42 protein-coding genes (2 of these 42 cut by a window edge) are annotated in these 57671 nt (G+C 62.3%); 28 read left to right on the top strand and 14 right to left on the bottom strand.

The genetic code is table 11. The features are described from left to right. The 6 genes from Tam10B_RS06680 to Tam10B_RS06655 all read left to right on the top strand — a co-directional run. On the top strand, positions 1 to 787 hold the 3' portion of the coding sequence (locus Tam10B_RS06680; protein ID WP_093960538.1) for an ABC transporter ATP-binding protein. The gene continues 125 nt to the left of window position 1, outside the view; the window shows 787 of its 912 coding nt (coding positions 126-912); the start codon falls outside the window, past its left edge; the stop codon is at positions 785 to 787. Then, a complete protein-coding gene (locus tag Tam10B_RS06675; protein ID WP_093960478.1) occupies positions 784 to 3642 on the top strand; it encodes an ABC transporter permease in 2859 nt (952 codons plus the stop codon). Before Tam10B_RS06680 ends, Tam10B_RS06675 begins: the two co-directional genes overlap by 4 nt. Before the next feature lie 61 nt (positions 3643 to 3703). After that, positions 3704 to 4885: a pyridoxal-phosphate-dependent aminotransferase family protein gene (locus tag Tam10B_RS06670; protein WP_158214154.1), complete on the top strand. Its 1182-nt coding sequence runs from the start codon at positions 3704 to 3706 to the stop codon at positions 4883 to 4885. A gap of 111 nt (positions 4886 to 4996) precedes the next feature. After that, a complete protein-coding gene (locus Tam10B_RS06665; RefSeq protein ID WP_093960537.1) occupies positions 4997 to 6532 on the top strand; it encodes an MDR family MFS transporter in 1536 nt (511 codons plus the stop codon). 287 nt (positions 6533 to 6819) lie between these two features. After that, positions 6820 to 7572, top strand: coding sequence for an ABC transporter ATP-binding protein (locus Tam10B_RS06660; RefSeq protein WP_093960536.1), 753 nt, complete (start codon positions 6820 to 6822; stop codon positions 7570 to 7572). Between the two features lie 38 nt (positions 7573 to 7610). Then, positions 7611 to 10256: an ABC transporter permease gene (locus Tam10B_RS06655; RefSeq protein ID WP_093960476.1), complete on the top strand. Its 2646-nt coding sequence runs from the start codon at positions 7611 to 7613 to the stop codon at positions 10254 to 10256. 285 nt (positions 10257 to 10541) lie between these two features. On the opposite strand, the gene Tam10B_RS06650 is transcribed toward Tam10B_RS06655, so the two are convergent. Both Tam10B_RS06650 and Tam10B_RS06645 read right to left on the bottom strand, forming a co-directional pair. Next, a complete protein-coding gene (locus Tam10B_RS06650; RefSeq protein ID WP_408606639.1) occupies positions 10542 to 11213 on the bottom strand; it encodes a response regulator in 672 nt (223 codons plus the stop codon). Between the two features lie 165 nt (positions 11214 to 11378). Then, positions 11379 to 13958 (bottom strand): sensor histidine kinase, encoded by a 2580-nt coding sequence (locus Tam10B_RS06645; RefSeq protein WP_158214153.1) that lies wholly within the window; start codon positions 13956 to 13958, stop codon positions 11379 to 11381. 146 nt (positions 13959 to 14104) lie between these two features. Here Tam10B_RS06645 and Tam10B_RS06640 point away from each other — a divergent pair, with 146 nt between their 5' ends. Beyond that, complete coding sequence (locus Tam10B_RS06640; protein WP_093960473.1) at positions 14105 to 15481, top strand: alpha/beta fold hydrolase; 1377 nt, start codon at positions 14105 to 14107, stop codon at positions 15479 to 15481. 150 nt (positions 15482 to 15631) lie between these two features. Here the strand turns inward: Tam10B_RS06640 and Tam10B_RS06635 are convergent, their stop codons facing one another. The 4 genes from Tam10B_RS06635 to Tam10B_RS06620 all read right to left on the bottom strand — a co-directional run bounded on the left by Tam10B_RS06635 (position 15632) and on the right by Tam10B_RS06620 (position 18728). Then, positions 15632 to 16486 (bottom strand): transporter substrate-binding domain-containing protein, encoded by an 855-nt coding sequence (locus Tam10B_RS06635; RefSeq protein WP_093960472.1) that lies wholly within the window; start codon positions 16484 to 16486, stop codon positions 15632 to 15634. 89 nt (positions 16487 to 16575) lie between these two features. Further along, positions 16576 to 17370 (bottom strand): amino acid ABC transporter ATP-binding protein, encoded by a 795-nt coding sequence (locus Tam10B_RS06630; protein ID WP_093960471.1) that lies wholly within the window; start codon positions 17368 to 17370, stop codon positions 16576 to 16578. Next, positions 17363 to 18088: an amino acid ABC transporter permease gene (locus tag Tam10B_RS06625; RefSeq protein WP_233133627.1), complete on the bottom strand. Its 726-nt coding sequence runs from the start codon at positions 18086 to 18088 to the stop codon at positions 17363 to 17365. Before Tam10B_RS06625 ends, Tam10B_RS06630 begins: the two co-directional genes overlap by 8 nt. Further along, positions 18069 to 18728 (bottom strand): amino acid ABC transporter permease, encoded by a 660-nt coding sequence (locus Tam10B_RS06620; RefSeq protein WP_093960470.1) that lies wholly within the window; start codon positions 18726 to 18728, stop codon positions 18069 to 18071. Before Tam10B_RS06620 ends, Tam10B_RS06625 begins: the two co-directional genes overlap by 20 nt. A gap of 439 nt (positions 18729 to 19167) precedes the next feature. Between Tam10B_RS06620 and ychF the strand changes: the two genes are divergently transcribed. The 9 genes from ychF to Tam10B_RS06575 all read left to right on the top strand — a co-directional run bounded on the left by ychF (position 19168) and on the right by Tam10B_RS06575 (position 31364). Continuing rightward, a complete protein-coding gene (gene ychF / locus Tam10B_RS06615) occupies positions 19168 to 20262 on the top strand; it encodes a redox-regulated ATPase YchF (RefSeq protein WP_093960469.1) in 1095 nt (364 codons plus the stop codon). 309 nt (positions 20263 to 20571) lie between these two features. Continuing rightward, a complete protein-coding gene (locus tag Tam10B_RS06610) occupies positions 20572 to 21219 on the top strand; it encodes a hypothetical protein (protein ID WP_143248585.1) in 648 nt (215 codons plus the stop codon). A gap of 313 nt (positions 21220 to 21532) precedes the next feature. Then, complete coding sequence (locus Tam10B_RS06605) at positions 21533 to 22513, top strand: hypothetical protein (RefSeq protein ID WP_093960467.1); 981 nt, start codon at positions 21533 to 21535, stop codon at positions 22511 to 22513. Between the two features lie 338 nt (positions 22514 to 22851). Further along, complete coding sequence (locus tag Tam10B_RS06600) at positions 22852 to 23979, top strand: hypothetical protein (RefSeq protein ID WP_093960466.1); 1128 nt, start codon at positions 22852 to 22854, stop codon at positions 23977 to 23979. Between the two features lie 277 nt (positions 23980 to 24256). Continuing rightward, a complete protein-coding gene (locus Tam10B_RS06595) occupies positions 24257 to 24874 on the top strand; it encodes a hypothetical protein (protein WP_093960465.1) in 618 nt (205 codons plus the stop codon). Between the two features lie 286 nt (positions 24875 to 25160). Next, the gene (locus Tam10B_RS06590; protein ID WP_093960464.1) at positions 25161 to 26093 is read left to right on the top strand and encodes a hypothetical protein; all 933 of its coding nucleotides are present in this window, start codon (positions 25161 to 25163) and stop codon (positions 26091 to 26093) included. A gap of 267 nt (positions 26094 to 26360) precedes the next feature. Beyond that, positions 26361 to 28691, top strand: a complete 2331-nt coding sequence (locus Tam10B_RS06585) for a hypothetical protein (RefSeq protein WP_198947546.1) — start codon at positions 26361 to 26363, stop codon at positions 28689 to 28691. 287 nt (positions 28692 to 28978) lie between these two features. Then, positions 28979 to 30217 (top strand): adenine-specific methyltransferase EcoRI family protein, encoded by a 1239-nt coding sequence (locus Tam10B_RS06580; protein WP_093960462.1) that lies wholly within the window; start codon positions 28979 to 28981, stop codon positions 30215 to 30217. After that, positions 30207 to 31364: an HNH endonuclease family protein gene (locus tag Tam10B_RS06575; RefSeq protein WP_093960461.1), complete on the top strand. Its 1158-nt coding sequence runs from the start codon at positions 30207 to 30209 to the stop codon at positions 31362 to 31364. Before Tam10B_RS06580 ends, Tam10B_RS06575 begins: the two co-directional genes overlap by 11 nt. Positions 31365 to 31612: 248 nt before the next feature. Here Tam10B_RS06575 and Tam10B_RS06570 read toward each other — a convergent pair whose 3' ends face one another. Beyond that, positions 31613 to 32125 (bottom strand): hypothetical protein, encoded by a 513-nt coding sequence (locus tag Tam10B_RS06570; protein ID WP_093960460.1) that lies wholly within the window; start codon positions 32123 to 32125, stop codon positions 31613 to 31615. 369 nt (positions 32126 to 32494) lie between these two features. Here Tam10B_RS06570 and Tam10B_RS06565 point away from each other — a divergent pair, with 369 nt between their 5' ends. The 9 genes from Tam10B_RS06565 to Tam10B_RS06525 all read left to right on the top strand — a co-directional run bounded on the left by Tam10B_RS06565 (position 32495) and on the right by Tam10B_RS06525 (position 40817). After that, positions 32495 to 32827, top strand: coding sequence for a hypothetical protein (locus Tam10B_RS06565; protein ID WP_143248584.1), 333 nt, complete (start codon positions 32495 to 32497; stop codon positions 32825 to 32827). Positions 32828 to 32933: 106 nt separating this feature from the next. Continuing rightward, a complete protein-coding gene (locus Tam10B_RS06560) occupies positions 32934 to 33539 on the top strand; it encodes a hypothetical protein (RefSeq protein WP_143248583.1) in 606 nt (201 codons plus the stop codon). Between the two features lie 102 nt (positions 33540 to 33641). Further along, positions 33642 to 34784, top strand: a complete 1143-nt coding sequence (locus Tam10B_RS06555) for a hypothetical protein (RefSeq protein ID WP_143248582.1) — start codon at positions 33642 to 33644, stop codon at positions 34782 to 34784. Positions 34785 to 35134: 350 nt separating this feature from the next. Further along, on the top strand, positions 35135 to 36052 hold the full coding sequence (locus Tam10B_RS06550; protein WP_093960456.1) for a hypothetical protein: 918 nt from the start codon (positions 35135 to 35137) through the stop codon (positions 36050 to 36052). Between the two features lie 330 nt (positions 36053 to 36382). Then, positions 36383 to 36709, top strand: coding sequence for a hypothetical protein (locus Tam10B_RS06545; RefSeq protein WP_093960455.1), 327 nt, complete (start codon positions 36383 to 36385; stop codon positions 36707 to 36709). Next, positions 36706 to 37317, top strand: coding sequence for a hypothetical protein (locus tag Tam10B_RS06540; protein WP_093960454.1), 612 nt, complete (start codon positions 36706 to 36708; stop codon positions 37315 to 37317). Before Tam10B_RS06545 ends, Tam10B_RS06540 begins: the two co-directional genes overlap by 4 nt. A gap of 2 nt (positions 37318 to 37319) precedes the next feature. Further along, positions 37320 to 38771, top strand: coding sequence for a hypothetical protein (locus Tam10B_RS06535; RefSeq protein WP_143248581.1), 1452 nt, complete (start codon positions 37320 to 37322; stop codon positions 38769 to 38771). 567 nt (positions 38772 to 39338) lie between these two features. Next, positions 39339 to 39575, top strand: coding sequence for a hypothetical protein (locus Tam10B_RS06530; protein ID WP_093960452.1), 237 nt, complete (start codon positions 39339 to 39341; stop codon positions 39573 to 39575). 114 nt (positions 39576 to 39689) lie between these two features. Next, a complete protein-coding gene (locus tag Tam10B_RS06525; protein ID WP_143248580.1) occupies positions 39690 to 40817 on the top strand; it encodes a hypothetical protein in 1128 nt (375 codons plus the stop codon). Positions 40818 to 41081: 264 nt separating this feature from the next. On the opposite strand, the gene Tam10B_RS06520 is transcribed toward Tam10B_RS06525, so the two are convergent. Then, a complete protein-coding gene (locus Tam10B_RS06520; RefSeq protein WP_093960450.1) occupies positions 41082 to 42293 on the bottom strand; it encodes a hypothetical protein in 1212 nt (403 codons plus the stop codon). Between the two features lie 291 nt (positions 42294 to 42584). Beyond that, positions 42585 to 44348, bottom strand: coding sequence for a hypothetical protein (locus Tam10B_RS06515; RefSeq protein ID WP_143248579.1), 1764 nt, complete (start codon positions 44346 to 44348; stop codon positions 42585 to 42587). Positions 44349 to 46563: 2215 nt separating this feature from the next. Here Tam10B_RS06515 and Tam10B_RS06510 point away from each other — a divergent pair. Beyond that, on the top strand, positions 46564 to 48342 hold the full coding sequence (locus Tam10B_RS06510) for a SpaA isopeptide-forming pilin-related protein (RefSeq protein WP_143248578.1): 1779 nt from the start codon (positions 46564 to 46566) through the stop codon (positions 48340 to 48342). A 290-nt stretch (positions 48343 to 48632) separates the two neighbouring features. On the opposite strand, the gene Tam10B_RS06505 is transcribed toward Tam10B_RS06510, so the two are convergent. Beyond that, positions 48633 to 50156, bottom strand: coding sequence for a hypothetical protein (locus tag Tam10B_RS06505; RefSeq protein ID WP_093960447.1), 1524 nt, complete (start codon positions 50154 to 50156; stop codon positions 48633 to 48635). A gap of 567 nt (positions 50157 to 50723) precedes the next feature. On the opposite strand from Tam10B_RS06505, the gene Tam10B_RS06500 reads away from it, so the two are divergent. Continuing rightward, the gene (locus tag Tam10B_RS06500; RefSeq protein ID WP_158214152.1) at positions 50724 to 51623 is read left to right on the top strand and encodes a class C sortase; all 900 of its coding nucleotides are present in this window, start codon (positions 50724 to 50726) and stop codon (positions 51621 to 51623) included. A 425-nt stretch (positions 51624 to 52048) separates the two neighbouring features. Here the strand turns inward: Tam10B_RS06500 and Tam10B_RS06495 are convergent, their stop codons facing one another. From Tam10B_RS06495 to Tam10B_RS13545, 4 genes are all read right to left on the bottom strand, one after another. After that, the gene (locus Tam10B_RS06495; protein WP_093960445.1) at positions 52049 to 53215 is read right to left on the bottom strand and encodes an HNH endonuclease family protein; all 1167 of its coding nucleotides are present in this window, start codon (positions 53213 to 53215) and stop codon (positions 52049 to 52051) included. Beyond that, positions 53205 to 54449, bottom strand: a complete 1245-nt coding sequence (locus Tam10B_RS06490; protein WP_093960444.1) for an adenine-specific methyltransferase EcoRI family protein — start codon at positions 54447 to 54449, stop codon at positions 53205 to 53207. Before Tam10B_RS06490 ends, Tam10B_RS06495 begins: the two co-directional genes overlap by 11 nt. Before the next feature lie 107 nt (positions 54450 to 54556). After that, positions 54557 to 54745: a type II toxin-antitoxin system RelB/DinJ family antitoxin gene (locus Tam10B_RS06485; protein ID WP_093960443.1), complete on the bottom strand. Its 189-nt coding sequence runs from the start codon at positions 54743 to 54745 to the stop codon at positions 54557 to 54559. A gap of 117 nt (positions 54746 to 54862) precedes the next feature. Beyond that, positions 54863 to 55888 (bottom strand): IS1595 family transposase, encoded by a 1026-nt coding sequence (locus Tam10B_RS13545; protein WP_093960442.1) that lies wholly within the window; start codon positions 55886 to 55888, stop codon positions 54863 to 54865. Positions 55889 to 56288: 400 nt separating this feature from the next. Between Tam10B_RS13545 and Tam10B_RS06475 the strand changes: the two genes are divergently transcribed. Further along, on the top strand, positions 56289 to 57671 hold the start of the coding sequence (locus Tam10B_RS06475) for an MSCRAMM family protein (RefSeq protein WP_143248577.1). 2742 nt of this gene lie beyond the right edge of the window; only the first 1383 of its 4125 coding nucleotides appear in the window; the start codon lies at positions 56289 to 56291; its stop codon lies off the right edge, out of view.

The raw sequence follows: 57671 nt of genomic DNA, 5'->3' as shown, positions 1-57671 counted from the left end.
GGAAGGCGAGGCCGTGGCCCGTGCCGTGGACCTGGTCAAGACCTACGGGGCCAAGGATACGGCCGTGGTGGCGCTCGACCATGTAAATGTGGAGTTCATGCGCGGACAGATGACCGCCATCATGGGACCGTCGGGCTCGGGCAAGTCCACGCTCATGCACTGCATGGCCGGACTCGATACGCCTACATCCGGCAAGGTGTTCGTCGAAGGACTCGAAGTGTCGGCCATGGGGCAGCGGCAGCTGACGAAGCTTCGCCGCGAGCAGATCGGATTTATCTTCCAATCGTTCAATCTGGTCCCCACACTCAGCGCCGAAGAGAACATTCTGCTGCCGCTGCAGATCGCCGGCAAGCCCATCGACCGCGCATGGTTCGATCACGTGGTGCATGTGGTTGGGCTTGAACAGCGTCTCACCCATCGGCCCAGTCAGCTTTCCGGCGGCCAGCAGCAGCGCGTCGCCTGCGCCCGTGCGCTCATGGCCAGACCATCCGTGATCTTCGCCGACGAGCCCACCGGCAACCTCGACTCGCGCTCCAGCCGCGAGGTACTGAGCTTCCTCAAGACGTCCGTGCACGAGTACGGGCAGACCATTGTGATGGTGACGCACGACCCGCGCGCCGCATCCTACGCCGATCGCGTGCTTGTACTCGCCGACGGACGGATCGTCAACGACATGGATCACCCGTCCTACGAGCGGATACTCGACGTGTTTGCGGCCGACGACTCCGATGACGTTGACGCGTCTCTCGCCGACGGAGCCGATGCCGAAGGCGGGGCACGCGCATGATCCGCATCGGCCTGCGCGACGCCCGCGCCCACTTCTCACGATTCGTGATGTCGATCATCGCGATCGCGCTTGGCGTGTCATTCGTGGTCGGATCGTTCTGCTTCCGCGCGATGATGAACGATCAGGTCGACCAGATGATGGGATCGAACACCGATCACGACGTCTACGTGCGCGGCACCGACGAGAAAAAGGACGACGACACGGCCGCGTCGTCATCCTCGATGAAGACCTACAACGACGTCGACGACACGCTCGTCGACGACATCAAGAACGTCAAGGGCGTCAAGACCGCCGAGATCGTCTACTCTGTCAGCGGCTCGCTCGTCCTGGTCAAACAGGACGGCAACGCCGTATCCACCATGGGATCGCCCACCATGGGCATCGGCCTGGAAAAGGGCACCTGGCGGTCCGCGCACCTGACCGAAGGCCGATGGGCGAAAAAGCGCAACGAAGTGGCATTGCACTCCTATGCGGCCGAATCCTCCGGCCTCAAGGTGGGGGATACCACCAAGCTCGTCTATCCGACCGGCCCCGAAGACGTGACCGTCGTCGGTATCTTCGACACCGACGCCTCCCAGGCCGGCGCGATCATCCTCGGACTGGCACCCGACGTGGCTAAGGAGCTCTACCAGCAGCAGACCGGCCAGATCGGACAAACCCAGTACATCGGCGTCTACGGCAGCGGCAACAAGGGGCAGCCGCTCACCGACGACCAGCAGAGAGCGCTCGCCGACCGCATCAACAAGGCGCTGCCCGCCGGCTCCAAGGCCACCGCGATCACCGGAGACCAGATGCGCGACGAATACTCGCAGTCCATCAAGGACATGCTCGGCTTCATCCAGCCGCTGATCCTCATCTTCGCGGTGATCGCGCTGTTCGTCGGCTCGTTCATCATCGCCAACACGTTCTCCATGATCGTGCGCGAATCCATGCGCGGCTATGCGCTGCTGCGATCGGTCGGCGCCTCGCCCATGCAGGTGTTCTCCACCGTGATCATTCAGGCGCTGCTGCTCGGCCTCGTCGGATCCGCGGCGGGCATCGGACTGGGCTGGGGCATGGTCCGGCTCATCGTGTTCGGCATGACGAAACTGGGTACACCGCTGAGCGGAGCCGCCAGCCCAAGCCCGACCGACATGCTCGTCGGCCTGCTGGTCGGCGTAATCGTCACCTTCATCGGCGCGGCCCTCCCCGCGCGCAGAGCCGCCATGGCGCCGCCCATCCAGGCGATGAACGAGACCGTGAACCCGGAGAAGCCGGTGCGCCCGCGCGCCGTGACCGGCACGATCATGGTCGTGCTCGGCGTGGCGGCATGGCTGTTCTGCTGGCGTATCGCCACCATCGATGGCGACCCCACGCCCATCGGACCGCTCAATGCGCTCGCCGACCGGTATGGTACAGGCTGGCCGCTCGGCATCGGAGCCGGACTCATCGTCATCGGCGTGATCGTGCTCGCCCCGGCCTTGGTCCAGCCTGCCGGTGTCGTGCTCGGTTTCCTGCCGTCGCTAGTCTTCCGTGTGACCGGCCGCCTTGCCATGCGCAACCTGTCCCGGCAGAAGCGGCGCACCGCGAACACGGCTGCCGCCCTGTTCGTGGGCGTAGCGATCGTCAGCTGCCTGTCGGTGGTGGCCGCATCCGCCAAGGCGTCGGTGGCCGGCATCGTCGACACAGGACTCAAATCGGACTTTGCGGTCTCATCGGCCGCCAACGGTCAGATTCCTGATGCGGCCGTGGAGGCGGTCAAACAGGTCGACGGCGTCAAGTCCGTGTCGACCAGCCGCATGCTCATGAACATCAAATACGACGGCAAACGCATCAGCGGCACGTCGTTCGCCGAACAGCCGTCGCTATTCACCGATGTGTTCGCTCCCGTCACCATGTCCGGCGACGCGAACAAGGCGCTGCGCGACGGCGAGCTCGTAGTGGGCGAGACCATCGCCAAGGACCGCGGATGGCAGGTCGGCGACACCGTGACCATGACCGGCGAGCGCGTGAGCGTGGACGAGGAGGCCACCGCCAAGGCGCAGGCCGACTGGCAGGCGCAGACACAGGCGAAGGTGACGGCCCTACAGCAGGAGGCCCAGCAGCTGGCGGCCTCCGGCGATGCCGCCGGCGCACAGGCCAAGGCCGCCGAGGCGCAGCAGACGATCACCGACGCGCAGAATGTGGATCCGTCCACGCTGATCCGCACCAAGAGCGAGACCACGCGTACCAAGGTGAAGGTCGGCGCGATCATCTCGAACTCGATCTACCGCACGATGGTGCTGATGAACGACGAGACCGCCGAAAAACTCGCCGACCAGCAGACCATGTTCACGATCCAGCTATTCATTGCCGCCAGGAAGGGCACCGACACCGAGGCGCTGCGCAAGCGGCTGGTCAAGGCCGTCAAACCGTACTACGTGCTGTCGGTGCTCGACCGTGAGGACTACAAGTCCACGATGAGCTCGATGGTCGACCAGATCCTCATCATCCTGTACGCGCTGCTCGCGCTGTCGATCGTGATCGCGATCTTCGGCATCGTGAACACGCTGGCGCTGTCGGTGTCGGAACGCACCAAGGAGATCGGCCTGCTGCGGGCCATCGGCACGTCGCGCGCCCAGGTGCGTGGAATGCTGGCCATCGAGGCGGCGATCATTTCCGTGTTCGGCACGTTGCTCGGCCTAGTCACGGGCGTGGGCGCCGGCGTGGTGATACGCGCCGTGTACGGCGACAACGGACTGGAGGTACTCAGCATCCCATGGGGGCAGCTGGGCGTGTTCCTGATGCTGTCGATCCTGGTCGGACTGCTCGCCAGCGTGCAGCCGGCCGGGCGTGCGCTGAAGAAGCCCGTGCTCGACGCCGTCGCCTCGGAATGAGATTGTCCGGACGGTTCGCGGCATCGGCGACATATGACTGTCAGATGAAAGGACAATGACCATGACCTATGCATTCAGACCCCATGTCCCCGAACTTACGATGGCGTCCGGCCCCTGCTCCATCTATCCGCAGGTGCTCGCCGCCATGGGTACGCAGATGGTGCACCACCGTACCGATGACTTCGTGAACCTCATGCGATCGGTGAGCGACGACCTGTCCGCGCTGTTCCGTACCACGACGCGCGTGCTGCCGGTGGAGGGTGAATCCATTCTCGGACTGGAAATGGCCGCCTACAATCTGGTCGAACCGGGCGACGTGTGCATCAACCTGGCGTCGGGGTACTACGGTGCCGGCTATGCGAAGGTGCTGCGCGGCTACGGTGGCGACGTGGTGGATGTGGCCGTGCCATACAACACCAGCGTGACGATCGAACAGGTGCGTGCCGTACTCGACGCCCACCCGGATGCGAAGGTGCTGGCATTCGTGCATTCCGAGACCCCATCCGCCTCCGAGAACCCGATGGAGGCGATCTGCAGGGAATGCCACGAGCGCGGCGTGCTGACCATCGTCGACTCCGTGTCCGGCGTGGGCGGCTCCGACGTGCGATTCGACGAATGGGGCGTGGACGTGTGCGTCACCGGACCACAGAAGTGCCTGGGATCCACGCCCGGCATGTCGCTGGTGGCGGTGAGCGACCGGGCATGGGAGCGCGCCCGCCGCGTGATCGCCGAAACCGGCCGCTACGAGCGCTCCTACCTATGTCTGCTGCCGTGGCGGTCGTGGGTGGAGCGCGACTACGTGCCCTACACGCCTCCGATCTCCAGCATCTACGGGCTCAAGGCCGCGCTCGACATCGTGATGAGCGAAGGCGTGGACGCCGTGATCGCCCGCCACGCGACCGCCGCCCGTGCCACACGGGCCGGTATCCGTGCCATGGGACTGGACCTGTGGGTGGACGACGAGGCGAACATGGCCAACTCGGTGACCGCGGTCGCGGTGCCCGACGGCATCGACGACACCGTGCTGCGCGGTCTCATGGACGATCGGTACGGTCTGCACATTTCCGGCGGACTCGGCGAGGAGGCGGGCAGGCTCGTCCGCATCGGACACATGGGATACACGGCAAGCCTGCAGAAAGTACTTACCGCACTGGGCGCGTTCGGGTCGGCGCTTAACGAACTCGGCCATCCGGTCGATCTGACCGCGGGACTGGAGGCGGCGGCAGGGGCCGCGGCGAAGTAGGAAGGTTGTCACGGCAGTGTTGGTAGACTCGGCGTGCACAATACAGAACGCAGATTCGGGCCGGAGGGCGGCCCGCAGGATGGTTTCGCAGTGAAGACACAACAGAACACCATGTTGTCTACCAATACGAACGATACGAATATCAAGGAAAACGACGCGTCGCAGAGGAACGATCCGGCGAGCGGCCGGCAGACTCCGGCGGATGAGAGGATTCCCGCCAGACTCATCGGCGCCATCGTCGCCGTGGGATCGCTCGCCTTCATCGGCATCCTCACCGAAACGGTGATGACCGTGCTGTTCCCCGAACTCATGAAGGAGCTCGGCGTCGGCACGTCCACCGTGCAGTGGATCACCACCGTATACCTGCTGGTGGTGTCGGCCACCATGCCGATCTCTTCGTACCTCAAGCGCCGCTTCCCGCTCAAGGGCATCTTCGTGGCTGCCGTGATCCTCGCGATCACCGGCTCGCTCATCATGATCGTGGGCCATTCGTTCCCCGTGCTCATCATCGCCCGCATCATCCAGGGCATGGGCTCGGGCGTGGCCACGCCGCTGATGATCAACATCATTCTCGAACAGTCGCCGCGTTCGAAGATCGGACGGCTCATGGGCGTCGGCTCGCTGGTCATCACCGTGGCGCCGGCCATCGGTCCGACCGTGGGAGGCGCCGTCTCCAGCGTGCTGCCGTGGCGCGCGATCTTCGTGATCGTGATCCCCATCATGCTGATCGCGCTGGTCATCGGACTGTGCTGCATCGAGCAGAAGGAGCCGACCCAGGAGGCTCGGCTCAACCCGCTGCAGTTCCTGGCCATCGTGCTGGGCCTGTGCGGTCTGGTCATGGCGCTCAATCAGGCTGGCGTGGCCGCCGGTGCCGCCGTCTCCGGCCAGTCGTACATGCATGCGGCTGTCTTCGCCGTGGCCAGCCTGGTCGTGGGTGTGCTCTCGCTCCTGTTCTTCGGATACTCGTCCAAGCGCTCGTTCTCTCCGCTGATCCGACTGGGAATTCTGCGCGACCCGGTGGTGCTCCTGCACCTGATCGCCTACACGATCCTGCCGATCGTGGGCATCGGCTTCGGCTACGTGATCACCAATCTGGCGCAGCTTTCGCTCGGCACGAACGCGTTCCTCGCCGGTGCACTGGTGTTGCCCGGCGCGCTGATCGGCGCGTTCTTCGCGCCCGTGGGCGGCATGCTTTACGACCGGTTCGGTCCCACCCGCCCGATTCTCACCGCGTTCGCCGTGGCGATCATCGGACCGGTGCTGCTGCTCGCGTTCTCCATGCACCTGACCCCCGCGCTGCTCGCCGGCTTCTACTTCATCTTCGGTCTGAGCTACGCGCTGGGCTTCTCCAACATCATGACCAGCGCGCTTTCGCAGATCCCGCACGAGTTCGCCCCCGACGGCAACGCGATCTTCAACACCATGCTCCAGTTCGGCGGCGCGGCGGGCACCGCCCTGTTCTCTACCATCCTCACCATTGCACAGGCCGGGGCGGGCGCCGAGGGGACGCCCCGGTTCGCGCACGCCACGGCGGTGGGCGGCGCGTGGACCTTCGCCGCCATGATCGTGATCTGCGCGACTGCCTACGTGGCGCTGGTCTGCGCGTTCCGTATCCGCTCCAAGCGCACGCGAACGGTACGCAAGTAGGCGGGGCCGGTCGTCCGATCGGCCCTCATACCAGGTATCGGCCTCAAGGCCGATGCATGGCACGCTCATACGGCGGCCGTCGTCCTTCGGGATGACGGCCGCCGTTGCGTTTTTCGGTCCCGCGCACGATGGGATTGCCCTGTCGATCCCCATATTGTTACCGGTATCAGAACAATTGCGAGAACCGAAGGAGAACGATGATGGGACGACACACATACGATGCCGGTCAGCAGACGACCGCCCAGCCGACGCTTGGAAACCAGACCGGTGAATCTCGGACGAACCGCATGCCGGTGGCGATCGAAGCCATCGGACTGACCAAGGACTACGGCGAAGGCGATAGCGTGGTACACGCGCTGCGCGGCGTGGACGTGTGCTTCGAACAGGGAAAGTTCACCGCGATCATGGGCCCGTCCGGTTCCGGAAAATCCACGCTCATGCACACGCTCGCCGGCCTCGACTCCGCCACCGGCGGACACATCCTGCTGCAGGGCGAGGACCTGACCGCCATGAACGACCGACAGCTGACGCTCCTGCGCCGCAAGCGCATCGGATTCATCTTCCAAAGCTTCAACCTGCTGCCCATGTTCACCGCCGAACAGAACATCCTCATGCCGCTCACCCTCGCCGGAGCCAAGCCGGACCGCGTCTGGATGCGCACGCTCGTCCGCACGCTCGGGCTCGAACAGCGTCTCGACCACCGTCCCAACGAGCTGTCCGGCGGCCAGCAACAGCGCGTGGCCATCGCCCGGGCCCTGATCACACGGCCCAGCGTGGTGTTCGCCGACGAGCCCACCGGCAACCTCGACTCCGTCTCCAGCGCCGAGGTGCTCGACTTCCTCAAACGGTCCGTGCGCGAACTCGGCCAGACCATCATCATGGTCACGCACGACGCCGTGGCCGCATCCTACGCCGACCGGGCCATCGTGTTCGCCGACGGGCGCATCGTGGCCGACGAACCCGAACCCACGGCAGAACGCATGAACGCGCTGCTCATGCAGGAGCGTCAGCGCGCCGCCGCACTGGCCATGGCCTACTGAGACGACCGCTCACGAGGAACAAGGAAACGAGAAGACCCATGCTGTCCCTGACCATCCAACTCATGAAACGCAGCGCCCGCATGCTGATCCCGGCCGGTATCGCCATCCTCATCGGCACGCTGTTCATCTCCAGCACCTTCCTGTTCGGCAACACGCTCGACTATTCGATGCGCCGGCAGATCACCGCCGGATTCGGCGACGCGAACTACGTGGTCAACGCCGGCGCCGCCGACGACATCTATTCCTCCCGAACCGTCGACGACTTCAAACTCGACAAGCTCAAGTCGATCGACGGCGTCGACGGCGTGCGCGTCTACGCCGCGGCATCGGTGCAGGTGAGCAACGACTCCGGCAGACACTCCACCACGTACATGATCCCCACGGCAAGCGGCGCCGCGGTCATGCCGATGACCCTGACCCAGGGACGATGGCCGAACGCGAACGGCGAGATCGCCATCCCCGACGACATGGCGAAACGACTCGGCGTGTCCGTTGGCGACACCGTGAACGTCGACAACTCCGCCATGTTCGGCTCCAGCGAGCAGGCCGCCACACTGGACGAAACGATCGTGGGCCTGACCCGTGACGACAACGGCGCCTTCTCCAGCTACGGTGGCGCCAGCGCCATGATGGACGGCGACTTCGCCACCATGGACGGCTACGAGGACCAAGGATTCGGCGCCGTGCCCGCCTACGCCGTCTATCTGCGCATCCATGCTCCCCAAGGCTCCACCGACACCGCCGTGCTCGACCAGATCAGGAGCCTGCTGCCGCACAAGCTCACCGTGCTCAGCGTCCACGAATACGCCGACAAGCAGATGGAATCCATGAGCCGTGACGGCACCGGCATCATCACCACGTTCCTGCTCGCGTTCGGCACGCTCGCCATGTTCGTCGCCGCTCTGGTGATCGGCAACACCTTCCAGGTGCTTGTGGCCCAGCGGCGCCGCACCCTGGCGCTGCTGCGCACCATCGGCGCGCAGAAGGGACAGCTGTACCGTTCGGTGATCGTCGAGGCCGCGATCCTCGGATTCCTCGCCTCGGCGCTGGGCGTGGGCGCTGCCTTCGGGCTCATGGGCGTCATGCAGGCCGCGGGCGCAAACCTCAACGGACTGGTCTTCGCCATGATCCCCAGTCCTGAGGCGTTCCTGGTGCCGATCGCGTTCGGTATGGCCGTGACCATGATCGCCGCCGTCGGCTCCGCACGCTCCGCCACCCGCGTGACCCCTCTGGAGGCGCTGCGACCCATGGAGCTCGTGAACGCCAAGCGTTCCGGCGTTCTCCGCATCGTCTGCAGCATTCTGCTGACGGTCTGCGGACTGGCCTCCGTCGGCGTGGCTCTCTGGCAGAACCATGTGACCGCTACCGGAGGGCACCCGCTCATCGACAATTCCGCCGCTCCGCTGCTCATGGCCATGGGCGGCATCGCCCTGACCTTCCTCGGGCTGCTCCTCTCGGCCGCCCGCTGGATGCCATGGATGCTCTCCGGAATCGGTTCGATCGTATCCCACGCCGGGCCGTCAGCCACCGTGGCCGCAGCCAACATCCGCAAGAATCCGCGTCGCGTGGCCGCCACCGGAGCCGCACTGCTCATCGGCGTCACCCTGGTCTCCTGCATCGGCACGGGCGCGGCCAGCGCCAAGGCCACCATGGCCGACGCGCTCGACTCGCGCTACAGTGTGGACCTCGTCGTCACCGGCACCGGTCTCGACGACACCGTCGCCGGGAAGATCGCCAAGGTCGACGGCGTTCAGGCCGCCGAACCGGTGCGCGTGGCCATGGCGCAGTGGAACGACGGCACGAGCGTCAACAACGGCAAGGGCCATGACGTCACCGTGCAGGTTGCGGGACTAAGCGAATCCCAGCGTCGGACCGTACTCAACTCCAGTGCCGGCATGCACGCCATCGAGCCGAACGGCATCGAAATGATGTCCAAGATGGGAGACACCGACAATCCGATCAGGGACGGCAGCGACGTGACCGTACGCTTCGGCACGTTCGGACCCGACGGCGACTTTGCCACGGCTGGCGAGAAAACGCTGACCGCGCACAAGTCAGGCTTCGTCATCTCCTCGGATTACGCAGGCACCGCACTCGTCGACCCGACCGTGCTCGACACGATCATGGGCGACAAGACCGACACGCAGATCTGGGTGAAGTCCGACGGCACCGTCTCCGCTGCCGACCTGTTCTCCTCCGTCAAGGACGCCGTCAGTACCCTGGACGGCGTGAACGTGACCGGATCCATCGCCGAACGCGTGCAATGGGAGCAGACGGTCGACATGCTCATGATGGTGCTGGTCGCACTGCTCGCCGTGGCCGTGCTCATCGCACTGGTCGGCGTGGCCAACACGCTGTCGCTGTCCGTGATCGAACGCACCCGCGAATCCGCCACGCTGCGCGCCATCGGCATGACCCGCGGCCAGCTGCGGCTCTCGCTGGCGATCGAAGCACTGCTCATTTCGCTCAGTTCCGGCGTAGTCGGCATCATCCTCGGCACGCTGTTCGGATGGGTGGGCTCCACCATGGTGTTCACCGGATACGGCACCGTGCAATATCCGATCGAATGGGGAACTGCGGTCGTGGTGCTGATCGTAGCCGCCGTGGCCGCGCTCGCAGCCAGCGTCGCCCCCGCCCGCCGTGCCGTGCGCACCCCGCCGGTCGTGGCGCTCGCCGAGGCCTGACGGGCCGGCCGGACCATCGTGCCACGAGTCGAACCTCGTGGCACACCGCAAAACGTCACCGAACTGTTCCCGAACATCAACGTGACGGTGAGCTTCCGTTCAGATTCACCGCCCATAATCAGAGACAACGGTTAAGAGAAGAACCGCAACACACAAGTGGTGCCCGCACGACGCGTCTACGGATGCGAAACGGCGGGCATCGTCAATTTCAGGGACGACGCCCGCCGTTCTCTCAGCCGCGTTGATGACCGACCGGCTCGATCAGACGCGCTCACGATGGTGCGATCACACCAGATGGTTCTCATAGGCGAAGACCACCGCCTGCACACGGTCACGGGCGTTGATCTTCGCAAGAATATGCGCCACATGCGTCTTGACGGTGGGCAGACTGACGAACAGCTTGTCGGCGATCTCCTGATTGCTCAGCCCATGCGCGATCTCGATCAGCACCTCGCGCTCACGTTCCGTCAGCAGATCGAGTTCCGGATCCGTGTACGCAGTGGCCTGTGGTGTGGCCTGCGATGTGGCCTGCGGTGCGGGGGAGACCTGACGCGCGGGATTGTTCGCCGTCGCATCGCCGGACTGGCTCATCTTCTCGATCAGCCGCTTGGTGGCCGACGGCGCGATGATCGCATTGCCCTGATAGACCGTGCGGATTGAATTGAGCAGCGACTCCGGTTCGGTGTCCTTGAGCAGGAATCCCGAGGCGCCGGCATGGATCGCCGCCATCACGTATTCATCCAGATCGAACGTCGTCAGGATGATCACACGGGTCAATGAAGAACCATTGCCGGAATTCTCGGTGATCAGACGGGTCGCCTCGATACCGTCCATGCCGGGCATGCGCACGTCCATCAGCACCACATCCGGGTGCAGTCGTCGTACCAGCTCCACGGCCTGCGCGCCATCGCCGGCCTGACCCACCACATCAAGATCAGGCTGCGACCCGATCACCATGGCGAACCCGGCGCGCACCAGCTCCTGATCATCGGCGATCACCACGCTGATACGGCTGGGCCCATCCGTGCCGTGCTCTCCCGACGTTCCACTCACGCCGTTCGCGTCGCTCATCTCCGCATCTCCTCCATCACCATTCTTGCCTGTCCATGCCACGGTCGTGGCTCACCGCTTCAACTCTAGCTGCTCATCCAACGAAACCGCGGGAGCCAATCGCATTCCCTCGGCGGACGTCGTCTCGTCGCTGAACCCGGTCTCACGCAACACGCCCAGCAACTGCCGCATGCGCTTCAACGCGGCACGCCCCTCGGATGCGATGCCCTCGAACGAGGCCATGATCGTCGCCGCGTCCGCGTCCCCGGCATCAAGCGTCCGGAGACCGGCGTCGGCCTTGCCGATCACACCGAGCAGCGTATCGGTCACATCGGTCTGAATGTTCGCGCTGATCCGATCGCGCTCCATATTCGCAGCCAACACCTTCTGCTTGCGCTCCTCGTCACGCAGCGCCTCCTCACGCGCCTGCAGCACCAACATGTTCGACCCACGAGAACGCGACCACATGCCGGCCGCCATCGCACCCATCAGCGTGACGAACGTGACGATCGCATACACGACCATCGCCAGCATCGCCGACGCCCCGCTCATCGTCGTACTCGACCGCACGATATCCATCAGCCGTCCCTCGGAAAGCAGCACGATCGCACGAATCACGGTGCCAATCTCGTAGGCCGCCGACGGCATCACCTTCATGGCGAACAGAACCGAACCGACACCAATCAGCGGAATCGTCCACCGCTTCGCCGTACGCGGCCCGTACAACGTCACCGAATACACGGAATACACCGATATCATCGCCGCCACAGTGAGCCACGGCAGAAACAGGAGCTGCAGAATCGTCAGTCCCGCGAACACGGCCGCGCTCGCCTGCGGAAAACGTCTACGCCAGATCAACGGCAGCACCACGCCGATATTCGACCACGCCCAGATCGGTGTGCCCGGTTCGACGGACGACAGGATGCCGCCGTCGGCGTTCGACACCCAGATCCCCGCGCTCGGCGAGCCGAACAGCAGCAGAATCAGCGCCACGTATACGGTATCCATGATCAGATAGTGTCGTTCCGTCCATTGCGAGACCCGTTCGATCACATTGAACTTGGAGGATTCGGGCGAATCCGGCAGCGAACCCAGCTGACGCATCGCGCGCAAGAACCCGCGGTAACGGTCCATAACCAGCTGCTTGAACCCGCTGACGGCGTTCGGAGTCGGCGCGTCGGACGGCACGCTCGACCCCGTGAGATTCCCGGTGGCCGTCGTCGTGGACGCCGCTGAGGAAGACATGCTGCCGGGGCCGTCGGCTGCCGTCCGATGCCGGTTCGGAGGAACCGATCGCGGCTCGCCATGGAAGGGAATGAACGCGTCCACCGCGAATCCACCGCCCAGACGAGGCCCGGCACTGCACGATCCGCCCAAAGAATCGATACGCTCACGCATGCCGATCAGACCATAGCCAGGCTTGTGACCATCCGCGGACGCCGCCAGCCCCCGGCCGTCATCGGTCACGCGAATACGCAGCCCATCCGCGGACCAGCGCTCCTCCACACTTACGTTCACCCCGGGGCCGGCATACTTGCGGATGTTGGTCAGGGACTCCTGCACCACACGATAGACCGTACTCGCGGCCAACGTACCCAATTCGTCGGGCTCCGGCGTGCCCACGACCGTATGCGTGACATGCGTATCCGACGACGGCGAATCCGCCTGCCTGATCAGACCGGCGACATCCGCATAACCGGGCGCATGCGACTCGGTGGCGCCGGTGGGGGAATGACCGCCCGGCGAACCAAAGATGCCCAACAGACGCCTCATGTCGCCCAACGCGCGCATGCTCTCATGACGGATCGTCTCCATCGTGGACCGGGCAAGCTTCGGATCATTCGCTCCGGCGAACCGCCCGCCATCCGCCTGCACGATGATGATCGACAGCGTATGCGCCACCACGTCATGCATGTCACGGGCGATACGAGCCCGCTCGGCAAGCGCGGCGATACGGGTCTCCTCCTCCTGACGCGCCTCCAGCGCGGCATTGCGCTCCCTCATCATCCGCACCGTCGACAGTCTCGCCCGCTGCCAGTAGCCCATCACGATCACCGCGGCCAATGGTGCCGCAATCATGACCAACATCCAGAGAAAATTCATCCGCATCTGACGGCTGCAGGTCGAGATGTCGACCATTCCATCGGCTATCAGACAATCGTAAGGGGCCAGCGTATACCGTTGCCATGCCGACACCGCCAACGGACCGAACGCCTGCACACTCGTATTGACCCCGGCGGCGATCAACGTCATACCGACCGCCACCACGATGAACGGGCGAATCGTATCGCGCTCGCCGTACACGATCACCGTGTAGACGTGCATCAGCGCGAACCCGTTACTGAGCACCAGCGCCGGGCCGAACACCAGCTGCACCAGGCAAAGCAGTACGAACGCCAGAGCGCTGGCACGGGGGAGTCGCCGGCGGAATATCAACGGCAGTCCGTATATCCACGTCCAGAACCGTACCACCGCCGCGTCGTCCATGTAATGGAACAGCAGACCGTCCTGCATCGTGCCGTAGGTGATGCTGACCGCACACAATGTCGTCAACACCAAGGCGATCAGCGCGTCCGGAATGAGCACCCGATTGTCGATGTCGCCGAACTGCGGCGTGACCGCCCGGCGTAGCGTGGCGATTGCAGTGCCCATACCCGAAAACCATTTCATTCAGTCCACACTAGTCGGCGGACGCCGTGCGCGACATCGTGCCACGGAACGATTCGTTGCGGCATGCGGACATATGCGTGTGCGAGGATGGGGGCGACGAACATGAGCAACGAGCAAGGAGATGCACGATGACGTTGCTGGCCAAATATCATGTGCCCGGACTGGTGGTGGAGGACCACGCCATCGAAGTGCCGCTTGACTGGCGTGGACGGGATCCGTTGGATGTTGTGAGATCGGGATTCGACGAGAGCGGCGACGATGGTTCGATCGGCTTGTTCTACCGTGTGCTGTGCGCGCCCGAACATGTGCACGACGATCTGCCGCTGCTCGTCTTTCTGCAGGGAGGCCCCGGCGGTCAGTGCCCGCGGCCGACAGGGCCCGACGACGACGGATGGATCGCCGAGGCGATACGACACTTCCGTGTGATTCTGCCCGACCAGCGCGGCACCGGACGCTCCACGCGCGTGGAGCCGCGTTCGATCGAAGGCATGAACGCACGCCAGGCGGCCGGCCATCTCAGGCGGTTCCTCGCCGACTCCATCATCCGCGACTTCGAATACCTGCGTCTCACCGAGTTCCGCGGACGGCGGTGGGTGAGTCTTGGCCAGAGCTACGGCGGATTCCTCACCCTCACCTACCTGTCGCTGTTCCCGCGTGGACTGGCGGCGTCGTTCACCACGGGCGGCATCCCGCACGTGCCGACCAGCGCCGCCGAGGTCTACGCGCATACGGTTCCGCGCATGATGAGCAAGACTGAGCAGTACTACGAGCGCTATCCGCAGGACCGTGAGCGCGTGGCCGCCGTGGCCGACCTGCTCGCCGGGGGAGAGATGCGACTGCCCAACGGCGACCCGTTCTCCGTGCGTCGTCTGCAGATGCTCGGGGCGGACTTCGGCATGAAGCCCAGCTTCGAGCGGCTCCATTGGCTGATTGATCAGGCGTTTGTCGACGGCGTTGAGCCCGGCGCGTCGGGGGAGGCGCCGATGCTGTCCACCGGCTTCGCCATGGACGTGCTGGCCCGTACTTCCTCGTACGGGCGTCCGCTCTACTGGCCGTTGCAGGAGTTTATCTACGCGGACGGCGAGCTGGACCGGCCGATCCGCTGGGCGGCGTGGGCGGAATTGCAGCGACATCCCGAGTTCGCCGTGGACGCCCGCCCGCTCATGTTCACCGGCGAGGCGGCCCTGCCGTGGATGTTCGAGGAGGACAGTTCGCTCGCGCCGTTCCGCCCTGCCATGGACGTGCTCATGGAGGACACGCATTTCGGCCGCATCTACGACGCCGACCAGTTGGCGCGCAACGAGGTGCCGCTGCAGTCCGCCGTCTACTTTGACGACATGTACGTGGACTCCGGCATGCAGCTCGACACGCTTTCCCGCATAGGACGCTCTCATGCGTGGGTTACCAACGAGTTCGAGCACGACGGCGTGCACCATGGCACGACCGTGTTCCGCCACCTGTACGAGGAGGCGCTGAACCGCGGAGATCTTGATGGTCTGCTGTGACTGGTCTTTGTGACTAGTCCTTGTGACGGGACCTTGTGACCGAATCTTACGAAAAAACGGTCCGTGCGCGACAATCGCCGCACGCGGACCGTTTGGTTTTCTCACATCGCCGGCCGAAGCCGAACGCTTATCTGAGGAGGATCATCAGCCTCACTTGGTGATGATGACGTCCTCGGCCTTGATGTCGTCGGTGAACGACGGGGCGAGCTCGTCCTGGTAGGCCTGCTCGAAGAAGCCGTTGTCGGTGAGGGTCTTGATCTCGGAGTTGACCCACTTGAGCAGATCGGCGTTGCCCTTCTTCACGGCCGGGGCGATGGTGGACTCCTCACCGAGGGTCTTCACGCCCACGGTGTAGCCCGGGTTCTCCTTGGCCCAGGCGTACAGGTAGGTGTTGTCGTCGGCGAGGGCGTCAACACGGCCGTCCTTGAAGGCCTGGAACTGCTGGGTCTTGGAATCGTACTTCTGCAGGTTCACGTCCGGGTACTTCTGGGTGAAGTAGGTCTCGGCGGTGGTGCCCTTGGTCACGGCCAGGCTCTTGCCCTTGAGCTGGTCGGCGCTGGTGATCTTGGCGGACTCGGGGGAGACCACGCCGATCGACACCTTCATGTACGGGCTGGCGAAGTCCACGACCTGCTTGCGCTCGTCGGTCACGGTGAAGTTGGCGAGCACCAGATCCACCTTGTCGGACTTCAGGGCGTCCACACGGCCGTCGGCGTTCACCTGAACCCAGTCGACCTTCACGCCAAGATCCTCGGCGAGCTTGTTGCCCAAGGCCACGTCATAGCCGGCGCGGGTGCCGTCATTCTTCACGTAGCCGTACGGCGGCAGATCGCCGAAGGTGGCGATGCGGATCTTGCCGGCCTTCTTGATCTGCTCGACGGTCTGGCCCTGCTGGCTGGACGCGGACGAGTCGCTGCTGCCCGAGCTGGACGAGCCGCAGGCGGCGAGCGAGATCAGCGCGGCACCGGCCACCAGGCCGGCGATGATCTTCTTGAGTTTCTTCATGATTCCTCCCTTGTGGATTCCTCTCATTTGCGTGATTGCAAAAAACTTTGAATGATATGGGACGCGGGGTGTACGTACCGGCGCGGTCGTTATCTGGTCTCCTCGTCCGTGATGGGCGACATGCTCTCCAGGAAGCTGCGGGCGCGGTCGGTGGCCGGATGCGTGAAGAAGTCCTCTCCGGACTGGCGCTCCAGGATCACGCCGTTCTCAAGGAACAGCACGGTGTCGGCCACGCGGCGGGCGAACTCCATCTCGTGGGTCACCACGATCATCGTCATGTGCTCCTTGGCCAGACGCAGCATGAGCTCGAGCACCTCGCGCACCATCTCCGGGTCGAGCGAGGCGGTCACCTCGTCAAACAGCATGAGCTCGGGGTTCATGGTCAGCGCGCGCACGATGGCGATACGCTGCTTCTGGCCACCGGACAGCTCACGCGGGTAGGCGTCGCGGTATTCGCTCAGCTGCACATCGGCGAGCAGGCGGTCCATCTGCGGCTCCACCTCGGACTTGGCGCGCTTCTGCACCTTGGTCGGGCCAAGCAGGATGTTCTGCGCCACGGTGAGGTTGGGGAACAGATCGTAGCTCTGGAACACCATGCCGATCTCGGTGCGCAGCTTGCGCCACTCCTTCTCGGCGCCGCTGACGGGCTTGCCCTTGAACTCGATCGTGCCGCCCTGAATGGTCTCCAGGCCGTTCAGGCAGCGGATGAGCGTGGACTTGCCGGAGCCGGAAGGCCCCAGCAGCACGAACACCTTGCCGCGCGGCACATCGAAGCTGATGTCCTTGAGCACCTCGTGATCGCCGTAGGCCTTACGCAGATGCTTGACGGACAGCAGCGGGGTCTCGTCGGCGGTGGTGGGGACGTTTTCGGAAAGTTCAGCCATTGTTACGCTCCTTGGCGCGCTTCTCCAGGGCCTGGGCGATCCTCGCCAGAGGCCAGCACACGATGAAATACAGCAGGAACACGAATCCGTAGACCCAGAACGCGGAGTCCGGGTGGCTCATGCGGTTCGCCTCCATGATCTGCTGGCCGACGGTGATCACGTCGATCACGCTGATCAGCAGCAGCAGGGATGTGGTCATGATCACGCGGGCCGCGAGGTTGATGGTCGCCGGGATCATGAGGTTGACCGACTGGGGCAGACGCACGTACCACAGCAGCTGCAGTCCGTTCATGCCCAGCGCCTTGCCGGCGTCCACCTGATGCGAGGGCACGGAGATCAGGGCGCCGCGCACGACGTCGCTGATCTCGGCCGCCACCCACAGGCCGAACGCCACCACGGCGATGGTCTCGCCGTCCACCTGCACGCCCATCTCGCGCGGCAGGATGTAGTAGAAGAGGAACAGAATCACCAGCGTGGGGATGATGCGGAAGAACTCGAGGTAGAGTCGCAGCACCGCACGCAGCACCGGGTTGTGCATGATGCGCAGCGCGCCGAGCACGATGCCCAGCGGAATGCCGAAGATCAATGCGAGTCCGGCCACGCTGACCGACGTCCACAGGCCTCCGAGCAGGCGGGTGAGGTTGTCTCCCGTGAAGATGACCGTCCAACCGGGCTGCGCCGCGAGGACGAGGGCCTGATCAATCGCCGAAGGTGCCACGACGGACCCTCCTTTCCAGAAGCGTGAGGATGATGGACATCGGGACGAGGATGATCGCGTAGGCGATCACCAGCACGAGCAGGTATTCGTCGGTGCGGTAGTACATGCCGATCAGATCACGTGCCGTGTTCGTCAGCTCGGGCACGGCGATCACCGTGAACACCGAGGTCTCCTTGACCAGGAAGATCGCGTTAGCCGCCACTGCGGGAACGCTGCGCACAAGGCCCTGCGGCAGGATGATGTGCTGGATCATCTGCCACGGCGACAGGCCCAGCGCCCTGGCAGATTCGAGCTGGATCTTCGGGATGCCGCCGAAGCCGCCGCGGAACGCGCCGGACATGTAGGCCGCGCCAAGCAGCGAGGATCCGATGATCGCGCAGGTTTCGGCGCTGAGCTTCAGGCCGATGGACGGCAGACCGTAGTAGAGGAAGAACAGCTGGATCAGCAACGGGGTGTTGCGCAGCAGCTCCTCGAACGTGGCGCAGATCTGCGAGATCACGGGGATGCGGCTGTCGCGGGCGAGCGCCACCACAAGGCCGAGCAGCGTGGCCAGGATGACGGCGATGGCGGACAGCTTCAGGGTGAGGATGAATGCCTTCTCAAACAGAGGCAGGCTCTGCTGGATGATCTCCCAGCTCATCGCATGCCTCCTCTCTCATGTGAACGCGCATGCGGCGTGTGTGGAATCGAAAATATTTGCATGGGTTTTCTCTCGGAAACGTCTGTGAATACAATACGGTTTTTTCTCCGTCGTCATGCACGCCCATAGGCTCGGACGATGGTCGTTCGGAGGTACCGGCATGGGGCGACGAGCGGGATCAAACCTTTGACGAGCGGTGCTATGCGATGGCGCCGAGGTCTGTTTTTCGTTGTGAACAGTGGCGTTCCGGCATGTGGGGCATGTCTCTGCGAGACATCCGAGGCATGGAGGTTCCTCCAGTCGTTATGCATGGTGGTTATGACGTGCTATCAGCAAATCAATAATACCTATAACCAAACTTTGGTGTGTCGCGATTGCCTGATTATACCTCGTTGGGATAACGGGAGTCGTTGTCTGCGTTGGCCTTAGACTGGAAGCCATGTCTCTTACTATTGGAATCGTCGGACTGCCGAACGTCGGCAAGTCCACCATGTTCAACGCGCTGACCCGCAACAACGTGCTGGCCGAGAACTACCCGTTCGCCACCATCGAGCCGAACACCGGCGTCGTGCCGCTGCCGGACAAGCGTCTGCCCGTGCTCGCCAAGCTCGTGAACACCGAGAAGATCGTGCCCGCCACCGTCACGTTCGTCGACATCGCCGGCATCGTCAAGGGTGCCTCCGAGGGTGAGGGCCTGGGCAACAAGTTCCTCGCCAACATCCGCGAGGCCGACGCGATCTGCGAGGTCGTGCGCGCCTTCGAGGACGACGACATCGTGCACGTCAACGGCAAGGTCGACCCGGCCGACGACATCGACACCATCAACACAGAGCTGATCCTCGCCGATCTGCAGACCATCGAGAACGCGCTGCCCAAGCTGGAGAAGGATCTGCGCGGCAAGAAGATCGAGCCCGAGTACTTCGAGGCCGTCAAGCAGGCCAAGACCATCCTCGAGGCCGGCGAGACGCTCGACAAGGCCGCCCGCGAGGGCCGCTTCGACAAGGACAGCGTCTACGATCTGCACCTCATGACCGCCAAGCCGTTCATCTACGTGTTCAACGTGGACGACGACGAGCTGCAGAACAAGGATCTGCAGTCCCGTCTGGCCGCATCCGTGGCTCCGGCCCCGGCCGTGTTCCTCAACGCCCAGTTCGAGGCCGACCTCACCGAGCTCGACGAAGCCGACGCCCGCGAGATGCTTGAGGACGCCGGACTGGATGAGTCCGGTCTGGATCAGCTGGCCCGCGTGGGCTTCGACATCCTCGGACTGCAGACCTTCCTCACCGCCGGTGTGAAGGAGGTGCGCGCCTGGCAGATCCACAAGGGCTTCACCGCCCCGCAGGCCGCCGGCGTGATCCACACCGACTTCGAGAAGGGCTTCATCAAGGCCGACATCGTCTCCTACGACGACTTCGTGGCCGCCAACGGTTCCATGGCCGAGATCAAGGAGCAGGGCAAGCTCCGCCAGGAGGGCCGTGACTACGTGATGCAGGACGGCGACATCGTCGAGTTCAAGTTCAACGTCTCCAAGTGACCCGAAAACCGCGTCGTTCCAACGTTTCTCGGGGGTTTTCGATTTTGCGAACGTCCTTGCGAACATCCCGATTCTAACATGTTTTGCGAGGATTTTTGCGAACTTTGCGAAGTTTGCGAACCCCTCCGAAACCGCGGAATAGAGCCGTTCTTGGCCCGTCGCGCACCATGCGCGGCGGGCTTTTTGCGAATTTGCGAACTTTGCGAGGAATTAGACGGACCACTGCCGGCCCGTGGTGCCCGGATATGCCCCGACGAGGAAGCGGGGGAGCGGCCCCCGCTCGCGACGAGGCAGGAGGCACCGATGGGCATGGCCGGACCCAAAGCGGATGGACGAAACAGCGAGGCACAGACGGTGCCGGTGGCCGACAGGGCAGCGAGGCTCCGACGACGGGCGCGCGTGCTGCGCGGCCTGACGGTCGTGCTCGCGGTGCTCCTCGTCATCCTCCTCGCGGTGAGCGTCGCGACGCGCGGCACCGACGCGGGGCATGGAACCCGGAGCGGCACCGTCACGGTGACGGCACCGGCCGTATCCGCGAAGCAGGACGGGAAGGGCAACGCGCTCGACTGCACGAAGGCCAGCACCGACGAGGCATACGCGGAAAGCCAGCACGAGCCGCGGCTCCTCACCGTCATCCGATGCTCATGGAGGAACACAGGGGACCGTGACGCGCTCTTCAGCGACGTGATGAGCGTCGAGGCCGTCAGCAGCGACGGAACGACCGTCACCACCGGCTACAGGCACGACTCCGGCAAGGAGGAGCTCAGGGGCAACGACCCCGTGCTCGCGGCCGGCCAGACCACGGACGACGCGAGGCTGGTCCTCACCGGAAACCCGGCGCTCCACTGGAACAGGCAGGCCGTCATCCACATCACCATCACCGACAACGCGGGAGCACAGTACCGGTACGACTACCGGCCCGCGACCGACACAATCACGGACGTCACCGGCAAATGACCTCGCACGGTCATGAAAGACAAGCACAGGCGACAACACAAGAAGAAGCAAAAAGCAGCGCGGGTGGTCCGGGACTAATGATTAAATCCCGGACCACCCGCGTTCGTTTACTCATCTCTTCACCATCATCGGTAACGGGTCCCGGCCGTGGTCGTCGGCCCGTGCGTGGTTCTTCTTCTTTTTTGGGAAAAATCCCGGTTTTTTCTGGTTTTCCCCTCGATCGGGCCGTTCCGCGGGGTTTTGCCGGTTAGATACATGATGCAAACCAAGGAACGGGTCGCGGGGGCGGCCCGGTGATTGAAGGGAATGAATCATGGTTGGGAATCGTAGGGGAGCGCACGCGGCTCGTGGGAACGCGGTTGAGGGGTTCCGCATCGCGTCCGCTGCGTCGTTCGTCGTCGCTTCGGTGCTTGCTGCCTCGATGCTGCGCGTCGCGGGGTTCGTGCCCGTCATGGCCAACGCGGCCGATGAGCCGGTGGCCGCTCAGACCAGCGTTCAGCAGGACCAGCGCATGGGGGCCGCGCGTGAGACCACGGAGGGGCAGCGTGCGAAGCTCGTCGTGGAGTCCGCGCGTGAGCGTGCCGAGCGTGAGACGGGAACGACGCTCACGGATGAGGAGGTGCCGGACTGCCTGCACGACGGTATGAGCATCCACGACGCGGCCGCTTGCGAGAAGCGTATAGCGCAGGCCGTGCGCGACAAGCACAACCGCGAGGAGGCCGCGAAGCGTGCCGAGGAGCAGCGCGTCGCGGAGGAGGCCGCCAGGGTCAAGGCCGAGCAGGAGGCTGCGGCCAGGAAGGCAGCCGAGGAGCAGGCCGCGCGCGAGAAGGAAGCGGAAGCCGCTCGGCAGGCACAGGCCCAGCGGCAGGCGGCCGCTCAGCAGGCTCAGGCTCAGGCCGCACCGGCACCGGCGCAGAACCAAGCACAGGCCGCTCCGGCACCGGCCCCGGCACCGAGCGGCCCCGTTGACCACGGCATCGCTCGGACCTGCAACGGGAACCAGCCCGCTGACTGCCAGTGGGCCATCGACCAGGGCGGTCTCGTGCAGGTGAACTTCCCCGACCCGTGGGGCATGGGTACCTGGATAGACTTCGCGGTACACAACAACGAGGGCGGCGCGTGGATGCTCGACGTGAATGTCGGTGACGTCATCCGCATCGGTGGAGTGGACTACCGCGTGAAGAACCGCAGGACCGTCGTCAGCGGAGGCACGGCAGTGGTGACCCCCATCATGATGCAGACCTGTGACTGGACCGGAGGCACCATGCAGGTCTTCGACCTCGAACGTGCCTGACGCACCAGACGCGAAGCACCAGTCAGGGGAAAGGAGAAGAAGGACAAGCACGCGGGCGCGGGTGGGAACGGGATTAACGATTAAATCCCGTTCCCACCCGCGTTCGTTTCTTTCATCATTCCCAGCGCGCATCGTCGCCGGTCATCGGGTTCGCGCCGGGCGTCGGGCCGTTTCGCGGCCTTGGGAAAAAATTCCCTGAAACCCGTTCGTCGGGACTGCGAAAGTGGCCTTAGTGTTTCTAGTGCGCGGGCCGGGGATGTCCGCGTGGGGCTTGCCGTTGGTGGTTGGTTCCTTGTTATGGCCGCGTTGGAGCGGTCTTGTTGGAAAGGTGATGAGTAATGGTTGGGATTGATTCCGCTGCCGGTTCCCGTTGGCATTTGCGGTTCTCGGATGACGAGAATGCCGTTGCGCGGTTTTTGCTGGTGCCCGAGCCTTGCCATGCCGGGGATGACTGCCCGTTCGGGGATGACCGCTGGCACTTCGGCAGCGAGGAGGAGACCGAGCGTTGGGTCAGCGAGCACGCGTCGCGGGTTCCCGATGAGGATGACCCTCCGTTCTATGGGGATGACGTGGATGCCATGCCGATCTCGCTCCTGCCCCAGCTGAGCGAGGACCCGCTCTTCCCCGAACTCACGGACGAGGAGAGGCGGTACGCGCTGGCCTGCAACAAGCGGGACGGGACGCTTCACGCGTACTCGTTCGGTGAGGTCGTCGGTCACATGCTGCGTAAGCGGTGCTCGCTCATGCTCCATCTCCTCGACGCGGACCTGGAGCTGCCGTCGGCCCTCGATGATTCCGACGCCCCCGCGTTCGTGATGGACGTCTACGCGAAAGCCGGCCGCGACCTCACGCGTGACGGGTCCCTGAGCGTCAGGCTGATGAGGGAGCGTCGCGCTTACTACAGCGGCTGCTACTCGATGGACGGGGATGTCTATGATGCCGTCGAGCTGCTCATGTGCAACTGCATGAGCGGTGAGGGTGAGAACCACGTCATCCCGCAGGTGCTCCTCCGCTTCATCGCGGAGTCGAGCAGCCGTCCCGAATGGCCGCTGCGTCCCATCGGACTGGAGGAGCTGCGCGGGATGAGCCGCGAGGTGATCCGCAACAAGAAGTACGCGAAACCCGCGCGGGACGATGACGAGGCCACGTACCGCGCGTTCGTGGAGAACGCGATGAACAGCACCCAGCGGTTCATCACGCCCGGCGGCGAGGGGCTGGTGGAGCGTACCGTCAATGCCATGGCCAAGGCCGATGCCGACTGGTTCCTCACGTACCAGACCGTGAATGGCATCAACCACGATTACCTGTTCTATCGCAGGAGGGAAGGGGCCTATAGGTACAAGGGCATCCCCATCGAGCCGTTCCGCGACCTCGTGCCGCTGGCCACGGAGCCGAACCCGGCACCGGCTCTCAGCCAAACCACCACCGGCGTCAAGCGCACCGTGCCCCTCCACGGGCAACGATGACGCTCGGTACCCGTTACACGCATGACCGATGCGCGGCACACGCCCGGCGACGGACACCGTGGAAACCAACCACGGCATGTCACGGGCAAGAAAAAGAAGGCAAACAAGCGGGCGCGGGTGGTCCGGGATTTAATCATTGGTCCCGTACCGTCCGCGCCCGTGCCGTTCCTGCCGGGATATGCGCGTGGTGACGATGGGGTTGGTTCCGGGTCGTCCGGGGTTTTGGTCGCCCCGCGTCGTTGGGTTTCATTCATTCCTGTTTGAGAGGGGATTAGCTATGTATTTCGATGTCTCCAGCCCGGACGTGCTGTCCGAGGTCCATTCGCTGCGTGATGAGGTGCTTGCCCTTGCGCGGCTCCAGCAGCCCAATCTTGGTTGGGATGAGCTGAACGCGTCCGTGGTGCGTCTGTTCGGTGCCGATGGTCTGCTGGCCCCGGAGGCCGCGCAGGTGCTTCGCTCGTACCCGGAGGCCGTTGACGCGATGGACCGTTTCGATAACGTTGTGCTTGACGTGGACGCGAGGCTCGCGGCCCTGCGCGAGGCCACCGACGAGGTGCGGTTCGCTCACCCCGAGCTTGCCGAGGTGAAGGTCATCAACACCGTCGCGGATTACTTCTCCGGCAATGATGGTGAGGGTCTGGAGAACACGCGCGTGGTGCGTATCGCCGCGCGGCTGCGTGGACGCCAGGCGGGTATCTCCACGGGCCGGGCGCACATGGATCTCGCGCCGCTCCTCGCCGCCGGCCCCACCGCGAAGCGGAACCTCGCGTGCCTGCTTGAGGCCGATTTCTCGGCCATCTTCGTGCGTGAGATCCACGCACCGGCACCTGCTTCTGCTTCCGCTCCCGCGCATGCTGCTCCTGCACCTGCTCCTGCCGTGAAGCACGGCAAGTGACGGTGTCTTACCGATGAAGGGGCATCGACCGGCTTGGAATGGCCGGCCGGTGCCCCTCCTCGTTTCTTCGCTGCCGTCACCGGCTCTGCGTCCGGTCCCCGCGCGGCGGCCATGTTTATAGGGTTTTGCAAAAAAGCAAACCGATAACCATGTGTTTTTTGCGTTATCCAAAGCTGACCCGGCCGGCCCCGTGCGTGATGCTCACCGGCACCGGCTCCGTGCATGGATATGCCGTGGTGAAGCGTTGAAGCGCTTCCCCGTTCCCCTTCGATGATTGGAGTGCACCTTGGCTCGTTACCATTTGACTCCGGATGGACCGAAACGCTGCACGGCCACGGTCAGGCCATGCCGCTACGGGGGCCATTACGATAGCCTCGACGCGGCCAATGACGCTTACGAGGACCGGCTCATTGCCGAACTCACGGCAGAGAACGAGGAGCCGGACCTGCCGCTCGAGATAGAGATGGAGGACTACCTTGACGAGCACGGGTACGCGAAATCGCACCGTGACGCGTGGGACTCGTACCTCATGAACATCGGCCCCGGCCTGCCGTTGGATTACGTGCGCGGCCTCGCGCAACGCAGCGGCATGGTGATGGCCTTGTGCATCAGGAACGGCCTCCTGCCGCACGATGACGTCCTCCGGCAGATAGACAACCCGGACGAGGAGGTGCGCATGCTCGTCGCATCCACCCCCGGCCTCGACAACGACCAGCAGTCGCGGCTCCTCAACGACCCCAGCGAGATGGTCAGGCAGGCGATGGCCGTCAGAAGCGACGCCGGTGACCCGACCCCCATCCACGACCGGGACCCCATGGTCAGGTACGCGTTCGCTGCGAACCCGAACCTGAAGCCGTATCAGGGTATATGGATGGCCGAGCACGACGAATCCGACGCGGTACGGACCATGGCCGGCATACGCTGCATCAGCGAGGGGTGGTTCAACAAAAGACAGCTGGACAAGGCAAGCCGCGAGTACGGCACCACGGAACCCGACCCGACCGAGTACTGGTTCCGCAGGCTCCTCGAAACCAGAATCTGGCCTGGAACCGGCATGCAGCTATGGGATGAATGGGATGACCCGCAGTCCGGGCTGCGCGAAGCCGCGATCCGCAGCGGCGGCCTCAGCCGAGAACGCATCAAGCAGCTCACGAACGACCCCACGGAACGGGTACGCAGAACCGCGCGGGAAACGCTCAAGCAATACCCTGAGGCATGACCAGCCCCACGGCCGGTACAAGCCGACGATGAATAATAGACGCGTAAGCCCGCGCCCGGCGCTGGTAAAATCCCGGACCACCCGCGCTAGTTTATTATGTTCTTCTCTTTTTCCATTCATGTGCTTTGCTTCTTGTTTTTTCTTGTTGCTTGTCGCGTTGCGTTTTGTGTTTGTTTCGTTGGTTTCCTGCCGTTCTTGTTGGGATATGCCCCTCGCGGTTCGGGCCTTTCGGCTCGTGTTTTCCGTTCGTTTGTGAGGGGGTTTGTGATGCCTGTTGGTGGTGTTGCGCCGGTGGTCGCGGGGCCGGGTCGTTTGATTTCCGGTTTCGCGGATGAGCGTAGTGGTCAGATCGCGTTCTACGGTTTGTTCCTTGGTTCGGTGGATTCCGGTTTGACTGTGGATGATGTGCTGCGGGACAACACGGATGGTGTGGTTCGCGGGAACCTGCTGGAGTTCAAGCTGAGCATCCCGGATTTGAACGTGGTGGTTTCCCAGTGTGTGAAGTACCTGTCCGCGGAGCGTTTGAAGGGCCGGCCGGTGCCCGCGAACATCATCCTTATCGACCTCATCGCTGAGGTGGCTTACGTGTACGGGTCGAAGCGGTACATGGAGCTTGTGGAGCGGGTGTACTCGGGTGCCGCGTCGAAGAACAATGATGGTTTCGTGGCCGGGCCGTTCCGGGAAAGGCTGGACTACGGGTCGAGCGACCTTGACCGTCAGCGTCTCATCGACGTGATGCGCACGAACGATTATGAGCGCATCCATCTTGACGCGAACTGCATCGTGGGTTGGGGCCGCGAGTACTACCGGCTGAACCCCGCCGCGCGTAAGGACGCGTTCCTCGGTGACGAGGGTGAGATACGGAACCCGGACACGTTCAGGGATTACATCTACCCCTACGAGGGACCCACGAACGTGGAGTTCCAGTACCTCATGGACAAGCTGAACGATGACCTGAGCAAGAAGAACCTCGGTGCGTTTTACACCCCGAAGTGCTACGCGGACAAGTCGCTGGAGCTTCTGCGCGAGGCCATTAAGCGGGTCCCGGAGGGGAACGATTACGTCATCATCGACCGGTGCGCCGGCACGGGGAACCTCGAGAAGGGGATGACGGACGAGGAGCTGAGTCACTGCGTGCTCTCCACCATCGAGTTCTACGAGTACAAGGTGCTGGTGGAGCTGCTCGGTGCGAGGACGCGGGCCATCATCCCTCCCGTCGCGAGCCGCAGCGTGTTCGTGGCCGGCGGGAACGTCCGTGGAGCGAACGCGATGAGCCGCTCCTACCTGGAGAACGAGGTGGTGATGCGGTACGTGCGCGACCCGAAGTGCACCATCATCATGTACGAGAACCCACCGTTCAGCGAGGCCACGAGTGTGGACCACCAGTCGAAGGGCAAATCGGGAACCGCGACGTGGAGGAACGATTACGTCGTGAAGGAGATGAAGAAGGCCATCAGCGGGACCGACATCAGCATCCAGGCCGCTCAGGATCTCGGCAACTCGTTCATCTGGTCCGCTTTCCACTACTACCTCCGTCAGCCCACGGACAGCTACGTCGTGTACTCGCCGGTGAAGTACTGGAAGGCACAGAACCTCATCAGCAAGCGGTTCATCGACGGGTACGGGTTCAACCGACGCTGGTTCCACACGAACATCGACGCTTGCATCATGGTGGCCCTCTGGTCCAATGAGGATTCCGACATGGACGGGTTCACCATCAACGGGTACGACTACGACGAACGGAACGACTGCCTCAAGCCGGCCGTGCCGCTTGAAGTGAAGCGCTTGCATAGCCGCGTCACGGACTACTACGACAAGCGGCCGATACCCGAGGCCGACCGGCGTGGTGTGCTTGCCGGTCTGAACGGGTACGAGACCACCAGCCGCAAGCCGAGCGGCAAACCCGCGAAAGGGGAGGACCTGCTCGGCTACATGGCCGTGTACGGTGCCGGGTTCGATAACCCCGAGCTGCACTCCAGCCTCCTCACCGCCGGCCGGTACGACGGGCACGGGTTCTACCTGCACCGTGACAACTACCTCGAGAAGCTGCCGTTGTTCTGCGCGAGCCGCTTCATCTCGTATAACCGTGGATGGACGGAACGCGGCCTCATCATGAAGAGCGCTGACGGCAAGGACCAGTTCGAGCGGGACGTCCGCAGCGGCAAGCTCGACCAGTGGCTCCTCAAATGCCTCCTCTTCACCTGCCTCGAACGGCAGAACCACATGGTCACCTTCACCGGCAGCGACGGTGAGGAGTACCGCAACGAGCTGACCCTCGACACCACGAACGGCCCCACCATAGCGGCCACGGACATTGCCAGGCTCCAGACCGGCCCGGACGAGGCAGCGCTCCTGCTCCAATGGGACCAGCTCCTCGAAGCGGCCAAAGCAACGCGCGAGTACGACCCGGCCATCACCTACGGAGTCTACCAGATCGGCACGGAGATAGACACGAGCCGCAAGGACCCCATCACCGGCAAGACCATCTACAACAACGTGCCGGTCCACTCCGCAATGAAGGCCCTCAAACCACTGCTCCGCGACTACTACAACACGGAGATAGCGCCCGTCCTCCGCAAGTACGAGTACATCAAGTAACACCACCAGCCCTGCTGCTCCGGCCCAATGCGGGACGACCAACGGCAAGGAGAGGAAAGGAAAAGAACGCGGGCGCGGGTGGTCCGGGATTAACGATTAAATCCCGGACCACCCGCGCTCGTTTTTCTTTCCTTCTTCAGCGTCGCCGGTGCCTGGTTCCCGGTGGTGGTCCCTTTTGGCTTGTTCCTGCGGTTCCGGGGTATGTCGGGTTATCCCGGTTCTGGTGTTCCTTGTTAGGATTAAGACAATTGATCCGTGCGGGTTCGTGAGTGATGGAGGAGTGCCTGATGGCCGGTAATAGCAATAGCGCGTTGACGGCAGCGGTGAAAGCGAAGGAGGATGAGTTCTATACCCAGTCCACGGACATCGAGAAGGAGATGCGCTACTACCGCAGGCACTTCAAGGGCAAGACGGTTCTGTGCAACTGCGATGACCCGTTCGAGAGCAACTTCTTCAAGTTCTTCGTGCTGAACTTCAACAAGCTCAAACTGAAGAAACTCATCGCCACGTGCTACACGGGTTCCCCAATCGCGAACCAGCAGCTCTCGCTCTTCGACGTGATCGACGCTGATTCGAAGCACGACGAGACCGAACGGAACAAGCCCTACAAGGCCGTGGTGACCACGGTGCATGACGCTACCGGTGACGGTGGCATCGACATGGTGGATGTGAAGAAGCTCTTCGAGAACGGGGAGAACCAGCTCACCGAGCTTGAGGGGAACGGTGACTTCAGGTCGAAGGAATGCGTCGCGCTGCTGGATGAGGCCGACATCGTGGTGACGAACCCACCATTCTCATTGTTCCGCGAGTACGTGGCCCAACTCATGGAGCATGACAAGAAGTTCATCATCATAGGTAACCAGAACGCGATTACCTATAAGGAAATCTTCCCGCTACTGAAGGATAACCGCATGTGGCTGGGCAATAACAACGGAGACATGGCCTTTAGGGTCCCCGACTACTACGAGCCTCGTTCGACGCGTTACTGGGAGGACGAGGACGGTCAAAAGTGGAGGTCCATGGGGAACATCTCCTGGTTCACGAACCTTGACATTAAGAAGCGTCATGAGGAGATGATTCTCGTGAAGCGTTACTCGGGTAATGAGGAAGATTACCCGTGCTATGACAACTACGACGCTATAGATGTGAGCGTGACAAAGGATATTCCGGAGGACTACGCAGGAGTGATGGGTGTTCCCATCACGTTCCTCGATAAGTACAGCCCGGACCAGTTCGAGATTCTGGGCATCACGAAAACGTGGTTCGGGGCAGCGAGCAAAAAGTACGACAAGCAGACGCAGGTTGATAAGAACGGCAAGCGGTCCCTCGTTACCAAACTGAACGACGGCCCCTCCCTGCGGGTCCCCGAGGCTCCGGCCGGGAAGACCTACTACATCGTGGATGACAAGTACTACGTGCAGATTTACGCTCGCATCCTTATTCGCAATAAGAACCCGCGCGGCTCGTTCGACTGCTTCGCGAGTAAGACCAATGGCAAGGACGAAGGAGTCGATAATGCAGATTGAGCAACGCAAGGTCACCGTCCGTGAAGTGGTGGACGACTACTTCAATGATGACGAGGAGGGTGTGCGCGGCTACCATGACCGGCTTGACATCCGGCCCCCGTACCAGCGCGAGTTCGTGTACAAGGACAAGCAGCGCGACGAGGTTATCCGAACCGTCCTCAAGGGGCTGCCGCTGAACGTCATGTACTGGTGCAAGACCGGCAAGAACGAGGATGACGAGGAGACCTACGAGGTGCTGGACGGCCAGCAGCGCACCATCAGCCTCTGCGAGTACGTGGACGGCAGCTTCAGCGTCGATGACCGGTTCTTCGATAACCTGCCCGAGGACCTGAAGAACAAGATACTCGACTACGAGCTGTTCGTGTACGTGTGCGACGGCACGGACAGTGAGAAGCTCGACTGGTTCAAGATCATCAACATCGCGGGCGAGCAGCTCACCGACCAGGAGCTGCGCAACGCGGTGTACGCCGGTCCGTGGGTCAGCGACGCTAAACGCTACTTCAGCAAGACGCAAGGCCCCGCGTACCAGATCGCGGGCGACTACCTGAAGGGTGACGCTATCCGACAGGAGTACCTCCAGACCGCAATCAGCTGGGCCGCGAAGAAGGACGGCATCACCATCGAGCAGTACATGGCCCAGCACCAGTACGACGCGAACGCGGTGGCGCTCTGGAACTACTTCCGCAGCATCATCGACTGGATCCAGGCCATCTTCCCCAAGACCCGGAAGGAAATGAAGGGCCAGCCCTGGGGCATCTACTACAACGAGAACAAGGACCGGACCGACCTCGACCCCAAGAAGCTCGAACGCATCATCCAGAAACTCATGGGTGACGAGGACGTGACCCGCAAGAGCGGCATCTACCCGTTCGTCCTCACCGGCAACCTCCGGGACCTCTCCATCCGCGCGTTCGACCGCTCCACACAACTCGCGGCCTACGAGAAGCAGCACCACAAGTGCAACATGTGCGGTGAGGAGTTCGAATTCAACAAGATGGCCGGCGACCACATCATCCCATGGTCCATGGGAGGCAAAACCGTACCCGACAACTGCCAGATGCTCTGCGTGGACTGCAACCTCAAGAAAAGCGCAAAAACCGCAGCCAGCGAGAAGGACGCGGGCTGGTTCCTCGACAAGCTCGACTAACCACACGCTACAAGCACAAAGCACCAGCAAGAACGAAGCCCCGACGGACACGAACGACCGTTGGGGCTTCCCCTTACCCGCTCCACAAACGCAAAGGAAAAGAAAAGTAACGCGGGTGGTCCGGGACTATCGGTTAACGCCGGGCGCTCGCTGATTATGCGGCATATTGGTCAACGGAAAATCCCGGACCACCCGCGCACTCCTCGTCCCTTATTCAGAGCGCCGCCGGTGCGGGGTCTCAAGCGTGGTTACTTGCTTGCCTCGTCCCCGGTCCATGTGCCCTTATCACCGGCACTGCGCATGCGGCCCTGCTGCTCCATCTGCTGCTGCGCATACGCGAGGTCGGCTATGTCCTGAAGCACGGTGAGGAGCACCTCGCGACCATACGCTTCACCGTCCTCACCGGTGAGGTGCACGCGTATGGCATCGCGCTCCACGGTCCCGTCGTAACCATTCATCGCAGCGTTCAAACGCGAGTAGAACCCCGCGGCGAGGGAACCGGCATCATCATCCGCGAGTTCCCCGCGCACCTCGAACGGCTTATCCGCGGGGTCCGCGTGCGTCAGGAGGAGCGCGAGTCCCGAACCGGCTCGCGTGCCGGCCTCCTCAGCCGCAACGCGGAGCGTATCCAGCATCCCCAGCGAGTCATCCGCGTCATCCACGATCGAGATCAGCTCATCCACGTCGCTCGCGGTCAGCTCAACGTCACGGTGCAACGCGACCCACTTACGCAGCTGCACCACGATAACCATCCCCAGCATCGTTGCCTTACGCTCACCCGGCTCGAAAACACTCATGCCACCAGCCAAGCACCAGAACCAGACCTCACGCAGCGCGGGTATGCGACGGATGAAGAAGGGGAACGCTGCATGGGTAGGGTGCGGGATTCAACCAACGCCCGCCGCTCGATGGGGCACGGACCCATGGCCGAGAACCGGCTACCGGTGATGCGAAGGGAGAAGAAAAAGTAGCGCGGGTGGTCCGGGATTATCGGTTAACGCCGGGCGCTCGCTGGTCGTGGTGCTCCGGGTGCGGGTTTCGTGCCTTGCGGTGTGTCGGTGTCCGCGTGGTGCCGGATGATTAGTACATACGTTCGATAGAACGGGTGTTCGATTCGTTGGAGGTGCGTCATGGCAGTGGCTCGTCGTCCGGGGTGTCGGTTCGATGTTGGTCGGGTTCCGTGGGACGTTGCGGGTCTGGTGCGTCTGGAGCTGGATGGTTCGGATTGGGTGGACTTCGGTGATGGTCCGCGCTCGTGGCTGAGCGTCGATGAACTGCGCGTCCTCGCGTCGGAGTGGGGTTTCGCTCCGGAGTCCCTGCCGGGGAAGGTGTGGATCATGGAGGGTGGCCACATCTACTGCGAGTACCACACGGAGCCGCTCGCGGGTCAGGTGCGTACTGCCGGCCGGTTCTTCAGGAGGCTCATGCTTCACTACGATGGCCGTTCCGACCTGCCGTGCTGATTGCCCGTGCGGTGATTCCCCGTTCCCCGGTTCCGTTGCGGTGGTACGCTCATGGAGACCGGTCGATGATGGCCGGTGTCGTTCTTTTTGTTGCGAGGGGGCACGCATGGTTGGGGAAATCACTACGAGCAGGGACGCGAACCGCGTCGCTTGGGATAAGCCGGGGGATTGGATGCCGTTCAGCACGGCCATGCCGGATACCGAGCTGCACCGGTTATCGGTAGCGACCGGCCGGCTCACGGACCAGGTGGATGAGCTATGCGCGTACTGCGAGTCTCATGGTGAACCATTGACCCGTGACGCGGCCGAGTCGGCCATCGCGGCAGCGCTACGAGCGGAGCCGTCGAGCGTCGAGGAACTGGCCGGGTCGGCCACCGGATTGAAGGGACCGGCCGCGCTCCTCATCCAAGCGCTCACACGCACGAGCCGCAACGGTGCGGTCACCGACGAACCCGCGTCGAGTGATGACGGGTCGGTGCTCATGTGGGGGATTGCCGAGCTGGCATCCGCGCAGAACCGGACCATGCCCGCGCAGGAGAACCACATCCAGAACGGCCTCGACGCGAATGCCAAGCGGGACCTCATCGAGTCGTACCTGCATTCCATCATCACCTCGCTGCGCATCAAGTTCGACACGGACGAGCGGCTCGCCGCGCTGGATGACGAACCGGATGATGACGGGTTCGACCCGTTCGCTGAACTGAACGGCTGACCCCGGCGTCGCCGGTCCGCGGCTCAGCGGAACATCCTCCGACCATGGAAATGGGATATGCGGTAGCGTTACATCCCGTCAAGGCAAAGGTTGGTGGTCCAGATGAGCGACCGTATCGTCGGTGACGCGCGCGGAGCGGTGGTGAGGCACGGTGACGTGATCCGCGACAGCCTCATGGAGGGGCTTGGTGAATCAGTGGACCACGTTAGGGACTACACCGGTCCCGTGCTCGACGCGTGCAGCGCCTGGAGCGACTTGTCCGACCGTTTCGAGACCGGTGGTGATTGGGACCCGGCCGGGCTTGCCCGCGCATACGAGGTGATGCTCCGCGCTTATAACCAAGGGAAGGACCCGCGCAGGGTCTCCGACACGAGGGATAACCTCGCGCTCGACCTCCTCATGCTCGACGCTCACGGCTACGGCTCGCTGACTGGCCCCGCTCAGGCAAGGCTAGCGTTCCTCGACGGCCGCTGCCGTGCCATGTTCTACAACGAGCCGACGCCCGCGTGGGACGCTGAAGCCGCTCGACGCACCACCGACGTCGTGAACCAGGCGATGCTGATGGCCGAACCCGACGACCGGCTCGTGCGGCTCGTGGAACCGCTCGAACGAGCCGGAGTGCGCGTCCTCGAATCGAAACGCGACGCGATAGGTGTCATCGTGAACCGGCCTGGCGGTGCCGCGAGGAGAATGGCAAGGGCCACGGTCAACGAGCAGCAGACCGGCTGGGCAGAGCGTATCCTCATGGGCATCGAGTATGAGGACCAGCCGCGCGACAGGCAGCCGCACTGGTACCGCGGGATGCGACGTGAATGGGAACCATCCCCGGTGAGCGGCAACATCATCAGCTTCGCCGCGTGCCAGCTCGATGGTCGTATGACCGGAGCCGACCCAGCGGAGAGCGGCATCGCGGTGGACAACATCACCAGGGAAGCCGCGCGTGGTGGCCGGCCATGGAGCCGCGCACGAATGGCCATCATCGAATCACAGGCCGAGAAGATAATCAGCGGTCACCGGTACCCGGTGGACCATGCGCAGGAGAACGGACGAGCGGAAGCGATGAACGCGAGCGACGCGCTCACCTCCAGCATGCCCGACCCGCACGGCACGGCATCGCTCATCATCCGCATCGCGGCCGCGAACCAGGGCCGCAGGACCAACGAACCAGCGGAACTCATCATCGAGGACTACCACGACGAACCCGACCCCGCTCGCATCATCCGCGAAGCCGCACGCTCCTGCTGAACACCGGACAAGGAAACGCAACAACACCGCAAGACGCGGGGCAAGCACGCGAGAAGGGGAGGAAGGAAAACAACGCGGAGGGGCGGGGGCATCCATTAAAATCCCGGACCACCCGCGCGGCTTTCCGTTTTCCTTTTCTCCTTGACGGTTCCTTGTTCGTGTGTGTTCCGGGTATCGGGTCGTGTTGTGCTGCGTGCTCGTTCGTGTGTGGGGGCATGCGCGGGAAAATTTTTCGGATTATTTTCCGGGTTTCCTCGTTTTCGGGCCGGAAACGCGATCCGGCCGGTTAGATAAGTAGTGAGAACCGGTCAGGGGGGGGCCGGTCAAGCGAACCAAGGTAAGGGGAACAGATGTTCGAGAATGACGTTCGGGACGACGAGGCCATGTTTGACGGGGACCTCGAGGATGGTTACGGTTACGGGGTTTATTCCGACCGTGACGATGATGACGAGGAGGCTCTCAAGGCCGCCGGGTACGAGCAGCTGGACATGGACGATGACGGGGAGCCGGTGACGGAGGATGATGAGCTTGACGCTCTGCCCCGCATCGTGGATGACATCCTGACCACCGGCATGTTGGGTGGCCCTCGGAGGAAGTTCGTGGAAATCAAGCGTGAGCCGGGCGGTGACTGGCACGGCTGCAATGCGGGTTGGAGGCCGTGGACCGAGGCCGAGTGGAAGGAGTTCTACTACTGGTGCGACCTCATCGCGAGGAACCCGGAGCCGGTGGATGACAGCCCGCTGGAGCAGGCCCGCACCCGCATCGCCCGCGACTGCATGGACGAGTGGCCGCGCGTCCGCTACGACGAGAAGATCGGTGAGCTTGCCGCGACACCGCTTCAGCGCAGGATACTCAGTGACCCGAACCCGCAGGTCACCAGCGAGGCCCTTGACGAGCTGAGCCAGCACGCGCCGCTGAACGGGAAGAAGCGCGGCGGCGTCACGCTGGATGACATCCGCATCGTGGCCGGCCTCGCGAGCGGCCGTTCCATGTTCGACCCGAAGGACCGCAGGCAGGTAACCGCGCTCGAACACTTCGGGGTCGTCACGCACGGTGAAGCGGCAGCGCTCCGCAAGCGCGGGACGGACGCGCTGAAGAAGGACGGCAGCATCGAACCCGACCTCTTCGTCACGCACCTGCTCGACAAGCTCGACCCGGGCGACTACTGCTCCGTCGAATCCGCGCCACGCGGCAGCCGCTTCGATGACGGGCAGGACGGACCGAAACCGACGCAGCAGGGCATCAGCGTCTTCAGCCTCCTCGGCTGACGCCCGGCCCCGCACGCGGGAACAGGCAAGGGGAAAGGAGCCGGCATAAGGGAAAGAAGCAGCGCGGGTGGTCCGGGATTTAAGCGCGTCCCGGCCGCCCGCGTTTCTTTATTGTTCCTGTTGCTTATCCGTTCATGCCGCTTCTGCTCGTGGTGTCGTTGCTCTGCTGTCTTTTGCCTGTGTTCGTGTTTCTTCTTTTTCGTGGCCCGGTTCTTTTTCGTCGGGGTTCGGGCCGTTGCCGGTTAGATACGTAGTGAGTAGGGGAGTCATTGGATTGGTGGTCCGCGTTCCGCGGCTGCCGGCTTCCTTGTTCGGGAAGGGGTGTGCGTCATGGCTATTGATGCTGGGCCGGTGGATGCCGGCCGTTTCTACAGGGGGCTGGGCCTGAGGGTTTTCGCCGGGGACCCGGAGTCGGCAAGCGTGGAGCGCGTGCTGCGGCTGCTTGGTGAGGAGGGCCGGAGCGACGTCGCGTACCGCGTGTTCGGTGCGGTTATCGTGCGGGACCGGAATTACGTCTGGTTCTGCGACGCGGTGGACCGTCTCGCGAACGCGGGGTATGACGAAACGCCGGCCGATGACAGGGAGAAGTTCGAGCCGCTGGTGGATGACATTCGTCGTCGCGTACCGGCCGATGATGATGCGGAGGTGCTCCGATGAAGCGCGTTGGTGATGACCGTGACCGGTTCGAGGGGTACGGCCATGACGATGACGAGGTGTCCATCCTCATCGAGGACGCGCTCGTGCAGTCGCGGCTGGATGACATCGAGGCAGCGACGCTGCGCAACGACGACCGTGTGAAGCTCGACATCCCTGCCGAGTCGAACGCGGCCCAGCTGCTCTTCGGGCTGGAGGCCGAGGCAAGCGAGCAGCACGGGTACGCGCTCGAAGCGCAGCCGATGATGGGCTACGTTTCATGCAGCCCATCCTACGTGCCATGGTTCGTGAACTCGGCCGTGCTGCTGAACCGGGCCGGGCTTGACGGGTACATCGATAAGCGCATCGACGCACTGGGCCGCGACCCGTTCGACCGCGCGTCGCTGGACGACATGCCGCTGGATCTCGTGCTCGCGTACCGCGCGTCGGTGAACGCGTACCGGAACATGCACCTCGTGGAGAAGCTGGAGGATGAGTACACACCGGAGGAGCTGGAGGAGCTTGCGCAGGACGAACCGTTCAGCGCGGAACCCGGCCCCGACTGGATTCCCGCGAAGCATGGACGCGGAACCGAGGAAACCGACGACAACGATGATGGAGGGGAGAAGTGAAGATGGACAAGGCAATGGCACCGGTGCCGGATGATTGGGAGTCCGCGTACCCGATTGACGCGAGCCTCGACGTGTCGGGTGCGGATGACGACCTCGACTCGCTCGCGAAGCTTGACGAACTCGCGCGCGGCGAGACACAGCGCGTGGCGGACCCGGCCCCGCTCACCGGAGTAACGGAGGTGCGCTCACCGGCCGAGCTTGCGGCCCGGTCCAACAAGGCCAAGGAGGAACGCGACGCGGCCCGCGAGGCCGAACGTGCAGCGAGGGCCGCGGATCCGTTCGAGGCACTGGCCGATGAGATAGACGAAGGCACGTTCCTGCCCGTGAAGAACGCGAGCGACGAGCCGACGTCGGAACCCGTGAAGGGCAAGCATGGCAGGAAGCGGAGGGAGAAGAAGGCCCCGCTGCTCGACCGTGCGCGCGTCGGCAAGGTCAGGGACCGCGACAACACGGTGCGTGGTGCGTCGTACATGATGCGCGACTTCGATGAGACGAATGCGGGCATAGTCACGAACGCGGCCCTCACCACGGGTCAGCTCGTGTACGGCTACGTGCTCGAAGCGACGAGCACCATCATCGCGCTCGTGCTCTACAGGGTCGGCTGGTGGTTGAAGCACGCGGGGCGTGAACCCGTGTTCCGCGAGAACTACAGCCAGATCGTCCTCGGCCTGAAGGGCGTAGCGAGGCTCTACGGCAAATGGTTGACCGGTATAGCGGACATGCTGCACCGCACCGTGAACCGCACGAAGGAGCAACGCAAAGCGACGCTCGAACGCGCGAACCTCGACAACCTCGACGCGGACGAGCTGAGGAAGACGATCAGCGAGGCCGGTGCGGCTGCCGCGCAATCAGCGACGCAAGCCGCGTCGAAGGTCGGACGGAAAGTCGCTGAGCAGGTGGAGCGCAGCAACATCAGCCTGCCGTTCGACCTGACGAAACCCGACGACGAGAAGCACGAGGCAACAAGCGCAGCCGACTCGGCAGCGGCTAGGGTCGCGGTGGCCGGTCTCACGGAGGAGGACAAGCAACTCCTCGCGGTGGCCGACGAGCTTGACCCGACCGGCAAGGAACCCGAACTCGTCGCGGCCGGAACCCCGTTCGACTACGGGACCACCGACGAGGAACCCGACGATGCAACGCCGGTTCCGGAACCCGAACCACACGACACGAAACCCGAAACAGCGACGCACAACGAACCACTGCCGGAAGTGGAACCACAACCCGCACCAGCGGCGCTGCCCGACGTCACCGATGAGGAGCCGGCATCCACCACGGATCCACTGCCGCTCGGGAAGGACGACGAACCGGAACCACCGGTGACGGACGACATCTTCAGGACCGGCGTCGAGGAACCGGAACCGACCACCACGAGCAACGAGACGGAACCACAAGCACAACGGCCTATGTTCAGGCCGGTGCGACAGCACACACGCAGCACCGCACCAACGCGGTGACCATAACTACAAGCACGAGGAGCGGGGCACGGGAACAACAACCCGGCCCCGCTCCGCTTATCCATAAGCACAGAAAATCCCGGACCACCCGCGCCCGTCCTATCCTTCATCACCGGGGCACGCACCATGAGTGCTGGCCGGCAAACCGAGGGGGACCGCGCGGGGCGTGGGGTAACGCTGATGGTCTTAAACCAGCACGGGCAACGAGCAGCGCGACGGGGTAAGCGCCCGGCGTAACGGCAACGCTGGTGATGGGGCAGGAGGAGAAAATGTTGCGCGGATGGTCCGGGATTTTATGTTTCGTTGGTCCCCGTCCATCCGTGCCCGTGTTGGTGGTGTTCTTCTCCTTTTGCTTCTGGCCGCTTGCTTGTTTATGGTTCGTTCCTCGGGCCGTGGGGATTCTCGGAAAAATTTTCGATTATTTTTCCGGTTTTCCCTTGTTTTCGTCGTTGTGCGGGGTTTTGCCGGTTAGATACATGGTGAACGCGCGGAGCGGGTTTGGATTCCGGCTGGGGATGGTCCCCGGCTCTCCGGTTCGCGTGGTTCCGTTTCGGGAAGGATTGAATCATGGCTCAGATGGCTGCTTACGTCCCTACGCTGAACGCTCGTCGTTCGTCGCGTCGTTCGTTCGCTGATTGGTTCCGGGTCCGTCGCGCGGCTCGCATGGAGGAGGGGATGCTGGATTTCGGTTCCCTTATCGTGCCTCGCGTGCGGACGAGCGCGGAGCTTCTGCCTGACGCTGCATCCGTCATGGATGCGAGCGAGGTGCTGCCGGGCGTCGGGGATTCGTTCCTCGACCTGTGAGGCTGACCGTCATGGCCGGTGCCCCGCGCGGCCGTGAACGTTCAACGCATCGCGGGGCCGAGGAGATTGTTTTGTAGAGGGGAGTCGGTGATGTTCTACGATAGGGAATGGACGATGAAGCTGTGCAGGATGACGCGCGGCGGTGGTTCGATAAGCCCATGGCATCCGGACGAGGATTACGTGCCGTGGTTCTCGGAGTCCATAGCGGCAGGGCTGGATGATGACGTGGAGCGTGTGACGCGCGAGGTCACCGCGATGCTGCTCGGTGCTTGGGTGGAGAACGACCGGTTCATCATGAACGTCGAGGTCCACCGAGCGTTGTGCCGCGCGGATTTCCTCCACTTCGCGGACGTCATGTACCGGGGCATCACGAAGGAGTACCGGAAGCGCTACGTGGACGCGGACGGGAAGCCCATGCTCACCGCACGGGAAATCGTGCGCAGCTACAGCGAGTACGTCCGCTACTACGTCACGCGCGGTGACGCTTACGCGGATAGCAGCCTGAACCCGGGCCGGAACGAGTTCAATGAGATTCTCCAGAAGCAGATACACCGCATGTTCAACGTTGCGAACGCGAGACTGGAAAGCGACATCCTCATGGACAGCACGTACCGGAGCCACGGCCTGCTCACGCTGAGGAAGAAGACCTTCTACTGCGACGACGGGGTGGACAGGATCCAGTGGATGTTCCAGCCGGGGGCCGACGAACCGCACGAGCGATGCACCGCACCGATACCCGAGACCGTCAGCGACACGCAGCCATACCTCGGCCCCGTCCAGAAGCCGCTGAACCGAACATCCGTGAAGCGCATGCTGAAAGCGAAGAACGTCGCGCTGAACGCGGTCCCGCATGGCCGTTACTTCCTCGTGTGCATCCCCGTGCATCGCTGCCCGAACCATCAGGCCTGGGAACGAGTGTTCAACTCGCACGGCTGGAGGTGGGTGGCAACGTTCCGGACGGACAGGAACCGCCGGGGCTTCGACTGCTGGAACATCTACCTTGACGTGGGCAGGCAGGTACCGACGCGCAGCATCAGCGTCGCGCTTTCGAGCGTCGTGGCCAAGGATGGACGGCTCCACGGGGATAACACACAGGCCTGCCATAAGCCGGATGGTGCGTACAACAGCATCACGTCCCCGTACTGGATAGGTGCGCGTCAGCAGAAGGTCATGCCATGGGCCAAGCGAGGCCAGGTGTATTGGTCAAGCGCGTTCGAGCCGGAGCACCCGAAGACCGTGTGACGGGTCCGCCGCTGTAGCGAGCGGCACAGGCAAAAGAACGAAAACAGCGGAATGAAAAGCAGCGCGGGTGGTCCGGGATTTCAACTAACCAATAATCCCGGACCACCCGCGCTGCTGTTTTTCTTTCCTACTTTTTCTTCTCCTTCTTGCGCGGCACAGCGTCACATGCGTGAGTCGTGCTTGATATCGGCTCACCGTTGTGGTTCCGCACGCGCAATCCTCTTGTTCCGCGATTGCGCGTGCGGTTTGTTCCGCGATGCGCGTTCACCTTGTGGTTGGTCGCGTGGTGATACGCCGGGCGGCTTGCCCGAGTGATTCGCGGCCCGATGCCTGGTGCCATGGCCGTACTTCGAGGTCGGCCCGCGTGACGCGGTTGCGACGTGCCCCTCGCTTCGGGAGGTTGCGTGGTGCTCGTATCAAGCGTCGCGGCTTCTTGTTTGTCGCGTCGTCAGCGCTTGTGGTGCTTGTAGCGTGGTTCACGGCCGCACCTGCTCGTGTCGTGACTATGCCTGTCGCGGTACCGGTCGCTGGTGTGACGGTGTTCGTAGCGGCAGTGGTGTTGCGTGCGTCGTGGAGGAGCGTGGTGTGGTTCGTGCTGAGCACGGGGTCCGTGGAGCGGGAGTAGCGGGCCATCCGCTCCTCGCGTTCCCGTGTTTCGGCTGCGTTGACGCGGGCGGCCACGAGCCGGTGGTACCCGTCAATCATGCGCGGCAGATCGTCGATGGGGACCTCGTGCAGGTCTCGGTTCGAGCGTGCGGTCCACGGGTCGTAATCGAACACCACGCACAGGTCGAGCAGTTCTCTGAGGGATAGTAGCGGCACGTAGCTCGTGCTCGTCTCCACCGGTGCGAGTCCGAGCATGTAGTACGCGCGGGGGATACCGATGCTACGCACCTCATCCATCGCTTTCGTGTCAAGCGTCACGGGTAGCACCGGCACTTCAGCGTAGGGATGCGCGGCCATCCATGCGTCACGGTACAACTCGTAGCTGCCAGCGCGCACACCGACGAGCAGTTCATCGCTCGTGGAGCGTCCGTGGGCCTCATCCCAATCGGCCACCGCGCGGCCATAGGGGAGCGCGGCACCGGTGTCGTGCGCGTCATGCTCGTTACGCTGCATCGCGTCAACGTCAACGAGGAGCGAGCGGTCGCGACGGTCGCGCCTGCCGTAGTCATCGCACCGGTACAGGCCGAGCACCCAACGGCAATCCGTCAGTGCCTCGGCCCCAGCACGGACCAGTTCGCGCTTCGACGTCACACCTGCCTTGCGTGCCGCGCGTCGAGCGTCGTAGATCGCTGAAGCGTCGAACCGTAGCTCGAGCATCATCAGCCCGGCACGCGAACACGCGCGACCCACCTCATGCAGCGGCACGGACGAAACCGGGGACGGAACCCAACCGCGTCTCTTCGCGTAAGCATCCGGCCTGACCAGCACCCAATCATCAAAACGGAAACCCGAGCGGGTCAGGTTCCCCACGACGCTCCTCCTCATCACGCACCCCCAAGCACGATGGCCGCGCGCACCACGACGGGCGCGCGACCGAACCACATCATTTTTCCTTCACCATTCATCTAACCGAAAACCAGCGCAGCGCACGAACCAGCACCACAACACGGCAAGAACAACGAGCAACTAGCAAGCGGATGGTCGCTCCGCGCGAGGAACCTTACGTAAATCCCGGACCACCCGCGCCCGCGTGTTGTTCTTCTTTCCCCTTGTCTATGGTGTCCGGTCCGTGCCCGCGCTTAACTGGTTGGTGTGAGCGGGTCAGTCCATGAACCCGAAGTCACCGTTGTCGAGGTTCGGCATCTCCTCGGGTTGACGGATGGCACGCATCATCTCGCGCGTCTCCTCGTCATCCGTCTTCTTGTTCCCGTCAGCGCTGGCGGCTCCATCCGCCACCGGCTTCACGTAGGGTGACGGTGCGACGGCACCAGCGGAATCATCCATCGCGTCGGCCGGTCCCTCGTCCAGCGCGTCAACGGGGCCGGCAGGCTGACCTATCACCGCACTGAACGGGTTGCCACCACTACGACGAACGGGACGGTTAAACACGGGGGTCGCAGTCGGAGCCGCGCTTCGTGTGACGAACGGTGACGCTGGAGCCGCGACCGGTGAACCCGCAGGAGCAGAAGCCGCAGCCGTGACAGGGAACTGGTCAGTGGAAACGACGAACGAAGAATCAGCGCGGGTGGTCCGGGATTTAAGGACGTCGGTCCGTGCGTCGCTCATCGTGGCAGCGTTGCGCGTTACCGGTGCCTCACTCATTTCATTCACTGCGCTGCGTGTCACCGGTGCTTCGCTTGTCGTGTTGCGTTGGGCCGCGTTGCCGCGGTTCGCTCCGAATGGTGCGCGCGCGTCGAGGTGCCCGTACTCGTTCAACGCGGGCGTGGTGTTGTTCCTTGCTTCGATGGCCTGCCGCTCCTGAGCGAGCCGCGCTTCGCGCGTGCGGTTCCTCGGGAGCCGGAACGAGCGGACGGAACCAGCGCGCGGCTTCGCCTCCGGCTTATGCTCCTCGTCCGGGTCCGCGTACTCCGTGTAGATGTCGCAGCCCGACGCGAGGCCGACCTCAAGCTCGCTCCACGCGCTGATGACACGCTGGTTCGTTGCGCCGGTGAGTTCGATGGCACGCTCCAGCATGTTGCGTGTGAACCTGCGTGGCGCTATCCACACGAACTCCGCGTACTGCTCGGCCGTGCCCGTGAGCATCATCGAGGTGAGCGTGCACGCGTACTCCTCGATGGTCTTCGGGGTTAGCTCCAGCTCGACCCCGATGCTCCGCTTATCGGGACGCGCGAGAATCATGTCCACGGGATGATCGGTGAGCCGCAACCAGCTCGAGTCGTACACGTGGTTCGCTGCCTCGTCCACTATCTCGTCAAGGTTCCGGTTCCCCTGCTTCAATGCTTCGATGTTCAACGCGAGGTCGTGGTTCAGCAGGACCCACTGGTACATGCCGTCCTGGCCGGTGCGGTACGAACCGTCACGGGCCTCGTAGCCCTCGCCGGCGGATTGCATCAGCCACGCGTTATAAGCGGGTGCGCGTCCCGTCTGCGCGATGCCGCGTCGGATGCGATCGAACTTCGCGGCCACCGCGATGTCGTCCACGACACCATCCTCGTTCGTGTACTGCTTCATCCATTTACGCAGCGACGTGTTGTACTCGCGCTCCGCTATGAGGCCGGACTCACCGTACTGCATCTCATCAAGCACGGTGGGCCACTCGTCACCGAGACCAAGCACATCCACGCCGGCGTACATCTGCGACGCAAGCGAAGCGAGACCAAGCTCATGCTGACGCGGCTTCACGCTCGACGCCGGTGGCACCTGACTCATCACCACCTCGCGCAGTCTTGGCCTCGGCAGCCACACGGTGCGTGTCGTTCCCTCCTTCGAGGAGCGCAGCAGCCCCTCCTTCTCGAAGAACCTCAAGCGCTTAGCGACGCGCGACCGGTTGTTCATCGACCAGCCACCGAAACGCACGGCCTCGACCGTCGTCGCTCCCTTCCACCGGTAAATGCAATCCAGCATGCGCAAATCCGCACTACCCGGACGCACACGATTCGCGTACCTGCTCATAACCAATGCTCCCTCCGAAACGGAGGACCCGCGCAAACCCCGAAGAAACGATGTACGGAGGGGTCCACGACAAGGGGTCCTAAAATCACTAGGGCCATATCCGGCACCAGCCAAAAAGCGGGGCACGGGCAGGGGCACCGCGATAAAAAACGCAGAAAACCCGGCTGGATGCGGGTTTTCCAAAAACAAACCCCCTTGGGCAACGAAAAATACGAGCCGGGTAATCGCAGGAAAAGAACCCAGCCCGACCCCATAGAACCGGTGCCACGGCCCCGGACCCCAGCCCGACGCGACAAGCAAGCACGCGAAGCACCGACCCGCATAATCCCCAAACGCAACAAGGGAAACCGAACGAGGCAAAACGCGCAACAGCACGGCCACGCGTCATCACAAGAACGATGAAGCCCGGCACGGTAAGCAGCAGATAACCGACCCGCGTAATCCCCGAGCGACGCAAGTAGGGGAAGCGGCACGAAGCAGAACCGCGCAGCAAGAAGCACCACGCGTCACTACAAGCAGTGAAGCCCGGCACGGTAAGCGACACACGAACCCCAAAGCCCCGCGCAACGCGTGGCCAACAATAATCCCGGACCACCCGCGCAACACCACATCATGGTAGTGGTGCGCAGTGTGGCCGCGCGGCGCGCGCGGCGCGCGCAGTACAAACACGACCAGTGGTTCGTGGTGCCGTTGTCATAACAACGCAGCAAGAAGCGGTAACCACGCAACAGAAGTAGCGCGGGTGGTCCGGGATTACTATCCGTAATGCCGCGAACCATAACACTCGGGGACATTAGCTATTTGAACCCGCACGCGACAGCGCTCAAAAGCCCAGCACAAAAACGGCACACCGGTCACTTACCAGGCACCGGTGCGAGTCAGCCTGGTCATGGGGAGGTAACACGCTCCGCGTCCCCATGGCCCCTCCACCGGAACCCGATGCGCATTTCTCACAATGACGTGAAGATAACGTAGCGCGGGTGGTCCGGGACTTTAACTTGCAAAGAGGGTCATGAATCAGCGTGGCGCGTGCGCGCGGCGGTGCGTGGTTCCTTTTTCTTTTTTTTTTCGAGCGTTCCTAACCCGACGAGGTTGCGTTGCGTCGTGCATGAGCATGTGCCTTGTTCTCCTCGCTCGTTGCTGCTTGCTTAACGGAAATCCCGGACCACCCGCGCTGCTTTCTTTCTTCTTCATCCTCATAACCGTTGGTGCTCGGGTCGGGTTCGTGCGTCGTGCTTGTGTTGCTCTACTTGTTGTTGCTTGTGTTCTGTTGCTCGTGCGTTGTTGTCTGCACCAGTGACTCGTGCCTCGCGAGCCGTGTGCTGCTCGCTGACCTAACGGTGATTATGCGTGAGCGTGCCGCTCCGTGGTGTGTGGTGGTTTGTGTTGCGTGCTCTGCGGTGGAGGATAATCCCGCACCCTACCCGCGTTACGTTTTTCTTCGTTCTCCCTGACTGGTGGGGGATGGTTCCTGCGTCGTGTTGTTTGTTCCACCTTCTATTGCTCGTAGTGCTTGTGCGGATCCTTGGTCCGTGTGGTTCTGGTGTGGTGCTTCTTCTCTGCCCTTTAACGTGTCGTGCCGGTGCATGTTGCGTGGCCCTTGCTGTGCTCTTCTTCATTGACTAGTTTTGGGGTCGTCGGGCTTCCTCGTTCCCGTGTGCGTACTCGTTCCTGCTCCTCGTTACCCGTGACTTGTGGGAATGGAACAAGGAGTAGCGCGGGTGGGCCGGGATTTTCCATTAACGCCCGGCGCTTCCTCGTTCGTGGTCGTGTGGTGCGTGTTCCTGCCTTTGCTTCTTTGTTGGGTCGTGTTGCTGCGTGTTCTCGTTGCGGGTGCGGGGTGGTGGTGTTCGTGTCCTTGTTGTTTTTCCATTAACCGAGCGGTGGTGGTTCTTGCGTCGTTGCGTCTCGTGCGGTTATGGGTTTCATGTTCCGTCCTTCACTGTGTCATGCGTGTGGTTGGTTCTTGTTTTTTCCGCGCGGGTTCTCGTTTTGGTTCTTGCTCATGGGTTCGCCGGTTGGAACAGGGGTGATGCGGGGCCGGGGTCGCGTGCCGTGGTGTGTGCGATATGCGCTTCGTGTTGGGAGGGATGGCCCCGCGGGTACCGGTTAATGGTGGTGCCGCTGCGGTCCGTGGTTGTTCCTCGATTGTTCCTCAAGGGGGGAAATGATTATGGAGAAGTTCGTTCTGGGTAAGAAGGTTGTCGCGGCTGCCGCTGCGATGGCTGCCCTTTCCTCGTTCGGGTTCGCGGGCACCGCGTTTGCCGCTGACCCGGCCCCGGCCGCTGGTAACGCGACCATCACGCTGAAGTCCACGAACAACACGGACCAGGCCGCGGAGAATCTTCCTACGCTTGGTGGTCGTCGGTTCGCGGCCTACAAGATCGGTTCCTACTCGAACCCGACCTTCACCGCTGATGGTTCGAAGGTCCAGTCCCTCGACGTGACCGCTGACGCCGCGGTTAAGGCTGCGGTTGAGCAGGCCGTTAAGGATGCGGGGATTGACCTGACCGGTAAGCCGGATTCCGTTGATACGCTTGCTTGGGTCCTGGCCGCTGCCTCGACCGAGAACCCGAACGGTGCCACCCCGGTGACCGCTGACCAGTTCCGCGCGTTCGCTAACTCGCTCGCGAAGCAGATCGTTGCCGAGGACAAGGCCGTTGGTGGCAAGGACAATGGTGCCGACCTTCTGGCCCCGGCTGCGGATCAGGCTGCCGCGAACGCGACTGATAAGACCATGGACCTGACGGTTCCCGAGGGTTACTACCTCATCATCCAGCACAACGACGCGAACCCGGTCTACGGTGATGATGGTTTCGTTGATGGTCTGCCGGTCGTCGTGGGCACCACCATCGGCAACCCGGATGGCAAGCAGCTCAACACCACCTACAAGGGTCTGACGCTCGGCTCCGCGCTCATCAAGCCGCAGGAGGTCCCGGTCCTGAAGACCGCGGATAAGAAGGACGCTTCCAACGGTGACAAGGTGAAGTTCACCATCACCAGCCACGTCCCGAACTTCCTTGACGTCGCTACCTACCGTCTCTCCGATACGGATGTGGACTTCTCGAACCCGGCCGTGGATGACCTCCACGTGACCGTTGACGGTAAGGACGTCACGGCTGACGCTAAGGCCCACTTCACCATGGGCAAGTCCACGAAGCTTGTTCAGGATGCGCAGTCGAAGGCCTGGTCCTGGCAGGACACCGACGACGCGAACTCCTGGTACTTCGATGGTTCCTACCTGCTTGACCAGGCGAACTCCGGCAAGCAGATCGTCATCACCTACTCCGCGACGAAGAACGCGAAGGACGCGGCCGGCTCCACGAACGAGTCGCAGAACACCGTGTACGGTGGCGCGACGTTCAAGGAGGACATGGCCCCGAAGGACGGGACCAGCACGGTGAAGGTCGGTTCCTTCGAGTTCGGCCTGCACAAGGTCGATAAGAAGGGTGCTGACGTCGCCGGTGCGAAGTTCACCGTCCAGCGTGACGTGAACGGTGACGGCCAGTTCGCTGATGACGAGTACATCAAGCTCAGCGCGGGCGGCCAGGATGGCAAGGTCGCCGGTGACTGGGATACCGTGACGAACGAGAACGACGCCGCGGTGTTCACCACCGCCGCTGACGGCACACTCTCCTTCAAGGGCCTCGCGCACGGCGACTACAAGGTCAACGAGACGAAGGTCGCTGACGGGTTCCTCGACATCAAGCCGGTGTTCACCATCCACGTGGATGACAAGGGTGCGGTGACCGTCACGAAGGGCACCGCGGGCGACCTCGTGAGCGACCCCGCGAACAAGGTCGTGACCGTCACGAACGTCCGCAACATCCCTGAGCTGAGCCAGACCGGTGCCGCGGGCATCGTCCTCACCACGCTCGTCGCGGCCATGGTCGCGGCCGGTGCGGTGGTCATCATCCGCATGGCCCGCAAGCAGACCGCTCGCTGAGCCTCACACCACACCACGAACCCGACGCTGGTTCACTCCGGTGAGCACGCGCCGGGGGAGTGGCCGGGCAACGCACTCCGCTAATCCCCCGACCAAGGAGCGAGGGGACCATTAAGAAACAGGGCCGGTGGTTATTAGGAACAATCCTGATAACCACCGGCCCCTGTTATTGTTTCGTGGCCTCACCACCACGCACACGGTGCGCGAGCCGCGTCATCACCAGCAACACGACCACGCGGCACCACGCGGTTAGCGAGCGCCCCGCACTTGATAATCCCGGACCACCCGCGCTAGTTCTTCGTCTTGTTTTGCTTTGTCGCCGGTGCTGGGGCAGGCTGCGAGTTCGGGTCTGGTAGCGGGTCCCATGAGAGTGTCCTGATGTAAGCCGCGAGTTTCTTGCGTCCTTGTTCTTCGCGTTCGTCTGCGGTGAGGCTGGGGTCAACTGGTTCTGCCGCTTTCACGATGAGCGCGTAAACGTCGATGAAGCGGGGTAGGGGTATCGGGTCATTGAACTTGGCATTCGGGACGAAGAAGCGTAGTGAGTATTTTTTGTTTCCGTGCTCTTCCCAATCTATGTTTTCTCCGGGTATTTCTCCGGTTGGAATGATAAGTCTTTCCGGAAGGTCCATCTCATTCGTGCTTATCTGTTCGCGTTCCTTCTTCGCATTAAGGTGGGATAGGGGGAAATCTATTGTGTGGATTCCATGATCGGCTATGTTGGTGTAATCGTCACGAGACCTAAATAGGCCGGAGTTCAAATTGTGAGGAGTGAGAGGATGAGCTTCAACAAGATTCGCTATGACTTTTCTCCATCCCGTTGTTGTGTTGTCCAGCTCCGTGTCGAAGTCCTTTAGGGCCTTCATGACGAAACTCATGGTGCAGAACTGAGCGGGGAGCGGTTGGGTTTTCAGATAAGCAACGCATTTGTTTACGAGGACCTGATCCGTGAATGGCTCTTTCCGAGGTGTACCTTGCGGGGATGGTACTTGGGGTGAGCTACTGGACTCGTCTACTAGGTCGCGTTCAATCAGTTTGAACTCTATGCTCGTTGTTGTCGCTCGAATGTCTTTCTCGATTTGTTCGAAGGCTTCTTGCTTCTTGCTCAGGTAGTTGGGAGCGCCCGCGGGGAAGCCTTTTGGTTCGTAGTTCATGATCTGGTCGTTGATGTTGCACAACGTCCAGACCGTGACCTCGTGGTTCTTTCGTCCACGCGGCTTGTACTTGTCCTTTTCCTTGTCGTATGAGCTGGCCTTAAGCGTGTAGGTCTGCTGGGTCTTCTTGAGCTTGCGGTCGGTCAGGAATAGCACAATCAGCTCGTAATCTGAATAGTCGGTCTGATTCTTCACGGGCTTATGGTTTGAATCAAGCTTTTGCCAGTACGTGAGCTTCGCGGAATGCTCCACCTTGCCGTTCAGCTTTGAGTTCTCTCCTGACTCCTGCGCGGTTATCTGGACCAGCACCTTCGCATGGGTATTGTTCTGAGAGACGTCACTGACGAGGAGCGTTTCCTTTCCCTTGTTCTTATCCAGCGACGGGGCATTCCTGTTCTTGCTCAGGTTCATTGTGGAGATAAAGTCAAACCCCGGTACGTTGGGTCTACCCTCCAACGTGTTCGCATTCACCAGGTGCCAATCGGGATGTAGGTAATTCAGGAGGGTAGCGAAGTATGTCTCGCACTGAACCGCGAGCAGGTTCTCTCCTCTAACCACCTGCATGCGCGCGGCAGTCGCTATTGACCCGATACCAAGCTGGATGCTTATCTCCAGCTCCGATAATGACTTATGATCCGTCGCAACAATAACTGGGTCGGTCACGATACTGTCCCTTCTCGCTTGTCCGGATACGCGTCGGCCTGACACGAATGATTATTCCACCGACTCGTTTTCAGGGTCCGGTTTTGACCAGCCGGTTAATGAAAAAATGCGGTGTGAAAGCAGCGCGGGTGGGCCGGGATTATTGTCTTACGCCCGGCGCTCGCTGACGTGTCTGCTTGTTTAGTGAAATCCCGGACCACCCGCGCTTATCCTCGTCCTCTTCTTCATCCTGTTGCCGTGCTTGGTTTTGCGCGCCGGGTCTGGTCGTTCCCGGTTCTTCGTTTCTTGTTCTCGTCCGACCGTGGGCTGATGTTCCGGCTCGAGTGTTGATGCTTCGTCTTCGTGCCGTGCGTGCGTTGGTTCGTGGGGATATGCGCGTGTTAGTGAGGGTCCGTGCCGCGCGTTCTGGTGCCGGTCCCATGGTTTTCCGTTCCGATTGTGTTGCGCCCCGTGGCCGGGGTTGGTGAGTGGAGGAGGGTTCTTGTCATGTCTCGTGGTGCGCATCGTGTGAAGCGGGCCGGTAGGGTTCGTGCGTGGTGGGGCCGTACCCCGGTGCGTGGGAAGGTGATGTACGTCGTCGGTGGTGTGATGCTTCTCGTCGCGTTGGGTCTTGCGTCGTACCCCGCGATCATGCAGACCATCACGGGGAACCAGCAGGTGGCGGTCTCGAACCAGCTGGAGAAGACGGTCGCTGATTGGCCGTACCCGAAGGCCGAGGATGAGCTGGCCGCCGCGCGTGATTACAATAAGCGGCTGTTCGAGTCGGGGCAGCGTGAGCTGGGTTCCACGGTGAAGGACGCGATGGATGCGTCTGCCGCGGTCGGTACGGATGACCCGCTCGCGACGGAGTACGAGCAGCGGCTTGCGGTTGACCCGGGTAACGCGATGGGCAGTGTCGTGATTCCGAAGATAAGCGTGAACATCCCCATACTGCACGGCACGAGCACGGAGGCCTTGAACCAGGGGGCGGGGCACACGTTCGGCTCCTCGCTGCCGGTCGGTGGCCCATCCACGCACGCTATCCTCGCGGCTCACCGTGGAATGCCGGACAAGCTGATGTTCACGCGGCTGGACGAGATGCGCGTCGGGGACTTCTTCCAGATCAAGGTCATGGGGGAGACGCTCTCCTACCAGGTGACGAACATCTGGACCGTGACACCGGATGATTTCTCTCACCTGAAAATCAAGAAGGGTGAGGACCGCGTGACGCTCGTGACCTGCACACCATACGGGATAAACACGCACCGTCTCCTCGTGAGCGGCATCAGGTACTACGGGAAGCATCCGGACCCCGCGAAGCAGCCCGACAAGGCCGGCACGTGGGAGAAGCTCATCCCGATAATCGCGGCCATGGCCGTGCCGCTCCTCAGCCTCACCGCGTCCATCCTCGCGTGGCTCATCAGGAAGCACAAGCGAAACAAGCGGCAGCTTAGGGAACTCGAAGCGCAAGCGGCCGCTGCGCGGTGAACGCCCGGCGCTGACGCTCACCAGTGAAGCAAGCACGTCGAAGTAAAAGCGGGGCCGCTCGCGCGTGAACCTACCACGCACGAGCGGCCCCGTTATGCATTGTCCTCTTCACCGTGGAGTGATGGACGAGCACCATCATACAACCAGCATGACCGGCACGAAGGGGACGCGGGGAAGGAGCAAGCGACGAGTGACAGGTGAGGAGAAGAACAAGAAGCCGCGCGGATGAAGAAGAAGGAGGACAAGGAGCAGCGGGGTGGGGAAGAATGAGGATAGGGGCAGCGCGGGTGGTCCGGGATTACCGGTTAATTAAAGGGGCTGTTAGACCAACGTGTTGGTTTTGATTCAAATAAGGTGTGCCCACCGGTTACGCGCCGGTGGGCACACCTTGTCTTATCCGTTTGAGCTACCTCTGGTTATGCAGGTCAGAGAAGCACATCGAGGAGCCAACTGGTCCAACCAGTGGCCTTCTCGCTTGCGGAGGTCTGAGCGCTCTTCTTGAGGTTACATTCCTTGCAGAGCATCTGGCAGTTCTCCGGAACGGTCTTTCCGCCCTTGGACCACGGAATGATGTGGTCGCCGTCCATCTTGCTGAAATCGAACGTCTTACCGCATGTAGGACACTTATGCCCTTGTTTCTCGTAAGCAGCAAGCTTAGTTGCACGGTCGAACTGACGGATAGAAAGGTTCTTCACATCACCGGTCAGTAGGAACGGGAAGATGCCTCGCTTGTTTGTCACGTCCTCGTCCCCCATGAGCTTGGCCGTGGCTTTCTCCAGCTTCTTGGGGTCAAGGTCGGTGCGGTTCTTGTTCTCGTTGTAGTAGATGCCCCACGGCAAGCCCTTCATTTCCTTATAGTACTTGGTGAAGGTCGCGGGAATCCAATCGATGACGGAGCGGAAGTAGTTCCAAAGGGCTACTGCGTTCGCGTCGTACTGGTGCTGTGCCATGTACTGCTCGATGTTGACGTTCTCGGCTTTCGCGGCCCAGTTAATCGCGGTTTGGAGATAGTCCTGCCGGATAGCGTCACCTTTCAGGTAGTCGCCAGCGATTTTGTATGCGGGGCCGCTGGTCTTACTGAAGTAGCGTTTAGCGTCGCTGACCCATGGGCCGGCGTACACCGCGTTGCGTAGCTCCTGGTCGGTGAGCTGCTCACCCGCGATGTTGATGATTCTGAACCAGTCCAGCTTCTCGCTGTCCGTGCCATCGCACACGTACACGAACAGCTCGTAGTCGAGTATCTTGTCCTTCAAATCCTGCGGGAGGTTGTCGAAGTACTTGTCATCCACGGAATAACTACCGTCCACGTACTCGCAGAGGCTGATGGTACGCTGCTGTCCGTCCAGCACCTCGTAGGTCTCCTCGTCATCCTCATTCTTGCCGGTCTTGCACCAGTACATCACGTTCAACGGCAGACCCTTGAGAACCGTGCGGATAACCTCGTCGCGCTGCTTGTCCTTGTACACGAACTCACGCTGGTACGGAGGCCGGATGTCGAGCCGAGCATGATAGCCTCTGACACCTTCCTCGTCGTTGTTGAAATAATCGTCGGTCACGTCACGGACGGTGACGGTACGCTGCTCAATCTGCATTCAATGCTCCTTTGTCGGTCTCATCCGGGTTGAGGGGGAAACAGTCAAAAACGCCCTGCGGATGCTTGTTTCGAATGAGAATACGTGCATAGACCTGCACAAATATGTCATCGTCGATGCGGTAGTAGGTACTATCCTCCGGAGCTTCCCTCACCTTCAACGCCGGGCCATCATTCAGCTTCGTTACTAACGACTCCTTACCCATCTTGCTGATTTGAATCTGCCGGGGATATACCTTCGTGCGGAGGGACATGTCACCAGCACCGGCCTTAGCGATACCAACGATGTCAAATTGGTCAGGACTGTACCTATCAAGGAACGTGATTGGAACACCCATCAGCCCGGCATAATCCTCCGGAATGTCAGCTGTCTTGCTCACCTCGATAGCGTCATAGTTGTCATACTTTGGGTAATCCGACTCGTGCCCAGCATATTTCCGGACGAGAATCATCTCTTCGTGACGCTTACCGATGTCCAAATTCGTGAACCATGTGACATTTCGGAAATGGACAAGGCCTTTTTCCGGGTCATACACCCCATTAGCGAAAGCGCGCGCATTTTGCGGGGGAATCTTGAAGTACGAATTGCCGTTAGCGAATCCGTACCCGAGCCATAGCCCTCCATTCATGATGTACGGGAAGATTTCCTTGTACGTAATAGCGTTCTTACTACCGATTATGATGAACTTTTTGTCATGCTCCATGAGCTGAGCCACATACTCGCGGAACAAGGAGAATGGTGGATTAGTCACCACGATGTCAGCCTCATCCAGCAGAGCCACACATTCCTTCGAACGGAAGTCACCATTCCCCTCAAGCTCAGTGAGCTGGTTCTCCCCGTCCTTGAATAGATTCTTCACGTCCAGCATGTCAATACCACCGTTACCGGTGGTATCGTGAACCGTGGTAACCACGGCCTTGTAAGGCTTGCCCCGTTCCCCCTCATCCTGAGCCGTATCAAGTTTGAGAACGTCAAATAGAGACAACTGCCGATTGGCTATCGGTGAACCGTCATAACATGTCGCAATGAGCTTCTTCAGCTTGAGTTTGTTGAAGTTCAGCACGAAGTACTTGAAGAAGTTGCTCTCGAACGGATCGTCGCAGTTGCAGAATACCGTCTTGCCTTTGAAGTGTGCACGATAGTGTCGCATTTCATTCTCGATGTCGCTGAGCTGCGTGTAGAACTCATCCTTCTTGGCCTTTGCCGCAGCGCTAAGTACGCTTTTCCCAGACATCACTTATCACCTTCTTTGGTGATAGTGATGGGCTTTCTGATCGGGGTCAGCAGGCCGTTATCGCTTGCCCCCCCCGCTTGCTTATCATCATGGGGAGCCTACTCCTTCTATCGGTTGCTCTCGTCGGTCTTGTCCGGCTTGATGCTCATGTCGATGGGCAGTCCCTGTTCGCGCACGACGGCCTTGAGGAAGATGGTGACGGCCCCGGACAGGCTCAGACCGAGTTCTCCAAGCACCTTGTTGGCCTCGTCCTTCAACTCTGGGTCGATTCTCATGGTGGTGGTCGGCACGCTCATAGGGTTGTCCTCCAATCGTGTGGTAGCTACATCGTAGTACATACGGTTGGATGATGCTGGTCATGCTACCAACTGGAGTGCGCATATCTAAGAAAACGCGGGTAACCAAACGATGGGTCAGATGGGCATGGGCATGTTGATGTAGGCACTGCGGGTGCGCCGGTACGTGCCGCCCCTGACCTGACGGCCCATCGTGCGCTGCTGTTCGGTGGGCCTGCTCTTGAATACCTCAGTCCATTGGAACCACGAGAGGTAGGACTGGAGGTGCTTCGTGGATACGCCCTTGAACGGCTTCATGAAGTCCTTGAGCCGGGCGTGCAGGGAGTTGACCCGGTTGATGCCGTGCTCCGTCGCGTCGGTCTGCTTCAACTCGGCCCCGAGCCGCTTGAGCACGGCGGGGTACGAGCCGGCCTTGTCGGTGACCACGAGCGCTCCGGCACCGATTCGACCGGTGAGCGCGCGGAGGGCGCGCGCCTTGCCGAGCAGCCCGCGCCCCGCGACCACGAGGAACGACGCGCCCTTGTCATCGATGCCGGTGACGACGCACACCTGCTCCTTGCTCAGGCCGCGTTTCGAGGCCTTCTTGCCGCTCGTCCGCGCCGGGCGGGGCATCGTGAGTTTCGAGTTCGCGTGCCCGTACCCCTTGTAGCTGTCGCGGAAGTACGTCTCGTCAATCTCCACACGGTCGCCGGCCCCGGTGTTGAACGCGGGGTTGTACCGCTTGATGCACTCCATGACGCGGTGGCGCATGAACCATGCGGTGCGCAGGCATACCCCGCACTTGTCAGCGCAGTCTCGCAGAGAATCCCGGCTGATGAACGACTCGATGAACCGCATCCACACGTCGTCCGGCAGCTTGGACATGCCGAGGACCCGGCCCGTGGTCGCGGTGAACGTGCGCTTGCAGTCCTTGCAGTACCAGCGCTGTTTTCCGGCTGGGGTCCTGCCGTACTTCTGGACCGCTATCGAACCGCAGCGCGTGCAAGCGCTGGAGGGCAGCTCCTGGGAACCCGTGCCGAACATGTCCTCGTACACGATGGAACGAAGGGCCTCAATCGCCCGGCGGCGCTCGTCGTCATCCAGCAGCGCGAGGCCGTCCCGAACCCCGCTGACCAGTTTTGCTGCCCCGCTATGCCTACCCATAGCCCCATTGTAAGCACTATGTAGCTACTTTGCAAATCAAAACCAACACGTTGGTCTAACAGACCCTAATTAAATCCCGGACCACCCGCGCTCGTGTTTTGTTCTTTCTTCTCCTTTTTATGGGTCGTCGCGTTCCTTCTGCTTCTTGAGTGTGCGCGTGTCTTTGCTCTTGTTCTTTTCTTTGCCGTGCGTGTGCACTTGTTTGTGCCTTGTGGTTTTGCCGGTTGGATGCCTGTGGTTCCCGCGGGGCGGGTCGCCGGGCTTGTGTGGATATGTGGTGTTCCTTGTTTTTGCTCGGTGCCGGTGGTGCGTGGATATGCGGGTTCCGGTAATGGTTTCAGCAAGCGGCCGGGTTATGCGTATTCGTATTCGACTTCGGTCGGGATTGGGGTTTGTTGTTATGAGTAGGTTGGTTGGGGCCGCGCGCGGGCGGGGTTCGTGGCTGGTGGCCGCGTTCCTCGCGCTGGTGGTTGCGGTCGGTTTGGGTACCGTTCTCGCGGCTGGCGCGTCGAGCGCGGCTGCGCCGGTGGATGGTTCGGGTTTCGTGGAGTCGCTCCAGGCCCAGTACCTGCCTGACGGGAAGAAGGGCAGTGAGGGTGATTGGGTTGACCTTACCGAGGATGCTCATTCCATCACGGTGTATGAGGGTGTGCGTTTCAATGTGGGGTTCAAGATCCCGAAGGGCACGCTGACGGAGGGGAACCCGGTGGTGCGTATCCCGGTGAAGGGTATGCGGTTCCACTTCGATGGTGGTGGTTCGGCTTCGGTCCCGTCGTCGGGTTCCGTGTACCACGGTGCGGATAAGTGGGCCTCGTTCGATTTCAATGGGTATGACGTCGCTTCGAAAACGGAGTACCTGACGCTTACGTTCACGGACTCCGCGGTTTCGGAGAACGCGCAGACGGACCTCGTGGATGGTCACGTCTGGTTCAACGCGCAGACTGATGCAGTGTTCCCGACCGGCGCGGACCAGTCGGTCCAGTTCGGTGACGGTGCCACGCAGGCCATCACGGTGAAGCGCCCGTCCGTGAAGATCGAGAAGAGCGCGCTCACCACGCAGGGCTACCCGAAGCAGGACACGAGCAGGAACCGTAACCAGTTCCAATGGCAGGTGAAGGTGACGAACACGAGCGACGTGCCGCTGAAGAACGCGTACCTCGCTGATTGCCGCATCCAGTCCATCGACGCGAAGGTGGATTACTCCACGACAGGCTTGTTCGACTGCCCGCGCAGCGGCACGAGCACGTGGGACGCGCTGGACCAGTCGGGATTCTTCGGTGGCAACTGGGGCAACGCGTTCACGCTATACGCGAACCAGTCCATGACGGTGACGGTCACCACGTCCACGGATTCGACGGAGCTTGCGAACAACGTTGAGAATCTCTACAACGCCGCGGTGCTCTATGACTCGATGGGCTGGACCACGGGGGATGGTGCCGCGCAGAACTGGCAGACCTACTCGAACGGCTACCAGCACGTCGCGTATGCCTACGCGGCTCGTGCGGAGCAGCCGAACCCGTTCTACGGGAAGAAGGACCAGCTGAAGATCCAGAAGGCACAGGACACGCACGACACGAGGTACGTTGACCGGCAGACCGGCAGGGAATGCGCTTACGGTGACAGGAACTGCTCCGTGCAGATCTCCTGGGATGTGACGGTGACGAACGAGGGTGACGGCCCCGCTCAGGCTGGTTGGGGCATCACCGAGGAGGGCATCGGGACCTGGTTCACCATCAAGCAGACGCAGGAGATAGTGGACGCGGTGAAGAAGGCCAGCGGCCTG

Origin of the sequence: Bifidobacterium vansinderenii, from assembly GCF_002234915.1 — a bacterium.
In the GTDB taxonomy this organism is placed as follows: Bacteria; Actinomycetota; Actinomycetes; order Actinomycetales; family Bifidobacteriaceae; genus Galliscardovia; species Galliscardovia vansinderenii.
This window is presented reverse-complemented; position numbering and strand designations above follow the sequence as displayed.

Bases quoted from the DNA above. Each gene is read 5' to 3' on its own strand.
- Tam10B_RS06485 (WP_093960443.1), bottom strand. From the start codon at position 54,745: ATGAGCGTGCCGACCACCACCATGAGAATCGACCCAGAGTTGAAGGAC.
- Tam10B_RS06655 (WP_093960476.1), top strand. From the start codon at position 7,611: ATGCTGTCCCTGACCATCCAACTCATGAAACGCAGCGCCCGCATGCTG.
- Tam10B_RS06670 (WP_158214154.1), top strand. From the start codon at position 3,704: ATGACCTATGCATTCAGACCCCATGTCCCCGAACTTACGATGGCGTCC.
- Tam10B_RS06565 (WP_143248584.1), top strand. From the start codon at position 32,495: ATGGCAGTGGCTCGTCGTCCGGGGTGTCGGTTCGATGTTGGTCGGGTT.
- Tam10B_RS06545 (WP_093960455.1), top strand. From the start codon at position 36,383: ATGGCTATTGATGCTGGGCCGGTGGATGCCGGCCGTTTCTACAGGGGG.
- ychF (WP_093960469.1), top strand. From the start codon at position 19,168: ATGTCTCTTACTATTGGAATCGTCGGACTGCCGAACGTCGGCAAGTCC.
- Tam10B_RS06575 (WP_093960461.1), top strand. From the start codon at position 30,207: ATGCAGATTGAGCAACGCAAGGTCACCGTCCGTGAAGTGGTGGACGAC.
- Tam10B_RS06530 (WP_093960452.1), top strand. From the start codon at position 39,339: ATGGCTCAGATGGCTGCTTACGTCCCTACGCTGAACGCTCGTCGTTCG.
- Tam10B_RS06525 (WP_143248580.1), top strand. From the start codon at position 39,690: ATGAAGCTGTGCAGGATGACGCGCGGCGGTGGTTCGATAAGCCCATGG.
- Tam10B_RS06665 (WP_093960537.1), top strand. From the start codon at position 4,997: ATGTTGTCTACCAATACGAACGATACGAATATCAAGGAAAACGACGCG.
- Tam10B_RS06660 (WP_093960536.1), top strand. From the start codon at position 6,820: ATGCCGGTGGCGATCGAAGCCATCGGACTGACCAAGGACTACGGCGAA.
- Tam10B_RS06640 (WP_093960473.1), top strand. From the start codon at position 14,105: ATGACGTTGCTGGCCAAATATCATGTGCCCGGACTGGTGGTGGAGGAC.
- Tam10B_RS06675 (WP_093960478.1), top strand. From the start codon at position 784: ATGATCCGCATCGGCCTGCGCGACGCCCGCGCCCACTTCTCACGATTC.
- Tam10B_RS06650 (WP_408606639.1), bottom strand. From the start codon at position 11,213: ATGGTGATCGGGTCGCAGCCTGATCTTGATGTGGTGGGTCAGGCCGGC.
- Tam10B_RS06560 (WP_143248583.1), top strand. From the start codon at position 32,934: ATGGTTGGGGAAATCACTACGAGCAGGGACGCGAACCGCGTCGCTTGG.
- Tam10B_RS06490 (WP_093960444.1), bottom strand. From the start codon at position 54,449: ATGTCTGGGAAAAGCGTACTTAGCGCTGCGGCAAAGGCCAAGAAGGAT.
- Tam10B_RS06515 (WP_143248579.1), bottom strand. From the start codon at position 44,348: ATGCTGGATTGCATTTACCGGTGGAAGGGAGCGACGACGGTCGAGGCC.
- Tam10B_RS06600 (WP_093960466.1), top strand. From the start codon at position 22,852: ATGGTTGGGATTGATTCCGCTGCCGGTTCCCGTTGGCATTTGCGGTTC.
- Tam10B_RS06645 (WP_158214153.1), bottom strand. From the start codon at position 13,958: ATGGGCACTGCAATCGCCACGCTACGCCGGGCGGTCACGCCGCAGTTC.
- Tam10B_RS06555 (WP_143248582.1), top strand. From the start codon at position 33,642: ATGAGCGACCGTATCGTCGGTGACGCGCGCGGAGCGGTGGTGAGGCAC.
- Tam10B_RS06570 (WP_093960460.1), bottom strand. From the start codon at position 32,125: ATGCTGGGGATGGTTATCGTGGTGCAGCTGCGTAAGTGGGTCGCGTTG.
- Tam10B_RS06605 (WP_093960467.1), top strand. From the start codon at position 21,533: ATGGTTGGGAATCGTAGGGGAGCGCACGCGGCTCGTGGGAACGCGGTT.
- Tam10B_RS06595 (WP_093960465.1), top strand. From the start codon at position 24,257: ATGTATTTCGATGTCTCCAGCCCGGACGTGCTGTCCGAGGTCCATTCG.
- Tam10B_RS06535 (WP_143248581.1), top strand. From the start codon at position 37,320: ATGGACAAGGCAATGGCACCGGTGCCGGATGATTGGGAGTCCGCGTAC.
- Tam10B_RS06550 (WP_093960456.1), top strand. From the start codon at position 35,135: ATGTTCGAGAATGACGTTCGGGACGACGAGGCCATGTTTGACGGGGAC.
- Tam10B_RS06585 (WP_198947546.1), top strand. From the start codon at position 26,361: ATGCCTGTTGGTGGTGTTGCGCCGGTGGTCGCGGGGCCGGGTCGTTTG.
- Tam10B_RS06630 (WP_093960471.1), bottom strand. From the start codon at position 17,370: ATGGCTGAACTTTCCGAAAACGTCCCCACCACCGCCGACGAGACCCCG.
- Tam10B_RS06540 (WP_093960454.1), top strand. From the start codon at position 36,706: ATGAAGCGCGTTGGTGATGACCGTGACCGGTTCGAGGGGTACGGCCAT.
- Tam10B_RS06500 (WP_158214152.1), top strand. From the start codon at position 50,724: ATGTACGTCGTCGGTGGTGTGATGCTTCTCGTCGCGTTGGGTCTTGCG.
- Tam10B_RS06580 (WP_093960462.1), top strand. From the start codon at position 28,979: ATGGCCGGTAATAGCAATAGCGCGTTGACGGCAGCGGTGAAAGCGAAG.
- Tam10B_RS06510 (WP_143248578.1), top strand. From the start codon at position 46,564: ATGATTATGGAGAAGTTCGTTCTGGGTAAGAAGGTTGTCGCGGCTGCC.
- Tam10B_RS13545 (WP_093960442.1), bottom strand. From the start codon at position 55,888: ATGGGTAGGCATAGCGGGGCAGCAAAACTGGTCAGCGGGGTTCGGGAC.
- Tam10B_RS06620 (WP_093960470.1), bottom strand. From the start codon at position 18,728: ATGAGCTGGGAGATCATCCAGCAGAGCCTGCCTCTGTTTGAGAAGGCA.
- Tam10B_RS06495 (WP_093960445.1), bottom strand. From the start codon at position 53,215: ATGCAGATTGAGCAGCGTACCGTCACCGTCCGTGACGTGACCGACGAT.
- Tam10B_RS06635 (WP_093960472.1), bottom strand. From the start codon at position 16,486: ATGAAGAAACTCAAGAAGATCATCGCCGGCCTGGTGGCCGGTGCCGCG.
- Tam10B_RS06610 (WP_143248585.1), top strand. From the start codon at position 20,572: ATGGCCGGACCCAAAGCGGATGGACGAAACAGCGAGGCACAGACGGTG.